At 64.3% G+C, this 57,503-nt stretch carries 49 protein-coding genes and 1 pseudogene (1 of these 50 only partly in view); 20 read left to right on the top strand and 30 right to left on the bottom strand.

Annotation, left to right across the window (positions count from 1 at the left end; translation table 11 throughout):
• Window positions 1-76 precede the first annotated feature (76 nt).
• The gene (locus tag U1763_RS03555) at window positions 77-724 is read left to right on the top strand and encodes a DUF4893 domain-containing protein (protein ID WP_332754148.1); all 648 of its coding nucleotides are present in this window, start codon (window positions 77-79) and stop codon (window positions 722-724) included.
• Here the strand turns inward: U1763_RS03555 and U1763_RS03550 are convergent.
• The 3 genes from U1763_RS03550 to U1763_RS03540 all read right to left on the bottom strand — a co-directional run bounded on the left by U1763_RS03550 (window position 721) and on the right by U1763_RS03540 (window position 2,769).
• Window positions 721-1,389 carry a hypothetical protein gene (locus tag U1763_RS03550; RefSeq protein ID WP_332754147.1) on the bottom strand — a complete coding sequence of 223 codons (669 nt, stop codon included), beginning with the start codon at window positions 1,387-1,389 and terminating at the stop codon, window positions 721-723. The genes U1763_RS03555 and U1763_RS03550 overlap by 4 nt on opposite strands.
• A gap of 56 nt (window positions 1,390-1,445) precedes the next feature.
• Window positions 1,446-2,432, bottom strand: coding sequence for a cation diffusion facilitator family transporter (locus U1763_RS03545; RefSeq protein WP_332754146.1), 987 nt, complete (start codon window positions 2,430-2,432; stop codon window positions 1,446-1,448).
• A gap of 172 nt (window positions 2,433-2,604) precedes the next feature.
• Complete coding sequence (locus tag U1763_RS03540) at window positions 2,605-2,769, bottom strand: hypothetical protein (protein WP_164913371.1); 165 nt, start codon at window positions 2,767-2,769, stop codon at window positions 2,605-2,607.
• A gap of 198 nt (window positions 2,770-2,967) precedes the next feature.
• Here U1763_RS03540 and U1763_RS03535 point away from each other — a divergent pair, with 198 nt between their 5' ends.
• From U1763_RS03535 to U1763_RS03525, 3 genes are all read left to right on the top strand, one after another.
• Entirely contained in the window at window positions 2,968-4,350 is a 1,383-nt protein-coding gene (locus U1763_RS03535; protein WP_332754145.1) for a helix-turn-helix domain-containing protein, read from the top strand.
• A 484-nt stretch (window positions 4,351-4,834) separates the two neighbouring features.
• A complete protein-coding gene (locus U1763_RS03530; RefSeq protein WP_332754144.1) occupies window positions 4,835-5,824 on the top strand; it encodes an SGNH/GDSL hydrolase family protein in 990 nt (329 codons plus the stop codon).
• Between the two features lie 199 nt (window positions 5,825-6,023).
• Window positions 6,024-7,286 (top strand): NAD(P)/FAD-dependent oxidoreductase, encoded by a 1,263-nt coding sequence (locus tag U1763_RS03525; RefSeq protein WP_332754143.1) that lies wholly within the window; start codon window positions 6,024-6,026, stop codon window positions 7,284-7,286.
• 55 nt (window positions 7,287-7,341) lie between these two features.
• Here the strand turns inward: U1763_RS03525 and U1763_RS03520 are convergent, their stop codons facing one another.
• The 3 genes from U1763_RS03520 to U1763_RS03510 all read right to left on the bottom strand — a co-directional run bounded on the left by U1763_RS03520 (window position 7,342) and on the right by U1763_RS03510 (window position 12,982).
• Window positions 7,342-8,793 carry a glucoamylase family protein gene (locus U1763_RS03520; RefSeq protein WP_332754142.1) on the bottom strand — a complete coding sequence of 484 codons (1,452 nt, stop codon included), beginning with the start codon at window positions 8,791-8,793 and terminating at the stop codon, window positions 7,342-7,344.
• Between the two features lie 68 nt (window positions 8,794-8,861).
• Window positions 8,862-11,918, bottom strand: coding sequence for a TonB-dependent receptor (locus tag U1763_RS03515; RefSeq protein ID WP_332754141.1), 3,057 nt, complete (start codon window positions 11,916-11,918; stop codon window positions 8,862-8,864).
• Entirely contained in the window at window positions 11,915-12,982 is a 1,068-nt protein-coding gene (locus U1763_RS03510) for a LacI family DNA-binding transcriptional regulator (RefSeq protein ID WP_332754140.1), read from the bottom strand. Before U1763_RS03510 ends, U1763_RS03515 begins: the two co-directional genes overlap by 4 nt.
• A gap of 166 nt (window positions 12,983-13,148) precedes the next feature.
• Here U1763_RS03510 and U1763_RS03505 point away from each other — a divergent pair, with 166 nt between their 5' ends.
• The gene (locus tag U1763_RS03505; RefSeq protein ID WP_332754139.1) at window positions 13,149-15,467 is read left to right on the top strand and encodes a glycoside hydrolase family 3 N-terminal domain-containing protein; all 2,319 of its coding nucleotides are present in this window, start codon (window positions 13,149-13,151) and stop codon (window positions 15,465-15,467) included.
• Here U1763_RS03505 and U1763_RS03500 read toward each other — a convergent pair.
• The gene (locus U1763_RS03500) at window positions 15,454-16,749 is read right to left on the bottom strand and encodes an MFS transporter (protein WP_332754138.1); all 1,296 of its coding nucleotides are present in this window, start codon (window positions 16,747-16,749) and stop codon (window positions 15,454-15,456) included. The genes U1763_RS03505 and U1763_RS03500 overlap by 14 nt on opposite strands.
• Before the next feature lie 225 nt (window positions 16,750-16,974).
• Between U1763_RS03500 and U1763_RS03495 the strand changes: the two genes are divergently transcribed.
• On the top strand, window positions 16,975-17,430 hold the full coding sequence (locus U1763_RS03495; RefSeq protein ID WP_332754137.1) for a DUF3617 domain-containing protein: 456 nt from the start codon (window positions 16,975-16,977) through the stop codon (window positions 17,428-17,430).
• A gap of 112 nt (window positions 17,431-17,542) precedes the next feature.
• Window positions 17,543-18,466 (top strand): crotonase/enoyl-CoA hydratase family protein, encoded by a 924-nt coding sequence (locus U1763_RS03490; protein ID WP_277982740.1) that lies wholly within the window; start codon window positions 17,543-17,545, stop codon window positions 18,464-18,466.
• 9 nt (window positions 18,467-18,475) lie between these two features.
• On the opposite strand, the gene U1763_RS03485 is transcribed toward U1763_RS03490, so the two are convergent.
• From U1763_RS03485 to U1763_RS03470, 4 genes and pseudogenes are all read right to left on the bottom strand, one after another.
• A complete protein-coding gene (locus U1763_RS03485) occupies window positions 18,476-20,374 on the bottom strand; it encodes a putative bifunctional diguanylate cyclase/phosphodiesterase (protein WP_332754136.1) in 1,899 nt (632 codons plus the stop codon).
• Between the two features lie 281 nt (window positions 20,375-20,655).
• Window positions 20,656-20,967, bottom strand: a complete 312-nt coding sequence (locus U1763_RS03480; protein WP_132739737.1) for a hypothetical protein — start codon at window positions 20,965-20,967, stop codon at window positions 20,656-20,658.
• An 83-nt stretch (window positions 20,968-21,050) separates the two neighbouring features.
• Window positions 21,051-21,347: pseudogene (locus tag U1763_RS03475) on the bottom strand (acetyl-CoA C-acyltransferase); the annotation flags it as partial.
• On the bottom strand, window positions 21,253-22,074 hold the full coding sequence (locus tag U1763_RS03470) for a hypothetical protein (RefSeq protein ID WP_332754135.1): 822 nt from the start codon (window positions 22,072-22,074) through the stop codon (window positions 21,253-21,255). The pseudogene U1763_RS03475 and the gene U1763_RS03470, both read right to left, overlap by 95 nt.
• 721 nt (window positions 22,075-22,795) lie before the next feature.
• Between U1763_RS03470 and U1763_RS03465 the strand changes: the two genes are divergently transcribed.
• Window positions 22,796-22,933, top strand: a complete 138-nt coding sequence (locus U1763_RS03465; protein ID WP_332754134.1) for a hypothetical protein — start codon at window positions 22,796-22,798, stop codon at window positions 22,931-22,933.
• 344 nt (window positions 22,934-23,277) lie between these two features.
• Here U1763_RS03465 and U1763_RS03460 read toward each other — a convergent pair whose 3' ends face one another.
• Window positions 23,278-23,595 carry a winged helix-turn-helix transcriptional regulator gene (locus tag U1763_RS03460; protein WP_332754133.1) on the bottom strand — a complete coding sequence of 106 codons (318 nt, stop codon included), beginning with the start codon at window positions 23,593-23,595 and terminating at the stop codon, window positions 23,278-23,280.
• 187 nt (window positions 23,596-23,782) lie between these two features.
• On the opposite strand from U1763_RS03460, the gene U1763_RS03455 reads away from it, so the two are divergent.
• From U1763_RS03455 to yghU, 3 genes are all read left to right on the top strand, one after another.
• The gene (locus U1763_RS03455) at window positions 23,783-24,532 is read left to right on the top strand and encodes an SDR family oxidoreductase (protein ID WP_332754132.1); all 750 of its coding nucleotides are present in this window, start codon (window positions 23,783-23,785) and stop codon (window positions 24,530-24,532) included.
• Between the two features lie 61 nt (window positions 24,533-24,593).
• Window positions 24,594-25,064 (top strand): nucleoside deaminase, encoded by a 471-nt coding sequence (locus U1763_RS03450; protein WP_332754131.1) that lies wholly within the window; start codon window positions 24,594-24,596, stop codon window positions 25,062-25,064.
• 198 nt (window positions 25,065-25,262) lie between these two features.
• Window positions 25,263-26,141: a glutathione-dependent disulfide-bond oxidoreductase gene (gene yghU / locus U1763_RS03445; protein WP_332754130.1), complete on the top strand. Its 879-nt coding sequence runs from the start codon at window positions 25,263-25,265 to the stop codon at window positions 26,139-26,141.
• A 39-nt stretch (window positions 26,142-26,180) separates the two neighbouring features.
• On the opposite strand, the gene U1763_RS03440 is transcribed toward yghU, so the two are convergent.
• A complete protein-coding gene (locus U1763_RS03440) occupies window positions 26,181-28,364 on the bottom strand; it encodes a penicillin acylase family protein (RefSeq protein WP_332754129.1) in 2,184 nt (727 codons plus the stop codon).
• Between the two features lie 34 nt (window positions 28,365-28,398).
• Here U1763_RS03440 and U1763_RS03435 point away from each other — a divergent pair, with 34 nt between their 5' ends.
• Window positions 28,399-29,727: an amidohydrolase family protein gene (locus U1763_RS03435; RefSeq protein ID WP_332754128.1), complete on the top strand. Its 1,329-nt coding sequence runs from the start codon at window positions 28,399-28,401 to the stop codon at window positions 29,725-29,727.
• Between the two features lie 140 nt (window positions 29,728-29,867).
• Here the strand turns inward: U1763_RS03435 and U1763_RS03430 are convergent, their stop codons facing one another.
• From U1763_RS03430 to U1763_RS03410, 5 genes are all read right to left on the bottom strand, one after another.
• Complete coding sequence (locus U1763_RS03430) at window positions 29,868-30,146, bottom strand: VOC family protein (RefSeq protein WP_332754127.1); 279 nt, start codon at window positions 30,144-30,146, stop codon at window positions 29,868-29,870.
• Window positions 30,147-30,449: 303 nt separating this feature from the next.
• Window positions 30,450-31,622 carry a DUF6624 domain-containing protein gene (locus tag U1763_RS03425; protein WP_332754126.1) on the bottom strand — a complete coding sequence of 391 codons (1,173 nt, stop codon included), beginning with the start codon at window positions 31,620-31,622 and terminating at the stop codon, window positions 30,450-30,452.
• A gap of 243 nt (window positions 31,623-31,865) precedes the next feature.
• Window positions 31,866-33,671: a DUF885 domain-containing protein gene (locus U1763_RS03420; RefSeq protein WP_332754125.1), complete on the bottom strand. Its 1,806-nt coding sequence runs from the start codon at window positions 33,669-33,671 to the stop codon at window positions 31,866-31,868.
• Window positions 33,672-34,174: 503 nt separating this feature from the next.
• Complete coding sequence (gene katG, locus U1763_RS03415; RefSeq protein WP_443026870.1) at window positions 34,175-36,400, bottom strand: catalase/peroxidase HPI; 2,226 nt, start codon at window positions 36,398-36,400, stop codon at window positions 34,175-34,177.
• A gap of 314 nt (window positions 36,401-36,714) precedes the next feature.
• Window positions 36,715-36,849: a hypothetical protein gene (locus U1763_RS03410; RefSeq protein ID WP_332754422.1), complete on the bottom strand. Its 135-nt coding sequence runs from the start codon at window positions 36,847-36,849 to the stop codon at window positions 36,715-36,717.
• 99 nt (window positions 36,850-36,948) lie between these two features.
• On the opposite strand from U1763_RS03410, the gene U1763_RS03405 reads away from it, so the two are divergent.
• Window positions 36,949-37,863 carry a LysR family transcriptional regulator gene (locus tag U1763_RS03405; RefSeq protein ID WP_332754124.1) on the top strand — a complete coding sequence of 305 codons (915 nt, stop codon included), beginning with the start codon at window positions 36,949-36,951 and terminating at the stop codon, window positions 37,861-37,863.
• Between the two features lie 231 nt (window positions 37,864-38,094).
• On the opposite strand, the gene U1763_RS03400 is transcribed toward U1763_RS03405, so the two are convergent.
• The gene (locus tag U1763_RS03400) at window positions 38,095-39,003 is read right to left on the bottom strand and encodes a LysR family transcriptional regulator (RefSeq protein WP_332754123.1); all 909 of its coding nucleotides are present in this window, start codon (window positions 39,001-39,003) and stop codon (window positions 38,095-38,097) included.
• 84 nt (window positions 39,004-39,087) lie between these two features.
• Window positions 39,088-39,459: a cyclophilin-like fold protein gene (locus tag U1763_RS03395; protein ID WP_332754122.1), complete on the bottom strand. Its 372-nt coding sequence runs from the start codon at window positions 39,457-39,459 to the stop codon at window positions 39,088-39,090.
• 518 nt (window positions 39,460-39,977) lie between these two features.
• Between U1763_RS03395 and U1763_RS03390 the strand changes: the two genes are divergently transcribed.
• Entirely contained in the window at window positions 39,978-41,174 is a 1,197-nt protein-coding gene (locus U1763_RS03390) for an MFS transporter (protein ID WP_332754121.1), read from the top strand.
• A 91-nt stretch (window positions 41,175-41,265) separates the two neighbouring features.
• Here U1763_RS03390 and paoC (U1763_RS03385) read toward each other — a convergent pair whose 3' ends face one another.
• The 8 genes from paoC (U1763_RS03385) to U1763_RS03350 form a co-directional block, all read right to left on the bottom strand.
• Window positions 41,266-43,476: an aldehyde oxidoreductase molybdenum-binding subunit PaoC gene (paoC, locus tag U1763_RS03385; protein ID WP_332754120.1), complete on the bottom strand. Its 2,211-nt coding sequence runs from the start codon at window positions 43,474-43,476 to the stop codon at window positions 41,266-41,268.
• The gene (locus tag U1763_RS03380) at window positions 43,473-44,081 is read right to left on the bottom strand and encodes a cysteine hydrolase family protein (protein ID WP_332754119.1); all 609 of its coding nucleotides are present in this window, start codon (window positions 44,079-44,081) and stop codon (window positions 43,473-43,475) included. Before U1763_RS03380 ends, paoC (U1763_RS03385) begins: the two co-directional genes overlap by 4 nt.
• 48 nt (window positions 44,082-44,129) lie before the next feature.
• Window positions 44,130-46,337: an aldehyde oxidoreductase molybdenum-binding subunit PaoC gene (gene paoC / locus U1763_RS03375; RefSeq protein WP_332754118.1), complete on the bottom strand. Its 2,208-nt coding sequence runs from the start codon at window positions 46,335-46,337 to the stop codon at window positions 44,130-44,132.
• 4 nt (window positions 46,338-46,341) lie between these two features.
• Window positions 46,342-47,292 (bottom strand): FAD binding domain-containing protein, encoded by a 951-nt coding sequence (locus U1763_RS03370; RefSeq protein WP_332754117.1) that lies wholly within the window; start codon window positions 47,290-47,292, stop codon window positions 46,342-46,344.
• Complete coding sequence (paoA, locus tag U1763_RS03365) at window positions 47,289-47,927, bottom strand: aldehyde dehydrogenase iron-sulfur subunit PaoA (protein WP_332754116.1); 639 nt, start codon at window positions 47,925-47,927, stop codon at window positions 47,289-47,291. Before paoA ends, U1763_RS03370 begins: the two co-directional genes overlap by 4 nt.
• On the bottom strand, window positions 47,911-49,029 hold the full coding sequence (locus tag U1763_RS03360) for an XdhC family protein (RefSeq protein ID WP_332754115.1): 1,119 nt from the start codon (window positions 49,027-49,029) through the stop codon (window positions 47,911-47,913). The genes paoA and U1763_RS03360 overlap by 17 nt, the downstream gene beginning before the upstream one ends.
• Window positions 49,026-50,258: an MFS transporter gene (locus tag U1763_RS03355; protein WP_332754114.1), complete on the bottom strand. Its 1,233-nt coding sequence runs from the start codon at window positions 50,256-50,258 to the stop codon at window positions 49,026-49,028. Before U1763_RS03355 ends, U1763_RS03360 begins: the two co-directional genes overlap by 4 nt.
• A gap of 215 nt (window positions 50,259-50,473) precedes the next feature.
• Window positions 50,474-51,163, bottom strand: a complete 690-nt coding sequence (locus U1763_RS03350; RefSeq protein ID WP_332754113.1) for a RibD family protein — start codon at window positions 51,161-51,163, stop codon at window positions 50,474-50,476.
• Between the two features lie 177 nt (window positions 51,164-51,340).
• On the opposite strand from U1763_RS03350, the gene U1763_RS03345 reads away from it, so the two are divergent.
• Window positions 51,341-52,123 carry a glucose 1-dehydrogenase gene (locus tag U1763_RS03345; protein WP_332754112.1) on the top strand — a complete coding sequence of 261 codons (783 nt, stop codon included), beginning with the start codon at window positions 51,341-51,343 and terminating at the stop codon, window positions 52,121-52,123.
• 58 nt (window positions 52,124-52,181) lie between these two features.
• Here the strand turns inward: U1763_RS03345 and U1763_RS03340 are convergent, their stop codons facing one another.
• The gene (locus U1763_RS03340) at window positions 52,182-53,243 is read right to left on the bottom strand and encodes a glycoside hydrolase family 43 protein (RefSeq protein WP_332754111.1); all 1,062 of its coding nucleotides are present in this window, start codon (window positions 53,241-53,243) and stop codon (window positions 52,182-52,184) included.
• Between the two features lie 308 nt (window positions 53,244-53,551).
• Between U1763_RS03340 and U1763_RS03335 the strand changes: the two genes are divergently transcribed.
• The 3 genes from U1763_RS03335 to U1763_RS03325 all read left to right on the top strand — a co-directional run bounded on the left by U1763_RS03335 (window position 53,552) and on the right by U1763_RS03325 (window position 55,068).
• Complete coding sequence (locus U1763_RS03335; RefSeq protein WP_332754110.1) at window positions 53,552-54,298, top strand: SDR family oxidoreductase; 747 nt, start codon at window positions 53,552-53,554, stop codon at window positions 54,296-54,298.
• Window positions 54,299-54,435: 137 nt separating this feature from the next.
• Window positions 54,436-54,846, top strand: a complete 411-nt coding sequence (locus U1763_RS03330; RefSeq protein WP_332754109.1) for a (R)-mandelonitrile lyase — start codon at window positions 54,436-54,438, stop codon at window positions 54,844-54,846.
• A 3-nt stretch (window positions 54,847-54,849) separates the two neighbouring features.
• Window positions 54,850-55,068 (top strand): tautomerase family protein, encoded by a 219-nt coding sequence (locus U1763_RS03325; protein WP_332754108.1) that lies wholly within the window; start codon window positions 54,850-54,852, stop codon window positions 55,066-55,068.
• Between the two features lie 253 nt (window positions 55,069-55,321).
• Here the strand turns inward: U1763_RS03325 and U1763_RS03320 are convergent, their stop codons facing one another.
• Complete coding sequence (locus tag U1763_RS03320) at window positions 55,322-56,149, bottom strand: SDR family oxidoreductase (protein WP_332754107.1); 828 nt, start codon at window positions 56,147-56,149, stop codon at window positions 55,322-55,324.
• A 97-nt stretch (window positions 56,150-56,246) separates the two neighbouring features.
• Between U1763_RS03320 and U1763_RS03315 the strand changes: the two genes are divergently transcribed.
• Both U1763_RS03315 and U1763_RS03310 read left to right on the top strand, forming a co-directional pair.
• A complete protein-coding gene (locus U1763_RS03315) occupies window positions 56,247-57,140 on the top strand; it encodes a LysR family transcriptional regulator (protein WP_332754106.1) in 894 nt (297 codons plus the stop codon).
• A gap of 201 nt (window positions 57,141-57,341) precedes the next feature.
• Window positions 57,342-57,503 carry the start of a hypothetical protein gene (locus U1763_RS03310; protein ID WP_332754105.1) on the top strand. It continues 216 nt past the right edge of the window, so 162 of the gene's 378 nt are visible here — the first part of the coding sequence; its start codon is at window positions 57,342-57,344; its stop codon lies beyond the right edge, outside the window.

Here is a 57,503-nt window from a genome sequence, read left to right as displayed (position 1 = left end):
GCGGCACGGGATAAATGCCGTTGCGGTCGGGTATGCCAAAAGCATAGCATCTATGTTGTGTAGAGGAACGATGACGATGCGGACTTGGCTAAAGACGACCGCATGCAAGACGATGGTGACCTGCGGGTCGATCGTCGTCAGCGTCGCGCAGGTCGGCGCTGTGCCGCTGCCCGATCGTCAGGATCGTGACATGGACTGGCGCCGGGTCGCGACCGAGGCCGATCGCGGGCGGTTGAGGGGGTGGCGCGGTGCGTGGATCGACGCGCTAGCGCAAGTCGACCCCAAAGAGGTCGCGGGCGATCCGATATTGTTCAACCCGGATCGCTCGCTCGTCGATCCGTTGCCGCCCGAAGGCGCGTATCGATGCCGCACCTACAAGCTGGGCGCGCGTGCCGGGATCGGTCCGACCTTCACTATGTCGGGATGGTTCGCCTGCCGGATCGGTACGGGCGACGACGACGGCGAGAAAGTGGTCAGCCTCGTCAAGCTCGACGGATCGCAGCGCCCGGTCGGTACGATTTTCGCCGACACCAACGCGCGCGCCGTCTTTCTTGGGACGATGGAGCTCGGCGACGAGAAGCGGCCGATGCGCTATGGCCGTGATGCCAACCGCGACATGGCGGGGTTGATCGAACGGATCGGCGCCAAGCGCTGGCGCGTCGTGCTGCCCTATCCCAGGTTCGAATCGGTGCTGGACGTGGTCGAACTGGTGCCCGCAAACTAGCGCGGCGAGGCGGATGTCGGTTGGGTGAGCGCTGCCGTCGCGGACTGATACGCGGTCGCCGCGGACGCCGACGCCGACGTTGCGGGTATGGCGCCAACCGGCACGATTGGCGCAAGGCTCGCGAGATACGCTTTGCCGTGCATCCCGACCGGGATGACCCGACCGATGTTCGCCGCGCCGACCGCCTTCAGATACGAGCGCGGCTTCTTCATCAGCTTGGGCTGGTCGAGCCCCGACAGTCCGACGATCCGCGCCGCTTCCTTGACGAAATGGACGCAATTGTGATCGCCGAGACGGTACACGCTGTCCGGCTTGCCCTCGCTCCACGCGTCGACCAGCTTCAGCACCTGCGTATATTGCCCGTCGGTCATCACCACCGAGAACTGCGCGTCGCTGCCTGCGACATAGGTAGGCTTTGCGATGTCGAGCTTGCCCGAGACCGGGCCCATCAGCAGCGCGGGGGATACCGATTTCGCAGTGAAGCCGAAGTTCGCGTCGACCGGCGCGCCGCCGGCGTCGGGTACGCCGCGCACCGTGAAGAACGCATGCGGGAAGCTGTTGCCGAGCTCGTGGCTCCAGAAGGTGATGGTAACGGCAGCCTGTGCGGGGAGCGCATATCCCCAGCACAGGCAGAGCAGGGCGATCAGCCGAAATAGCGGTCTCATGCCCCAGTATTATTTAGGAATGTCTAGCCTTGCCAGTGGGATGAGTCTGATTTTCATCAGTGTGGCGTGGTAGTCACATCAGCGGTGTCCGGCGTTGCAGGAGTATGGGCGAGCGTCGCGTTCTCACGCTTCTCGGGCCGGATGTAGATCGACGACAGCGTCGGGACGGCGGCGCGGAGTTCGGTTTCCATCGCCTCGATCATCGTCTCGCCATCGCCCATCGTCACCGTATCGTCGAAGTCGGCACTGATTGCCGCGAAGATGCTCTCGGGCGCCGTGTGGATCGTGCGAACGTGATTGACTGAGACGACCGCGGGATGCGCCGCGACGATTTTGCGGATCGTGGCGATCACCGCGGGGTCGGCGCGCTCGCCGATCAGCAAGCCCTTTGATTCGCGTGCGAGCAGGACCGCGACCATCGCGAGGATCACGCCGATCGCGATCGACGCCGCACCATCGATCCAGGGCTGGTTGAACGCATGGCTCGCCCAGATGCCGATCCCGGCGATCACGAGGCCGGCAAGCGCCGCCGAATCCTCGAACAGCACGATGAACCCGGCGGGATCCTTCGACCGGTGGATCGCGTCCCACCAGCCCAGATCGCCCTTGGCCTTGGCGAACTCGCGCATCGCGATCGTCCAGCTGCTACCCTCGAGCGCGAACGAGATCGCCAGCACGACATAGGCCACCGTAGGGCTGGTCAGCGGCTCGGGCTCGCGGATGTGGCGCCAACCCTCGAAGATCGACACGCCCGCACCGATCGCGAAGATCAGGATCGCGACGACGAACGCCCAGAAATACAGCTCGCGACCATAGCCGAACGGATGCGCCTCGTCGGCAGGGCGCTTCGCCTTGCGCTGTCCGTAGAGCAGCAGCACCTGGTTGCCGCTGTCGACCACCGAATGGACGCCTTCGGTGAGCATCGACGACGATCCGGTCATCCCGGCCGCCACGAATTTAGCCACGCCGATCCCGAGATTTGCGGCGAGGGCGCCATAGAGGACGATGTCGTCCTTGATGCGAGCAGTCAGTGTCTTGGCCATGCCGCCGTCCTACACGAGGGAGGGCCATTGGAAAGGGCCGGCTTCGCAACGGTTTGGGTATCGCCACTCGACCTTCTCCTTGCCGGGGGAGGATAATCAAGAACGGGAATACCCGCCGATGGACGAGCCATCGGCGGGTACCTTTCCTCCCCAGGAAACTGTGTGAAGCGAGTCAGCCAAGCCGGCCGAGGCGGTGGTACAGCGCACTCATCCGCGTCAGGCGTTCGTCGTCGATGGAGGTCTTGCTGATCATTTCGCCGAGCACTTCCTTCATCAGCGCGAAATCGTTGGTCGAGAAGACGGCGCGGGCGCGGGGTTGTTCGGTGGTCGTCTGCATGGCTTGCCTCCTTCGATGATACACGGATCGTCTTGTCTCTCTCTTTACAGCGAGGCTGGTCGAGAGAGGCGATGCACACGTACTAACGGGGATGGCCGGCAGGTTGGAACGCAATACCGCATCGTCTCCGCGTCGCGGTGTCCGTGCAGCTTGTCTTGCGACTGTCGATCTGTAAACATCGTGACAGGAGGGTTTGCGATGGCGGAGCGGAAATTGCTGGCGGGGCATGCGATCCGCCGCTTGCGGCGCGGGGCGGGGCTTACGCAGGCGGCCATGGCCGACATGCTCGCGATCAGTCCGAGCTATCTCAACCTCGTCGAGCGTAACCAGCGGCCGGTATCGGCGACGCTCTTGATCAAGCTGGCGGAGAGTTTCGACTTCGATCCGCGGTCGCTTACCGCGGCCGAGCCCGGCGGCGGTGCGGATGCGATCCGGCGCCGGCTGGCGGACCCGATGTTCGCCGACCTCGAGATCGACCGCAACGAAGTCGAGGAATGGCTCGCCAGCGCGCCCGGCGGCGCGGCGGCGTTCGCGCGCGTGTTCGACAGGATCGGCGATGGCGCGGTGACCGAAGCCGGCGACGATCCGGTGACTTTGGTACGCCGCGAGATTGAACGCTGGCGCAACCACTTCGCCGATCTCGACGCGGCGGCGGAGGCGTTGGCGGACGAACTGCGGCTTGGTGCGGGCGATCTGTATGGCGCGATCGCCGAACGATTGCGCGCGAAGCATGGCCTGACGATTAGGGTGCTGCCCGCCGATGTGTTGCCGGACATGCTGCGCCGGCTGGACCTGCATGCGCGCCAGTTGCAGCTGAGCGAGATGCTCGACCCCGCCTCACGCACGTTCGCGGTCGCTTTCCAGCTCGGCCAGATCGAGGCAAAGGCGGAGATCGACGCTCTGGCCAAGGGGGCGGGCTTCACCGATCGCGCTGCCGAGAGGCTTTATCGTCGCCATTTGCTCGGGTATTTCGCCGCCGCGCTGATGATGCCGTATGCGCGGTTCCTGCGTGGCTGTGAGGCCACCGGGTATGACATCGAGCTTTTGCAACGGCGTTTCGGCGCGGGTTTCGAACAGGTCGCGCACCGGCTGACGACGTTGCAGCGCGTCGGTGCACGCGGCTTGCCCTTTTTCATGATCCGGATCGACCGCGCTGGGCAGGCATCGAAGCGCTACCCCGGCGCAAGCGGTGCTGCACTGGTCGAGGCGGATGGGCGTTGCCCGTTGTGGCGACTGCACCACGCGTTCGACCGGCCCGGCAGCCTGATGGTGCAATTGGTCGAGCTGGAAGACGGCGCACGCTGGCTGACGATGGCGCGGACGGTGACGCCGCAAGGCAGTCGCTTTGGTGCGGTGCATGCCGAGTTCGCGATCGGTCTCGGCGTTGCCGCGTCGCAGGCCGGCGTGCTGGCGGCGGCAAGCGGCTTCGACTTGGCGGGGAGGGCGATGCCGATCGGTCTCGGTTGCCGCGCCTGCTTTCGTAATGATTGTCCGCAACGCTCGATCGCGCCGGCAGGACGGGCGCTGCTGATCAACGAACGCGAGCGGCGTACGTCGGCACTGACGTTTGCGGGCGACTGACGCCGTGGCAACGCAACCGGATCATTGCACGCTGTGCAAAGCTTCTAGCTGGCGATTTGGTGTCATTCCGCTATATCTTCCGTTCGCGCCACAGGAAATAGTAAGCAAAAAACATGCGGTTGATTAATATAGACTGGACATCGGACGCGGTTATATTCCTCGTCACGGTATTCGCCTTGGTCGTTGTTACAGTCGTCATGCTGGAAAGACTGTTTCCAAAAGGTCGAGACAAGCGACGGCGATCGGCGGAAAAATCGAATGAAATCATAGACTAGATATTTTGAGATGATGCAATCATTTCTGAGTAACGAAAAAATCATCAAACTCTCGGTTTTGCACCAGTTCGTAGAGTATTCGCCCAAATCTATAGACCAACCAGCGGCATGTCAGCGCGGAGTGTATGTGTAAGGGTACCCAAAAGACAGCCTGTGCGCTAACCGGGATTTGCGTCCTCTGGTGATTTGGGGCGCATGGGGGAAGTGTAATGGCGCGTGTTCTGATATTCGGTTTCAGCGTCACGGAAGAAACCGCCGGCTTCGTTCCCTTGGTCAGACGCGCCTTGTCGGGCGAGATCGCGGTCGAAAGAAAGGCGCTCGGCGGCGCGGCCATTCCTGTCGTGCCCTATCTCGGGCGGCTGCTGCGCTACGATCGGTACGACTACGTGCTGTTCGAGATTGCCACCTGTCTGCGCTATGCCGAGGCTGATCCGGATCGCTATGACCGTGAACTGGCGGAGATCGTCGCGCAGGTGCGGCAGGCCGGTGCGATGCCGTGTTTCGTCAACCTGTTCCGCGGCCCGGTCGATTATCGGACCGATCGGCTGATCCGAGCGATCCGCACCCTGGCGGAAAAGGACGACCTGCCACTGCTCGACCTCACCGATACTATGGTGGAAGCGAAGGCGGAGGGGCGCCTCGCGGACCTGTTGCGCGACGGTACGCATACTACACCGCTGGGGGCCGCGTATTATGCCGATGCGATCACCGCGTTCCTGCGTCGCATCGTCCGGGATCGACCCTGGGCCAATCATACCGATACGGTTTGCGAAGGCCGTTTCCGGTATATTCCTGCAACCAGCTTCGGTCCGGTGGCCGGCGTAATGGAGCGCAAGGGTATCAAATTGCCTTATGTCGAGCTTGCGGCGGGCGCCGTGCTGCGCGGCACTCTGCCCGAGGGATTGACGTTCCGCGGGTTGCTGTTCGCCATGGGGCCGACGACGGGAATTTTCGAAGTCGCGTCCGGGGGGATGGCGCACAAGGCGACCGCCTATGATGAATTCAGCTATTATCGACGCTTTTCCTATTGGCTTCGTAGCCTGCCGCAATCGCGCAACTTCATCGTCCGGCAACTCGATCTCGAACCGAAGGCCGTGCTGCGCAAGGGCGAGCGCCATGACGGTCCCCGCGTTGGACAGATTGCCGGCATTCTCGCCGAAGAGATCGGCGAGCCGGGCGTGACCGACCAGACCGACTGACGCGCAGCAGGTCGGCGGACACAACCACCGTTCAGGTCCTGGCGCGCGCAATGCTGCTGTAATGGGGGCGGGCGCTCCCGATGCGTTGACGTCCGCGAGGCTTGCCAATAGCCAGCCTGCATGTCTTCCGTCGCTCCCCCCGCCCGCGGATGCGCGACCCCGCGCGCCACGCGACCTGAGATTTCCGCGAGGATCGATCATGCCGTTTCCTGATCGCTACGATGTCCTGATCGTTGGTGCAGGCCATGCCGGGTCACAGGCGGCGATCGCGCTGCGCCAACGCGGGTTCGACGGTACGATCGCGTTGCTCGGCGATGAGCCCTCGCTGCCCTATGAGCGACCACCTTTGTCGAAGGAGTATCTCGCGGGCGACAAGCCGTTCGAGCGCATCCTGCTGCGGCCGGCAAGTTTCTGGGACGATCGCAGGATAACGCTCCTGCCCGGGCAGACGGTCGTCGAGGTCGATCCCGACGCACACACCGTGACCACCGCCGAGGGCGTCGCGGTCGGATACGGAACGTTGATCTGGGCGACCGGCGGCGTGCCACGGCGTCTGCCGTGCGCCACGCATGATCTGGTCGGGGTTCACAGCGTACGGACGCGCGCGGATGTCGATCGGATGATCGCGGAGCTGCCGGCGGTCGATCGCGTCGTCGTGATCGGTGGCGGGTATATCGGGCTCGAGGCGGCCGCGGTGCTCACCAAGCTCGGCAAACGGGTGACCGTCTTGGAGGCCCAGGACCGCGTGCTCGCGCGCGTCACCGGTGCGGCCGTGTCGCAATTCTACGAAGCTGAACACCGCGCGCACGGTGTCGACGTTCGCACGAGTGTCGGCGTCTCGGGTATCGAAGGCGCTGCGGGGGTGGTCAGCGGTGTCCGCCTCGTCGACGGCGATGTCGTGCCCTGCCAGATGGTCATCGTCGGGATCGGCATTATACCCGCAGTCGGTCCGCTGTTGGACGCCGGCGCCGATGGCGGTGCGAAGGGCAGCGATGGCGTGTTCGTCGACGATCATTGTCGCACCACAGTGCCGGATATCTTCGCGATCGGCGATTGTGCCGCGCATGCCAATGCGTTCGCGGAGGGACAGGTGATCCGTCTGGAATCGGTGCAGAATGCCAATGACCAGGCGACCATCGTCGCAAAGACGCTGACGGGCACGCCAGAGCCGTATCACGCGGTGCCGTGGTTCTGGTCGAATCAATACGACCTGAAGCTCCAGACGGTCGGTCTCTCGTCGGGGTACGACCAGACGGTGTTGCGCGGCGATCCGGCTACTCGGAGCTTCTCGCTAATTTATCTGAAGGCTGGGCGGATAATCGCACTGGACTGCATCAACCGCGTACGGGACTACGTGCAGGGCCGCGCACTGGTCACCGGATCGGTCGACGTGGATGCAGCCGTGCTCGCGAATACGTCGATCGAGCTCAAGACACTGGGTCTTGCCGCTATCGATCGCTGAACGATCCGCGAGCCGAGGCTGCACGTGGTGCGGGACACGGTGCAGGCGGCAGCGATCAGGCCAGCCACCCGCCGGTGAAGCCCGCACGCTGCAACCCACGCCGGATATGCGGATTGCGCTGCATCGTCGACCAGACCAGCCCGGTCCGCCAATTCTCCATCATCACGACGATCGCACCTTGGTCGATCCCGAGATAATCGCCATCGACCCAGCCCATCTTCGGATCGATGCTGCCATGCTTGAGCTGTGCCGACGCCGCGGTCAGCGTCGGGTTGAACGAGTCGAGGAACCCGTATTTGCCGTAGATCTGCGTGCCGTAGCGGCCGTGCATCGTCTCGATCGCGCGGCGTGCCAGTTCGGGCTCGAACGCGATCGACGCGGCCGCGGCGGTCGGTGCCAGCGTGCCGTCGTCACGATCGTCCGGCCCGCGCGCGGAATAGCTGAAGAACTCGCGCTTGCGGCCGCCGAGGTCGATCGTGAAGTCGCCCGGTCCGTCGCAGGCGGTCAGCCCCCAGACGTCGGGGCCGTAACCGCTCCACCCACCCGGATTGGCGATCGCATACGCCCGCTGCGACCGCACCGCTCTGCGGCTGTTCTCGAAATAATCGATGCCCTTCTTCGCCATGTAGCGGTCGCGGATGCCGCGGAAGTCGATCCAGCAATGGCTGTATTGATGCACGAACAGCGGCGCGAAATGGACGTGCGGCTCGCCGCCCCATTTGTCGGTCCACTGCGCATCGAAGCGATCGGTCCACGCGTCCCAGGTGTCCGCCGGCAACGCATGCGTCGGCGAGCCGAGTGCCAATACGTAAAGCAGCATCGCCTCGTTAAAGATGTTCCAGTCGTGGGGAATGAAGCCGCTTTCGGGATGCCAGCCCATCGACATGAACGGCGGCCGCGGCATGATCCAGCTCCAGTCGACCGCCGCATATAGCTGGTCTGCGAGCGTCCGGATCCGGACTTCGCCGGGATGATCCGAATCGAACCAGCTCTGCGCGAACAGCACCCCGCCGATCAGCAGCGCGGTGTCGATCGTCGACAGTTCCGCGCGGGCGAACCGGTGCCCCTTGGTCGTGCCGAGGAAATGGTAGAACAGCCCCTTGTAGCCGCTGTCGTCGCTCTTGCTGTCGCCCTGCGGCGCGGCGGCGAAGAATTCGAGCGTGGCGAGCGTCCGCGTGCGTGCTTCGTCGCGCGTGATCCAGCCGTTGACGACCCCGATCGGATAGGCGGTGAGCGCAAACCCGACCGCGGCGATCGACGCGAACGACGGCGTCGGCCAGCGATCCGGCGCCAGCCCGGTCGCCGGATCCGTCGTCTCCCAGAAGAACCGAAAGCTGCGCTGGTGCAGATCGGCGAGCAGCGCGGTCGGCATCGCCGTGCCGGTAGCCGTACCGGTCGTGGCGCCGGTCCCGCTGCCGAGCCGAGTAGCGGACGGCATCGCGCAGCCGGCCATAAGTCCCGCCAGGCCCAACGTCGTGTGGCCCAACATCTGCCTGCGATCGATCATGACGTCCTTCGGTTACTGATAAGCGAACAGGGGCAGGACGCGGCATGACCGCGTCCCGCCGGCGTGTCTTAGAACGAGAAGCCCGCCGACAGCTTGATCGTGCGCGGCGCGTTGCCGCCCGTGCTGTAGGTCGAACGCTGACCATAGTTCGGATCGAGCGGGCTGTTGTTGTAGTCGGTGTAATTGCGGTCGTTCATCACGTTCAGGATATCGAGCCGCATGCGGATCTTGGTCTGATCGGTGATGAAGCCGAGCGGGACATATTTTGTGAACGCGAAGTCCAGCTGTCGGCGACCCCAGATATCGCCCAGGCTATCCGCCTGCCGCCCGACGAGCACGCGCGAGAACGGATCCGAGCTGTCGATGAACGCCTTGAGGTAGGTCGGCGATTCGATCTGGAACTTGGTCGAGAAGGTCACGCCGATTGGCGTATCGACGCTCCCCGCGATCACGAACCGGTGCCGCGGCACGCCCGACGAGCGCAGCGTCGGATAATCCGAGATCTGTGCATAATCGAGCGAATAGGTCTCGCCGAACTGCCGGTTCTCCTCCGCCTGCGTATAGGTGTAGGTTGCATCGATGCTCCACGGTGACGCCGCCGAATAGGTCTTGGTCAGCTTGAAATAGACTGCGTCCGAGTTCGTCTTGAGGCCATTGGTGCCGAGGATGATCGAGCCATAGCCGTTCGGCGAATAGGAGAAGGGCGACTGTGGCGTGTCGGTCGGGTTGGCGGGATCGTTGAAGAAGAACGTCCCATCCTCGCGGCGATTGCCGAGCAGGAAGGCGAACCCGTCGCGGCTGGCGATATGCGTATAGCCGACCTCGAGTTCGACCGGCGAGAAGCGTCCGCGCAGGCCAAGGCTGAACTGATCGGAATACGGCACCTTCAGGTCGTTTTTCATGAACCGGAATTCGCGTCCACCGCCGACCGCGGCACCGATCAGCGACTGACGTCCGGCTTCGGTCAGATAGACCGGGTCCCACGCGATGCAGGTCTGGCTCGGCACGCAAGGGTTGAGCGAGTCGTTGCCGATGAAGTTGAACGTGCGCACCTGGTACGCGCCCTGGCTCGCTTCCTGCTGCAGGAAGTCGAACTGGTTGCGATCATACGACCGGCCATAGCCCCCGAACACCGAGAAGCGTCCGGCCTCGTCGAAGCGGTACGTGAAGCCGAGCCGCGGCTGCCACGCGCCCTTGAACGCCTTCCGGTTGTTGCCCGTCGAGATATAGTCGTTGATGTCGTAGTCGGCGCCAATGAGGTTGGGATAATTGGCCGGCGACACCGCCGCGATATTCTCCGCCGACGTGACGTAGTTCAGATAGGCGGGCGTGCGCTCGTAATCCCAGCGCAGGCCGATGTTGAGCGTCAGGTGGCTGGTGACGTCCCAATCGTCCTGCGCGTAGAAGCCGATCTGAAAATTGTTCGACCGGACATTGGCATTGCCCGATGCGCCGGGCGCACCGAACTGAAGCTTGTAGGGCTGCGTATCGTTGAACGCGACGCCGGGAATCGCGTTGACGTCATAGGTGTATTCCGGGTTCGTCAGGTTCTGCTCGAGCGTGTTGAGCTTGACGAATTTGGCCTTGGCGCCGACCTTAATCGTATGCCCCTGCAGGCCGGTGAAGGTGAAATCGTCCTGGATGGTCCAGCCCTTCTGACCCTTGGTCTGGAAGTTGCCGCCCGCGCCGGCACGAAGCAGGTCGGTGCGCTGCGTGCCGTTGCCGATCCGCTGCGTCGCCTGGAAGAACTGCGTGATGCCGTCGGTTGCGGGCGTCGGCGAGAAGACCACGTCCTCGTACGACACGCGCGCGTCGTTGATCCACTGGTTGCCGGTATGCTGCCAGCGCAGCAGGCCGCGCTTGTCGACGACCTTGTTCAGCGTCGACGTGCTGGCAGCGTTGATGCCGGTCGCGTTCTGCACGCCAGACTCGTTGCGATACTTGCCCGACAGCTCGATCAGGTCGTTGTCGGTCGGCACGATGTCGATCTTGCCGAAATACAGGTCTTCCTTGAAGGTCTGCGCGAACGTGCCGAAATCATCCTGATACTGCTGCGGGATCGACGACACTGGATAGCCATTCTCCGGCCGCACGTCGTACGGGCTGGAGATGCGCTTGCCTTCGTAGGTGAAGAAGAAGTGTGCCTTGTCCTTGATGATCGGGCCGCCCAGCGCCGCGCCGAACTGCTTGTTGCTGGTGTCGACCTTCGGGATCGTGGTCGGGAAGATCTCGCTCGGCCGACGATCCCGCAGGCTCTGATTGGTGAAGTCGTAGAAGCCCTCGCCGTGGAACTCGTTCGTGCCCGACTTGGTCACCGCGGTGATCGCGACCGAACTGACCTGATCGAACTCTGCCTTGTAGTTCGACGACAGCACCTGATACTCGCCGATGCCGAGCTGCGGGAACGGGTTGCCGGGCGAGGAATCCTGGCCGGTGATGCCGTTCTTCAGGACATAGTCCTTCTGGCTGACGCCATCGATGAAGACGTTGACGGTGCGGCTGTCCTGGCCGCCGCCCTGGATGCGCGACGCGCCGCTGGCGTCCTCGATGAAGCGCACGCCCGGTGCCAGATCGGCGAAGGCGAGGAAGTTGCGGTTGTTCTGCGGCAACTGCTCGATCAGGCGCGACGAGATGACGCTGCCGACCTGGCCACCCGACAGCGAACGGATGCGGTTGCCGGTGACGACGATCTCGTCACCGCCGGTGGCTGCACCAGCGGCGGGCGCATCGGCACCGGGGGTGCCGGCGGGTTCGGCGCCAGTGGTCGCAGCGGGCGCGGTAGGGGCCGACAAATCGAGATCGAGCCCGGCGACCTGACCGACGCGCAGCGTGAGGGCGTCCGAATTGCGCGTGCCGTTGCGCTGTTTGATTTCAAGCCGATAGGTGCCCGCACGCAATGAGGCGAAGTTGTACGCGCCGCGGGCATCCGCTGGCACGGTGCGCCGCAAGCCCGTGGAAATCTCGATCGCGGTGACCTCGACGACCGGATTGTCGGCGGGTGCGGTGATCGTGCCGCGCAGCGAGGCCTGGCCGACCTGTGCGACTGCCGGCGTCGGCGCAAACAGCAGCCCGCTCGACAGCGCCGTCAGCGAGACGACCGCCGCGCGCAACATCATCTTGGTCATTGTAGTTCCCCTTTTCCCGGTTGTTCGGGTTTGTTGTTGTGGACGTTGGAAAGATTTTGGCCGGACTCGACGGCACGGGCCGGGCCGGTGGACTCGCGGACCATTACGATCGGGACGCGCTGCTCGACGCCGCCATCGTCGTCGCCGGCGATCGCCTTCACCAGCCGCGCGACCGCGCTGGCGCCGAAGCTCGCGATGTCGATGCTCGCCGATGTCAGCGACGGCGAGATCAGCCGGGTCAGCGGAACATCGTCGAATCCGGCAATCGCAATCTGGTCGGGGACGACGATGCCGGCACGCTTGAGCGTCATCATCGCGCCGATCGCCATCATGTCGTTGGCGGCGAAGATCGCGTCGATATCGGCGCCCTCCTCGACCAACGTCGCAGCGGCAGCGGCGCCCGATGGCTCCCTGAAGTCGCCGGCCAGCACGCGGAGCGGAAGCCCGGCGCGCGCGCACGCCTCCTGCGCGCCGCGCAGTCGCTCGTCGGCATCGATGTTGCCGGCGGGCCCGGAGATATGGACCAACCGCCGCCGGCCGGTCGCGATCAAATGCTCGACCAGCGCCGACGCGCCCGCGACATTGTCGATCCGCAATTCGGTGCGTCCCGAGTGTCCCGGCGCGCAATTCACCAGCACGGCGGGCATGCCGCGGGGCAGGTGCGCGAGCAGTTCGTCCGCCGACACCTGCGGCGCCATCACGACCAGCCCGTCGACGCGACCGCGCATCGCGTGCAGCGCCGCGACACCGCGCTGCGCATCGCCGTGCATGACCATCATCATGCAATACAGGCCGCGTTCGGACGCCTCGCGGTCCATGCCGCGCAACAGTTCGGAGAAGAATTCGCCGTGAAGGTCGGGCACCACGACGCCGATCATGCCCGACTTCGCCGAGCTCAGATGACGCGCCGCGGCGTGGGGGACATAACCGAGCCGCAAGGCGACGCGCTCGATGTGCTCGCGTACTTCGGGGCGCACGTTGCTGTGCCCGTTCAGCGCGCGCGACACGGTCGCCACCGACACCGCGGCTTCGCGGGCGATATCACGGACAGTGGCGTGCGGCATGAAGCGTCAGGATCCCCTCTTGCGCCGATCTTACGTTTTGCGACCAGCATCTTGTTCTTGATGTAACCGGTTACATGATCCAGAAGCAGGGATCAAGAACCTTGCGACGATCGTCTTTCCGGTGTGTGCCGGCGCGATCGCTAGAGGCATGGACAGGGGTGAGCGGATGACTGCGGCAACAAATCCACGGGCGAATTCAACGGCGATTTCACGGCGGGCGATGATGATGGGCGCCGCCGCGGTGACGGCCTGGGCGGCGAGTCCCGCACGCGCGCTGCTCCAGCAGGCGAGGGGCGGTACGGCGGCATTGCCCGCATCGGTCGAGGCGCTGATCGGCCGGATGACAGTGGTCGAAAAGGCCGGTCAGCTGACGCTGATGGCGGCCGCCTGGGCAGGCGGTGCGGCGACCTCGCTCAACCCGGCGGGCGGTTCGTCCAGCTTCGACGGACAAATGGCGGAGGTACGGGGCGGCAAGCTCGGTGGCGTGTTCAACGGCAACGGCGCGGTGATGGCGCAGCGGATGCAGACGGTTGCCATGCGAGAGTCGCGGCTGAAAATCCCGTTGCTGTTCGCGGCGGACGTCATCCATGGGCTGCGGACCGTGTTCCCGGTGCCGCTGGCCGAGGCCGCGAGTTTCGATCCGGAACTGGCCCGGCGGACCGCGCGCGCGGCCGGGGCCGAGGCTGCTGCGTCGGGGATCGACTGGACCTTCGCGCCGATGGTCGACATCGCCCATGACGCGCGCTGGGGTCGCGGCGTCGAGGGCGCCGGCGAAGACGTGCTACTCGGCCGGATGATGGCTGCCGCCCGAGTGCGCGGGTTCCAGGGCGAACGCGGGCTCGCGGCACCCGATGCGGTCGCGTCGTGCGCGAAGCATTTTGCCGCCTATGGCGCGGCCGAGGCGGGGCTCGACTACAACTCGGTCGACATCTCCGAACGCACCCTCCGCGAAACGTATTTTCCGCCGTTCCAGTCGGCCTTCGCGGCGGGGGCACCGACCGCCATGGCCTCGTTCAACGAGATCAACGGCGTCCCGGCCACCGCCAACCCCTGGCTGCTCACCGACGTGCTGCGCCGCGAATGGGGGTTCGGCGGGCTCGTCGTCTCGGACTATACCGGCGACGAGGAGCTGATCGCGCATGGCTTTGCCGCGGATGCGCGTGAAGCGACCAAGCTCGCCTTCATGGCCGGCGTCGACATGAGCATGCAGAGCGGGTTCTACCTCAAGCACCTTCCCGATCTGGTCGCGTCGGGCGATGTGCCGATGGCCCGGCTCGACGAAGCCGTCCGCCGCGTGCTCGCGCTGAAGGTGCAGCTCGGTCTGTTCGACGACCCGTTCCGCCGGATCGATCCGCGCCGCGAGAAGACCCGGATCCGCACGCGCGATAGCCTTGCGCTCGCCCGCGAGGCCGGTGCGAAGTCGATCGTCATGCTCAAGAACGACGGCGGCCTCCTGCCGCTGCCGAGGCAAGGCAAGCGGATCGCGCTGATCGGTCCGTTCGCGGCAGGCAAGCACGATCTGATCGGCCCCTGGAACGTCTACGGCACCGATGCCGAGGCCGTCGACCTCGCAACCAGCGTCCGCGCGACGGTTGCCGATCCGTCGCTCGTCAGCATCGCGCTCGGTTCGGGTGTAGACGAACCGCTGGCCGGCGGTGTCGCAGCGGCGGTCGCTGCCGCGCAAGCCGCCGATATCGTCGTGCTCGCGATCGGCGAAAGCCAACGTATGTCGGGTGAGGCAGAATCGCGCGTCGACATCGTCATTCCGCCCGCGCAGATGGCGCTGGTCGAGGCGGTCGCGGCAACGAGCAAGCCGATCGTCGTCCTGCTCCGCAACGGCCGCGCTCTCGCACTCAGCGGGGCCGTGCTCGAGGCCCCCGCAATCCTAGTCACCTGGTTCCTCGGCTCGCAGGACGGTCCAGCGATCGCCGACATACTGTTCGGCAAGACCGGGCCGTCCGCGCGTCTCCCGGTCTCGTTCCCGCACGCGACTGGGCAGGAGCCCTATCATTACGATCACAAGAGCACCGGTCGTCCCAACCCGCCGGGGCCGCTGACCGAATACAAGGCGCATTACCGCGAGTTCGCCAACGAAGCGCTATTCGCGTTCGGCCACGGCCTGACCTATGGCACGATCGGCTATGCCGGCCTCGACCTCGGTACAGCGCAGATGGCGAGTGACGGTGCGCTGACCGTGCGCGCGACGATCACCAACACCGGCACGCGGGCTGCCGAGGAAACGGTGCAGCTCTACATCCGCGACGTAGCCGCCAGCGTCACGCGCCCGGTCCGCGAGCTGAAGGCGTTCCGTAAAGTCATGTTGAAGCCCGGCGAGCGTCAGGTCGTGGCGTTCACCTTGCGCAAGGCCGACCTGCTGTTCGTCGGCCGTGATCTCAAACCGACCGTCGAGCCCGGCCGGTTCCAGATATGGGTCGCCCCTTCGGCGCAGGCCGAGGGCGTCTTCGGCGAGTTCACGCTCGCCTGACCTGCAACAGCGTATCGCGGCGAAGCGGGATGGCGATCACCGCCACCAGCATCGCCGCGATCAGCAACGCGGGGCCCGCCAGCATCAGCCACCGGATCGCGTACAAGCTGTCCGAGCCTTGCGCCGCACCGGCCACGAACCCGTTCGCCTGATAGACCGCACCGATCGCGAATCCCGTGCCCGCCAGCGCGATCTTCTGCACCAGCGCGAAGCTGCCGAACGCCAGCGCCTCGACGCGTTTGCCGCTCTGCGCTTCGCCCCAGTCGACTGCGTCAGGCAATAGCGTCCACGCCGCCACCGAGACGCCGACGAACGCTGCCTGCATCGCCAGCAGGAACGCCGCCGTCGCGGTGGTGCCGGGGCTTGCGATCAGCGCGAACCCGGCGGGCAGCAGAAGCGCGAACACTCCAGCAACGATCCAGGCGGTCCGCGCACCCCGGGCTCTCGCGACCGCCGTCCAGAGGGGCACCGCCGCCAGGCTGCCGAGCGCCATGCCGGCCAGCGCGTGCGGGCCACCAGGCGCGTCGTGGAGAACATAGCGAAAGAAATAGAGCACCGATTGGCTGGTCAGCGCGGTCGCGGCACCGCCCGCTGCCGCTGCGATATTGATCGCGACGAACGCGCGATTGCGAACCAGTGCGCCAAGCCCGGTCAGGATCCGGGGATGGTCGGATGTCGAAACGGGCGGTGTCGGTTCGGGAACGCGCCAGGCGATGACGATCAGCACCGGCACGCCCAGCATTGCGAGCAGCGCAGTCGCGGCGGCGTAGGTGCCGGTACCTCGGACCAGCCACGGCAGGGCCAAGGCGACCAAAACGCCTGCCGCTGCGCCGAACCCCATCCGTAGGCCTGCCACCAACGAGCGCTCCCGGCTGGTCGGCGCGACCCGCGTCGTCCACGCGGCATAGGGTATGTTGGTGAAGGCATAGAGCGTGCGGAACACGACCTGTGTCGCCAGCGCCCAGGCGGCTGCACCAGCCGGGACCGCGAACATCGCAACGAATGCCAGCCCGAGCGGCAGCGCACCCCATCCGACTAGCCGACGATAGGAAAGCCGCATCCGCTCCGCTGCCGCGCCGGCGGCGAAATCCGCGATCCCGTCCCAGATCGCGCCGATCATGAAAACGATACCCGCGGTCGCCGGCGGCAACGCCAGCACGTCGATATAGTAGAATAGCAGATATAGACTGATCGCCTGCCAGTAGAGATTGAACGCGAAGTCCCCGGCACTGAACACTACCAGCGTGCCGCGCACGGACGACGATCTGCGACGTCGGATCATAGGGTCACGCGGTAGAAACGGCATTTCACGCAGGATCGCACGCAGTTGGACCGGCGGCGTCGGCCTAGGAGAATAACAACCGGGGCAACGCGATCTGCGAGTATCGCGAGGGGCGGTGGGGGAAGCGACATCATGGCGCGTCTTCGCGGCTCGTTCGCCCCGGCGCAACGGCCGACCGCGTCACTAAAGACTGGCATCGCAAAACACTGCCCTGTAAACAAAGGCATGCAGGCACATTCCGCGTTGAAACTTCTCGTCGTAGCGCTGGGTGCTCTGCCGTCGATCGCCACCGCGGGTGGGCCGGTGCTCGCGGCCGGACGATGGGACGTCACGTCCACCGTGGCCGACATCGCCATACCCGGAGCACCGGGCTTCATCTTGCGGATGATGCGCGGTAAGTCGAAGGCCGAGCATAAGCGACTACCGCCGGCGCAAGGCGTCGAGGCTTTGTTGGTCCCCGATCCAAAGGCGGGGTGCAGGGTCGATAGTCAGCGCATTGCGGATGGCCGCTATGCACAGGCGCTCACCTGTCCACAGAAGCGCGGCGAGCCGATGCAGATTGTGCGCGCCGGCACGTACGACGGCAATGGCTTTGTCGGGCAGGCGACGGTCACGGGTACGACCCCCAAGGGTGCGATGCGGATCGTGCTGAACCAGCGCGCGGCGCGGATCGGCAACTAGGCTCAAACGCGACATTTTCGGCCGGATGGATCATCCCGCGATCGGTCCTGTATCAAGTTCAAAGTAGAGTTCTTCCGCAGCAAAATCGCTGTGCGTGCAGAAGGACGTCGCAATGAGCCTCGAATACTCCCCGATCGTGTCGGCCGACCCGGATGAATCGTCTTATCAAGCCATCGAAACGCGGCCAACACCCGCGCCACGCCGACTTTTCGAGGCCGCCGATCTGGAAACGCAATTCGACCCCGCGAGCAATACCCTGTGGACCTATATGCGGCAGCGCGGCCGGCCCAGTTTCAATCCGGGGCTGCTGGCCGAATTCCGGCAATGGCAGGATGATATCCGCAGCGCGCAGTCATCCGGTGCGATGCCGATCCGCTATGTCGTACTCGGATCGCGTTTTCCCGGCGTCTTCTCGCTGGGTGGCGATCTCGACCTGTTCGCGGCACACATCCGCAACGGCGACCGCGGCGCACTGGTCCGGTACGGTCGGGCCTGTGTCGAGATCCTGCATCGCAACATGCGGAGCCTGGACCTGCCGATCATCACGATTGGCTTGGTCGAAGGCGATGCGCTGGGTGGCGGTTTCGAAGCCCTGTTGTCGTTCAACGTCGTCATCGCCGAGCGCGGGACGCAGTTCGGGCTGCCGGAAACCAATTTCGGTTTGTTTCCCGGGATGGGCGCGCACTGCTTCCTGTCGCGCAGGCTAGGCGCAGCCCGCGCGGAGCATATGATCCTCAGCGGGCGGTCCTACAGTGCCGAAGAGCTGTACGATCTCGGTATCGTCCATGCTCTGGCGGACCCCGGCAAGGGACGCGCCGAAGTCGAGAGCTACATTCGGCAGAACCGACGTCGTCACAGCGGGCATTGCGCCATTTACGAGGCTTCGCGCTCGGTCAATCCACTGCCCCTGGCTGAACTGGAAACGGTCGTCGACCTTTGGGCGGATGCGGCGTTGCGGCTCAGCGACGCGGATCTGAAATTGATGCGCCGGTTGGTCGGCGCACAAACCAGATTGCTGGAGAAGGCGGCGGCATGATCGCCGCGTTCATGATCGACCCTGTGCCTTGATGTCTTCCCCGGCGAGCATGGTCGCGACCATGCTCGCCGGCATTGGCCGCGCCAGCAGGAAACCCTGCACCGCATCGCAGCGAGTCCGGCGCAACTGATCCAATTGGGCCTGCGTCTCGATCCCTTCGGCGACCGTCCGCATCCCGAGCTTTGCCGCCAGATCGATCACGGTCTGGACAATCGCGACCGATGCCGGGCTTTGCTCGAGATCGGCAATGAACGATCGATCGATCTTCAACGTCTGGAAGGGAAATTTCGTCAGGTAGCTGAGCGAGGAATAGCCGGTGCCGAAGTCGTCGAGCGTCGTGCGAACATGGAGGCGGTTGATCGCGTCGAGTGCGGCCAACGACGCTTCGATGTCGTCGAGCAGGACCGACTCGGTGACTTCGAGTTCGAGCCGTTCCGCGTCGAGGTTGCTCGAGGCCAATGCACTCATGATGACCATCGGCAAATTGGCCGATCGCAACTGGATCGGCGACAGATTGACGGCGATCTTGACCTCGACCGGCCATGTGCTTGCGGTACGACATGCCTCGCGGATGACCCAACTGCCGATCGGCACGATCAGGCCGTTGTCTTCGGCGATGGGAATGAACTCGGCCGGCGAGATTGGACCGTGACGGCGATTGGTCCAGCGCAGCAGCGTTTCGCAAGACAGCACGCGTTGTCCCGCGAGATCGAATATCGGCTGGAACATCAGGTGGAACTCGCCGCGCTCCAACGCACCCTGCATTTCGCTGGCGAGATCGCGGCTACGCTCGATCTTTTCATCCATCAACGGTTCGTAGAAACACATCTGTCCACGCCCGCTGTCCTTGGCACGATAGAGAGCGAGATCGGCATTCTTCAACAGCGTATCCGCGTCAGTTCCGTCGACGGGTGCGATCGCGATGCCCAGCGATGCACCGACATGCAGCAGGCGCCCGTCATGGTGAACCGCCTGCTCGACCAGTTCGATGATTGTCCGGCCGATCGTCGTCGCGGCGATCCGGTTCTCAACCTCGCAAACGACTGCGAACTCGTCACCGCCTAATCTCGCAACGATACCGGTGCTGCCAAACGCATCGTTCAACCGGTGCGCGACGCCTGCAAGCAGCGCATTGCCCGCAAGATGTCCGAACGAATCGTTGATCTCCTTGAAGCGATCGAGATCGATCCAGTGGATCGTCAACCATCGGTCCGCGCCGGAAAGTGCCCGCAACCGCGCCTCGAATTGTTCCCTGAACGCCGTTCGATTGGCGACCCCGGTGAGATCGTCGCGGCGCGCAACCGCGGCATGATACTCGGCCAACGCGGCTTTTTCGCGAGAGACGGTGGTCGCCTTCAGGATCACGCCGTACGTCTGGAGCGTGATGTCCATCATCGCGACGACGAACAGCATGATCACGACCGCGAGCGCGACCTTCAGCGGATCGAACGAGACAATCAGCCCAACCGCAAGCGGCAGGGACGCGAAGCATAGCTGGGACAGGGCAATCCAGGGGCGGCCGGCGTTTCGTCCTGCGATTCCGGCCGCGTATCCGATCGTCGTCGTAACCGCGAGCAATTGCAGAACGGCGTCGTGCGTATTCACGAGCGTCAAAAGCCCGAACACGCCAAGCAAGCCCGAATAACACAACGCACCGAACCGGTAGAGCATCTCCTGGCGGTCGGTCTGCATCCCCGCCAGCACGCCCCTCCGTTTGGATCGCGGCCATATCCCGATCGCGTCGAACACCCTTACGCCGGCGACGAACGCAATCGCCACGGCGCACAGGATCATCGATCGGTTGCGGCTGACGAGCGCGACGATGGTCATGACGCCGCTCGATGTCAGCGCACCGATCACGAGCGACTGCGGGGACGCATAAAGCGATCCCACAAGGGTCTCGCGCACCGAGGCGGCGATCGCATGGTCGGAATGCCTGAGCTGTCTCAGGCGTGATATCAGGCCGCTCATCCACGCTGCCATGAACGGCATAAGTGTAAAAGCAACGAACAAAACCCTTCAACGCGGCCAAACTGCATGATATTTTCGATCGACCGCCTTCAGGGTTCATGAACGCGCCCGCGGTTAGCAAACGGCCAAGGTGGATCTTACCAATCCAATTTGCGCGGGCGCCAAGTGAAGGCGATCCGGCATCGAGAGCGTCAGCGGCCTGCCGGTTCACCTCGCCGCTAGCGGTCGGTCTCCGTGACAAAATCGAGCGCATCGGCGGGCCCCACTTTCTGTTCGCCGGAGAACAGCTGATCGAGCCGCGCATCGATCTCGCTGCGGTGATCGCGCGACGCGAGACGGCGATAGGGTCCGATTGCGAGTTCGTCGCCGATCGCTGCCTTGATCCGCGTAAGTGCGGCTTCGGTCAGCACGTCGGCCTGTCTGAGTTCGATGCACAATTGGATCAAGCCGACCGCGGTCGCCTGCGCGCGCAAGCCGACGTTCGTCACGTCGTGATGCAGCCGTTTCTGCTTCTCGTAGGTGTTCGTCACTGCCGTCTCCCTGAGGGTAGCTGAGTGGATCTTCTACGACGGATCGTATCGGTCTCGACCAACGCCGCGCAACATCCTGATTATCATACGCATTCGCTCAAGAGCGCAATGCCCTGACCGACGCCGATGCACATGAATGCCATCGCATAACGGCCGCCGGTGCGGTGCAACTCCTCGACCGCGCTCATCGTGATCCGCGCGCCCGACATGCCGAGCGGGCGGCCGAGCGCGATCGCGCCGCCGTTCCTGTTCACCGGCGGATCATTAAACGGATCGATGCCGAGGTCACGCAGCGTCGCGATAGCCTGGCTGGCGAACGCTTCGTTGAGTTCGATCATGTCGAGCGTGATGCCGCCGATCCGCATCAGCTTGCGCGCCGAGGTCGCGATTATACAGGTTGTTTACGGTGATCAGCGTGTTGCGGTAATACATCGCACCGGTCTGCCAGCTGAACTTTGAGTCGTTCGGCGTGCTGTGGATCCGCAACTCATGCGTGACGAACTTGTCGTCCGGCGTCAGAATGGTCTGGTCGGCGTTGAACACCGTACCGCGCGCCACGATCGTCGCGTTCTGATACCAAATGCGGACCGCGGGGATGTAGGTGATTTCGACCGGCCCGAGGTCGAGTTTGAAGTTCGCCCAATATTGGCGGAAGTGGTTGCGGCCCGTGGCGATGTTCCTGCGGCGTGTAGATGAAGTCGGTTGGGGAGTCGCCTTGCCGGATCGAGACGCCGTTGCCACCGTAGCGGCAGCGCCGCCGACTACGCCGGGGACGTCCTCAAGGATGTTCTTCAGTTCGTAGCGACCTTGGCGAAGCATCTCCGCGCCCGGTCGCACGGTGATCGCTGCCGCGGTCTTCTGCGCGGTGTTGAACCGGCGCTCCGCCGTGACGATGATGTCCTGCAGTGCGGAAGCGTCGACGGGCGCCTGACCGGGTGTCGATGGGGGCACTGCCTGAGCGGGGCTTGCCGAGGCGGGAGCCGCTTCGTCCTGCGGGTTCGCCGTGGACGGCGGGGCAGGGGGGAGACCGTCCCGCGCCATAGCCGGCGTGGCAGCGGCCATACACACCAGCAGCGACGTCGACAGAAGTAGTTTGAACTTATACATTACGTTCCTCCCCAACTGCCCAATTTTACTTGGGTCGGTTACCTAGTCTTGCAATTGGCTTGGCCGAGCTCTTGATGGCTTGCAGATCAAAAATTCTTCGCAGTATCAGATCGATTTCACGATGCTCGCAGCCCCGCTATTCGTGTTGTTTTCGCGAATAAAAGGGCGGACGCCGCTCTTGATAGTGGGTGTTACCAGGGTTCCAAAAGCCAGCTAGGTGTCTGAATTGTCGTTGCCAGGGCGGCGAGAGGCATACTGCGAAATCTACACGGGGGCCGAACGGTCCATCGAACTGAGGCGCTGTCGTCGAAAGGCGGTTGAAAATACCCGGTCATCGCCAGCGCGACCCAAGCACATTTTCACGGAGCGGCGCTTTAATAAGCTAGCGGCGCGAACGATCAACTGCGGGTCATCATAGTTGTGACGCCGATGAGCGGGAAAGCGCGATGGCCTCTTTACCCTACCCGAACTCGTCTATCCCGCTATGTTTTTTTAACGGTCGGCGATTTTTACTCATGGGCTCGGGCTAGCGTGGCCTTCGCCAATGTGAAAATCTAACCGAATTGCCCGGCTTAGGGCGTCGTACCCGTTGTGGCCCGTCGCGCATGAGCGCTTCCGCATCGGGATCATCGCTCGAGTTCAATGACCACGATTCCAAGCGCTCGTTATCGAAGACGAAGCCTGCCCGATCATCGAGCCGGAAGGTGACGAAATCGGTCCAGTGCTGACCGCACGCGACACCGTTCTCGACGGTAAAGAAGCGACCCTTGATAGAGATCGAACCGTTACTGTCCAAAAACGGATCGCATTGCCCGCCCTGATCCGCCCTGAGGATCACAAAATCATTCCGACCGACTAGGATAAACCGTTCGCCGTGCCGCTCGAAAATGAGAAGGGGCCGCGCGTGTGCGTTCCCCCGTAGTGAGCGGAAATTCTCCCCGATGCGTCCGAGCGCGACGAGCTCGAAAATGCGTGAAGGCCGCGTCCGTCAAATGACGTCGACACGCGAACCGAGCCGTTCCGAATCGGCAACGTGCCAAGTCAACGTCCCCTGGATCGTCACATTCGGGAAGTCTTGGCTGCGGCCCTTCACGAACACCGCCATCGCGTACCCGTGAGCTCGAATGGCGTGCCTTATCAAGCCAGCGACTGCTGATCGAAGCGTGCTCGCGCGGTTTCGACCTTTAGCAAATTCTCTTCAGCTCAAAGCCACACCCCACAAAAGGCAGCGCCGAGCGTCTCGCCCAGCGGCGTGAGGCGATAGTCGACGCGCGGCGGAACCTGGGCATGCACCGTCCTGATGAGCAACCCATCGCGCTCCATGTGGCGTAATGTTTGGGTGAGCATCTTCTGGCTGATCCCCGCCACCCGGTGTGACAGTTGCGTAAATCGCTGCTCGCCATTCTCCTCAAGCGCCTCAAGGATCAGCATCGTCCATTTATCTGCAACCTGACCAGTCAACTGCGTGACGAGCGCTTCGACACGGGGATCGACCTCCGCGCAGAATGCTGCTTCCGGCATGACATTCGACGCAACGCAGGCCGCCGCGACGGGCTCCGACGCACGGGCTTCGACGCAACGGGCGCGCTCGATGCAGACGCGCGTGCATCACTCTCCTTCGAGTAAGTATCGATCTTTTCGGTGCCTTCTTTCCAGGAGTTCGCGACCAATTACATGGACGTGTCACGGAAATACAGGAGCAACCACGATGAAGCGGACAGGCAACACCATTTTGATCACCGGCGGCGGATCGGGCATCGGTCAGGCGCTCGCGCACCGCTTTCACGACCTTGGCAACACGGTCATCATCGCCGGCCGCCGGCAGGACACCCTCGATCAGGCGATCGCGGGGCGGCCGAACATGCACGGCGTGACGGTCGACATCGATGACGCGACGGCAATTACTGCGTTTGCCGCATCGGTGATCGCGCGCTTTCCTGCATTGAATGTGTTGGTCAACAATGCCGGGATCATGCGGACCGAGACGCTGGACGTCGCGCGCGATCTGTCGGATGCGGAGGCGACGATTACCACCAATCTGCTCGGGCCGATCCGGCTGACCAATGCGCTGGTGGATCATCTCGTCTCAAGAGGCGATGCGACGATCGTCAACGTCACGTCAGGGCTGAGCTTCGTTCCCCTGATTACCACGCCGACCTATTCGGCGACCAAGGCGGCATTGCATTCCTACACGATGTCGTTGCGTGCAGCGCTGAATGGCAAGGTCGAAGTCGTCGAACTCGCGCCACCGGCAGTGCAAACGGAACTGACGCCGGGCCAGTCGACCCGCGACGGCTATCAGCCGCTGGAGGCGTTCGCGGATGAAGTGCTCGCGCTGTTCGAAGCGCAGCCGACACCGGCGGAGGTGCTGGTCAAGCGCGTCCACGCGCTGCGGTTCGCGGAGCGCGACGGGCGACTGGACGAGATGCTGGCCGCCTTGAACGGGCATGCGGGGTGACTGCCAGATGGAAGGCTGAACGTTTGCAAGACGTCGACACAATGAGCTTTGAGGGAATGGAATGAACGATATCAACATGAGCCATCTGCGGCGGTGCGTCGAGCTGGCGACCGAAGCCGTGGACGCGGGCGACCAGCCGTTCGGCTCGATCCTTGTGTCGCGCGCCGGCGAGGTGCTGTTCGAGGACCGAAACCGAACCGGCGGCGGTGATCCGACGCGTCATCCCGAGTTCGCGATCGCGCGTTGGGCCGCCGAACATTTGTCGCCGGAGGAGCGGCGACAGGCCGTCGTCTATACCTCGGGCGAGCATTGCGCGATGTGCGCAGCGGCGCATGGGCTCGTGGGGATGGGAAGGATCGTCTACGCTACGTCGACGATCCAGCTGAATGAATGGCTGCGCGAATTCGGCAAGCCATCGCTCGGCATCATGCCGCTGCGGATCACCGACGTCGTCGCCGATGCGGTTGTCACCGGCCCGGTGCCAGCGTTCGCCGACGAGGTCCGTACGCTCCACGCACGTGCGGGCAACTGACCCGAGATCGCTGATCGCGTGCGAAAAGGGGGACCGAGAGTGACGATGTGGTATTCGAACATTCACGTTACGGACGCGGCTGGTACCTTACGGCTCTGGCAAGCCACGCATGGCCGAGCGACTTCGGTTCGGGCCCTTGCGCATAAGCCCACAACGGCGCACTTCGCCGACGCAGAGTAGAGATAGCGGAGAGCCAGAATGACCGAGACCGCCGAATACACGCCGCCCAAGGTCTGGACCTGGGACAAGCAGAGCGGAGGCCGGTTCGCCAGCATCAACCGCCCGATCGCCGGCGCCACGCACGACAAGGACCTGCCCGTCGGCAAGCACCCGCTCCAGCTCTATTCGCTGGCAACGCCCAACGGCGTCAAGGTGACGGTGATGCTCGAGGAGCTGCTTGCCGCGGGTCATACGGGTGCCGAATACGACGCCTGGCTGATCAAGATCATGGACGGCGACCAGTTCGGCAGCGGCTTCGTCGCGGCCAATCCCAATTCGAAAATCCCCGCTTTGGTCGATCGCAGCGGAGCGGAGCCGATCCGCGTGTTCGAATCCGGATCGATCCTTTTCTATCTCGCCGAGAAGTTCGGCGCGTTCCTCCCGACCGAAGTCGCCAAGCGCGCCGAAGTGCTGTCGTGGTTGTTCTGGCAGATGGGGGCTGGGCCGATGCTGGGGGGCGGTTTCGGGCATTTCTACGCCTATGCTCCCGTGAAGATCGAATATGCGATCGACCGTTTCGCGATGGAGGTTAAGCGCCAACTCGACGTGCTGGACCGCCGGCTGGCCGAGAGCGAATATGTCGGTGGTGACGACTATTCGATCGCCGACATGGCGGTGTGGCCCTGGTACGGCGCGCTGGTGACGGGGCAGGTGTATGACGCCGCCGAATTCCTTCAGGTGAGCGACTACAAGAACGTCCTGCGCTGGACCGAGCTGATCGGGGCGCGTCCGGCTGTCCAGCGCGGCCGGATGGTCAACCGCGTGATGGGTGATCCCGCCAGCCAGCTTCACGAGCGCCACGATGCCGCCGACTTCGATACACGGACCCAGGACAAGCTCGACGGGGCCGCGGCGTAAATTTAGGCGCGGTGACGTAGTGCGCGGGCGGGCGGGACGTCACCCGCCCGGGCGGTAGCTGCGCTCGACGTGTCCCTCGAGGTCGTCGGGATAGAAATAGACCGGGCGCAGTCTGCCCTCGGCGTAGCGCTGCGTCTGGTCGGCGAAGTGCGGTGACGCCGGGTCGCCGCTCTGACCACCGGCCATCACCGCCATCGCCTTTACGCGCGGGCCGAACTCGACAACCGCGACGAAGCTGTTGCCGCTGGTGCCATAATAACGCTTCGTGCCCGGCCAGGGCTTGGCGCCGAACGACGCCAGGCTGCCCCATTGTGCCGAGGTGAACGGCACCGGGATCGACGCGCGCGCGTCGTCGAAATGCCGCTGGATCGCATCATCGAGCCGTTGGAAGCGGTTGATCTGCTGCCACGGTGTGCGCCAGTCGCCGAAGTCGCGCGTCAGGCGATCGACCGCGGCGGACAGCGCGGTAAGCTTGGCGTCGGGCGACACGCGCGCGGCGATGTAGTCGGGCACGTTCAATCGCTCGGCCTGCGCGAAGCTGCCGACCTCGCGCCACAACTGGTCGCCCCAGAACACCGCCAGGCTTGTCGCGACCGAGTCGTAGCTCCAGCGGTGATCCCATTTCTTCAACAGCGCGATCGGCTCCGCGAGCGACGCCCGCCGTGGGTCGCGGGCAGGCAGTGCGTCCCACGCCTCGACCAGACCGGGCAGCAGTCGCGCAAAGGCGGGCAGATAGGAATCGAACGCCGCGGCACGCAGTGTGTCCGGTGTCCAACCGCGTTTGCCGGTCAGCAGCAGGTCGGCATGGACGCCGCGCGCATTGCCGCCAACCTGGTCCATGTACTTCGGATAGTCCGCCGCCTTGGGGCTGTCCGGACCCGCCGCGCTCCAGGGCCAATCGTTGGTGTTGTGCGCCCAGCCGGTCCGCGGGTTGGCGACGCTGGGCAGGCTGGCGAGCGTGTGGAGCCCATGCCAGTCGGTCGCGGGATCGCTGCCGTCGACCGGCCGCGTATAGTCGAAACGGTCGCTGCGGATCGGCATGAACTGCGGCATCAGGAATGCGATCTCGCCCTTATCGTCGGCGAACAGCGTGTCGTTCGACGAATTCGCCTTCCGCTCGGCGACCGCGATATAGCTTGCCAGATCGGTCGCCTTGGTCCGCAGATAGCTTTGTTCGAGCGCGGGGACGGGTTTCCACATCAACGCGGTCGCAATCCAGCGCCCGGCCTTGATCGCGACGATCGGCCCGTGGTGCGTCGCGTAGGTGGTAAAGCGGCGCTCGCTGATCGCGCCGTCGGCTCGGCGGTAGCGTACCGTGACGGCGCGGGTCGTGACCGGGCGGACTTCGGCGCCGTAGCGATAGGCATAGCGGTCACCGGTCCGTGTGATCCGTTCGGCGAACTCGTCGATATTGTCGACCGTCGCAGAGGTGTGCATCCAGCCGGCCTTGGCGTTGAAGCCCTGGTACACGAAGAACTGCCCCCAGGTGCTGGCGCCGTACGCGTTCAGACCTTTGTCGCTCGTCATCTGCGCTTCGGAGCGGAAATAGAAGCTGGTGTGCGGGTTGATCAGCAGCAGAGCGCGGCCGTTCGCGGTGAGGCGGGGGGCGATCGCGATACCGTTCGACCCCGACGGCTCGCGCGGGACCATGCCGCGTTCCTCGGGCGAAGGCGGGGTGGGTTTGCCGTAGAACGTCTTCAGATCGCTGAGCGAAATCCGCTCGATGTCGCCACCGATGCTCCCCTCGGTGAAGCTGAGTGCCATCCACGGTTCGAACCGGGCGAGGACCTTCGGCTTGGTCTGCGGATGCGTCGCCAGATAATAGTTCAGCCCATCCGCCCAGGCCAGCATGAGCGTTCGCAACCAGGCCGGGCTGGCGGCATATTGGTGCTTCAGGTCCGCGGGATCAACGAACAGCCGCTGGCGAAGATCGGCCCAGACCGCGTCCTCGCCGTCTGCTTCGGCGCTACGCCCGAGTGCGGTCAGGTAATTCGCCTCGATCCGCGCGAAATCGTCCTCGGCCTGTGCGTAGATCAGCCCGAACACCGCATCCGCGTCGGATCGCCCACGGATATGCGGGATCCCCCAGTCGTCGCGCGTGATCGTGACGCGCGCGGCCTGCACCTGCCACCGCGCTATGTCGGTTGGTGGCGGACTGGGCGCAGCCGTCAGCAGGGCCAACAGGATCACCGGATTGCGCGCACGCCGAAGGAGCTTATCCATGGTGGCAGCGTAAGGCGGGAACGAGGGAAAGACCATGCGGTGGCTGACGACGATAGTGCTGACGTCCGCGGCGGTTCTGCTCGGGCCCGCAGCCGCGGTGCCGGCGTCTAACCCCCGATCGACGCTGCTGAAACCCGCGGCCGTTTTCGATGGCGCGGATGGGATCGTCCATGCCGGCTGGCAGGTGCTCGTCTCAGGCGACCGGATCGTCGCAGTCGGCCCCGACCTGCCGGTGCCTGCCGACACAAAAACTATCGAGCTCGCGGGCGACACGCTGATGCCCGGCATGATCGAGGGGCATGGGCATCTGTTCCTGCATCCGTATAACGAGACGAGCTGGGACGATCAGGTCCTGCACGAGCCGCTCGCGCTCCGCACCGCGCGCGCCGTTGCGAACGCAAAGGCGACGTTGCTCGCCGGCTTCACCAGCGAACGCGATCTCGGCACGGAGGGCGCCGGCTATGCGGATGTCGGGCTGAAGGCGGCGATCGACCAGGGCATCGTGCCGGGCCCGCGGCTGTCGGTCGCGACGCGCGCCATCGTCGCGCTTGGCGCTTATGGTCCGAAGGGTTTCGAGCCAGGCGTCGCGGTGCCGCAGGGGGCCGAGGAAGTGTCGGGCGTCGACCAGATGGTGGCAGCAGTGCGCCGCCAGATCGCGGCCGGTGCGGATTGGGTCAAGCTGTATGCCGATTATCGCTGGCGACCCGGCGAGGAGAGCCGTGCGACGTTGAGCCTCGCCGAGATGACGGCGGCGGTGGCAGCGGCGCACGATGCGGGTCGCCCGGTTGCCGTCCATGCCGCGACCGCCGAGGGTATGCGGCGCGCGGTCGCCGCGGGCGTCGATACCATCGAGCACGGCTATGGCGGTACGCCCGCGATCTTCGCAGACATGGCGACCAAGCGCATCGCGCTGTGTCCGACGCTCGCCGCATCCGACGCGACCGCGCGCTATCGCGGCTGGAACCGCAGCGAACCAGCGCCACCCGCCGTCGCACTCAGTCGTTCAAGCCTCAAGCTGGCACTCAAGGCAGGCGTCCCGATCTGCGTCGGCGGCGACGCGGGGGTATTCGCGCACGGGCAGAATGTGCGCGAGATCGAATTGCTGGTCGCGGCGGGGATGCCTCGGGCGGCGGTCTTGATGGCCGTTACCTCCGGCAACGCGCGGTTGCTTCATTTTGGCGACACGCGAGGTACGGTGAAACCTGGCCTGCTGGCCGATCTGGTTGCGGTGTCGGGCGATCCGACCGCAAATATAGCCGCGCTCCATCGCATTCGGATGGTCATGAAGGGCGGCACCATCGTCCCGGACCCGTTCTCGAACGATGCGCAACGGCCTCGCCATCCGAACGACGACGAGGAATAGGCATCTGCTTGCAGCAATTGGAAAACCACCCGCGGATGTCGCATTGCGGGTCAGTCCGCTGGTCGGCTCGGAGCGGCCGTCGGAGCTATGTCATCTGCAGAACTGGAGACCAGTTGCCCAAGCGTGATCCGACGTTCTGCTTAGGCGGCGGAGGCCATCCAGGACGGCCCGAACCCATGACCATCAGGGTCCTCGAACGCGCGGCTGTACATGAAACCCAAGTCTTGCAGCCCATGCAACTCGCGGCCGCCTGCCTCGACAGCCGCCTGCTTGATCGCATCGACCTCGTAGCGACTATCGAACGACAACGCATAATGCCCGGTGGAGTTCGTCGTCGAGTCAACAATCGTCTTCTCGGTGAATGTCGCGAAGAAAGGCTTGGCGGGCAACATGACGTGGATCGCATCCGACCACACCATCGACGACGACTGCTCGTTGCTGAACCGAGCGTTCTTCTCGAAGCCAATCGTCTCCTAGAAGGCCGTTGATGCCGCAACGTCTGCGACCGGCAGACTGACGACGATCATCCTGGGCATTGGTGCTCCTCGCGTTGCTAACAGCAATCGCCGAATCGGCCGGCTCGTGGACTATGCTCTTCTTGGCACTCTACGTCGTCATGGCGTATGGGCACCGTCCTCCCGGGACGAGCGGCGGGCTATTGAACGTCGCCAGCGCCAGCCCGGCGTGATCTGTGGATAAGACTTCGCCAGCGTGCAGATGACTTATCCCGCAGGCGGGCATCGCCCGTACAAGGTGTCGATCTGACTGGCATTTTCGTTGAGCGTGCCGAGGTTTGCCTTTGCCCGCAAAGTATCGGTGACCGCGTTGGTGTTCACCAGCGGCAGCGGCACGCGTTTGCCGTCCTTGCACGTCCATTGCGTACCGTATTGCTGGTGACCGGAGAGCTTGAGCAGCATGCGGTCCGTCAACATGGCAACGTTGCGCGGATCGATCTCCTCTTTAGACGCCAGCGGCGCCATCAGGCGCAGGGCAGTCAGCTGGAAGGCCGGATTGGCATCCGCGTGTTGGACAAGCAGCCAAGCGGCGGCGGATGCCTCGTCGCCTAGTTGCGAACGCGTTGGCCAACCCTGACGGGTCACTCTCGCGGAAAGCCAGGCTGTATTATCCTGATCGCGGTCATCCAAGGCACGCAGAAGAATGCCTTCGTAGACAGCCCGTTCGAGCGACGAATAGGTCGCGGTTTGTCCTTCATGTCGTTGGCTTTCGACCCACGCGAAACGCAAAGTCTGCTCCCCGAGTGGTCGGGTGCGCAACTGCTCGGCATAGTCGCCGTGATCGATCACCTGCTGCTCCACGAGCGCGATCGCACGGATGATACCGAGCGCATATGGCCGGACACGATCTAGCGCAGCGGAAAAGGCTGACCATGTTACGTCCGCCCGTATTGGAAGCTGGATGAACTGACGGCATAATGCAGGCCGTGCATAGACGTCCCGACCTGGGTCGAACGTCTGGCCCATCGCCGCCAGTTCGTCTTTCATCGCGACACGCGACTGCGTCTCACATCTTTCATTCCATTCCAGGGCAACAATGAACGCCTGCGTGTCCGCAGCCGACGCGCCGGCAAACCGCCCACGGAACCATCGATAGTCGCCGTATTCGACAATGTCGTTGTGCAGGAAAGAGGAGAGGGCAGGTGGGATACTTGGCGGTCGAGTTGCCGCGCCGACAGGAGTCGATCCTAAAAGTATGGCGCTCAAACCGATCCGGAATGCCCGCACATCTACTCTCCTCTGACTTGACGCGTTGTGCGACAGGCCATGTAAGAACACAACGGCGCGGACAACGGTCGATGTTCGCTGGTTGGACGTTCTGCCGTAAAGCAGCTTGGCCGCGCTCCCCCGCCTGTTATTATTGAGCTGGTAGATCCGCATCGAAAGTGCCGTTGGCCGATGAACGAATGGCCGATCCCGCAAGGCGCAAATCAGTACGAGAATGCCCGTAACTGGGTCAGACCCGTTGCTTTGTTCCCAAGTGCGCAATTCACTTCGCCAATGATCAAATATTGCGCACCATGGATAGGCGTACGTCGCGCGCTCCATTCCAGAACAAATTCCGGCTCGGTCCAGAAACGAAAAACGGTCCGCGCTGGGTCCGCTTCGTCCTGATCCCGTTTGCTACCCGATCCGCTCGCGCGCGACCTTTTCCAGCACCGTCAGCGGCATCGCGCCCATCGTCAGCACGCGGTGGAACTGCTTCGGGTCCCAATTCCCGCCGGCCTTCCGCCTGGCTTCGTCGCGCAGGCGGGTCCACACGGTGTGGCCGATCTTGTAGCTGCACGCTTGTCCCGGCCAGACCGTGTAGCGGTCGATCTCGCCTTGGCTGCGGCCACGCGCGATGCCGGTGGTGGCGATGAGGTAATCGGTCGCTTTCTCCCTGCTCCAGCGCTTGGCGTGCATGCCTGAATCCACGACCAGGCGGGTCGCGCGGAACAGCAGCGACTGGAGATAGCCGACCTGACCCAGCGGGTTTCCGTCGTACACGCCCATCTCGTCGGCAAGCTGTTCGGCGTAGAGTGCCCAACCCTCGGAATACCCGGAATAGAAGCCGCGGCGGCGGATCAGCGGGATGTCCTCGCTCTCCAGTGCCGACATGACCTGGAGATGGTGGCCCGGGATCGCCTCGTGATAGCTCAGCGTCGCCAGACCGAATTTCGGGCGGTCGAACGTGTCGCGCAGGTTGATGAAATAAATCGCCGACCGCGACCCGTCGAGCGACGCGGATTGGTAATAGCCGCCCGGCGCACCGGCCTGGATATCTTCGGGAACGCGGCGGACCTCGACCGGCGCCCTGGGGAGAACTCCGAATTGCTCGGGCAGGCGCTTCGCCATCGCAGCGATCTGCGCACGGAGTTGCTCCAGCAGGGCTTCACGACCCGGATCGGTATTGGGGAAGAGCTGATCGGGTCGCGTGTTGAGTGCGACCAGACGCTCGCCGACGCTCCCTTGCGTCATGCCCTGCATCTTGAGGATGCCATTGATCCGCGCGCTGATTTCGGCGACCTGCGACAGGCCCAGCGTGTGGATCTCGTCTCCCGTCAGTTGCACCGTGGTCGCGGCGCTCGCCGCCGCTGCGTAATACGCGTCACCATCCGGCAAGCGCCAGACGCCCGCATCGTGCGTCGCCTTGCTACGCAATTCGGTCACCAGCGCGCGTTGCCGGTCGAGCGCGGGAAACACCTGGTCGCGCATCAGCGTCGCTACCGCCTGGCCGCGCTCGGGGGGCAAATTGGCCGCTTTCAGCTTGGCGGTCAGGTCGGTCGCCGGGCCCGACAGGTCGGGCGCCTTGTCGCGCGCCGACGCCAGCTGCTTTAGCGTGGTGTCGAGGATATAGTCCGGCGCGAACACCCCCTTGGCGGCATCCTCGCGCTGACGCTCCGTTTCGGCATCTATCGCGCCCGCAAACGCCAGCACGCGGGCGACATAGGCATCCGCGTCGGCAGCACTGCGGACCGCGTGCTGGTTGGCCAGGAAGTCCGGTACGTCGCGATAGGCGCCCGTCAATTGGGTCAGCACATAGGGCGCATACCGTCCGGCGCTGGCACCATAAGCGTAACGCTGCCCCGCGATCTCGCGGTCCAGGCTGTATTCGACCACGTCGTAATCGAGCTTCGCCGCGTCGCCCAGCGCGTCGCGCGACACTGTCTTCAGCGCGGCCAGCTCTCTCTTTGCCCGCGCGAACTGGCGCTGCTCGCCGGCGCGCGAGGTATCGTCGAGCTTCGATTTAAGCCGGGTCCGCGCACCCGTATCGAGACCGAGCGAGGTCGCCTGTTCGGGGCTCTCGTCCAATCGCGCGTAAAAGAACCGGTCGAGCATCGCCCTCAATTTGACGTCGTCGCGACCCATTGCGGCCCGCGCAATCGCCGGCAGGGCCATCAACGCGGAGGCGAAACCGGCAGACGCGATAAAGTGGCGACGATGCATGAAGGCTCCTGACCGAACATTACGCGCACCCGAGCGGTGCATGCATGGTCTGGAGGCCATGACCGGATTTGTCGAGCGTGAGCGGCACTCGCCGCGCGACGACTATTGTCGTCCAATCCTGAGACGTCGGCGTGAGGGGCGATCACCACCGCGTCTAAGATCCGAGACCGCGTTTTCAGGCGCTGCGTCTCTTACCGATCAGGGTTGATCAAGGTTCCCTGTCATCGGGGCCATTTCCCTACAGGTATTCCGACAGGGGGCGGTAACGCTTCGCCGCCAAGAACATAGCGTCGCCCGTAGCATTTATGACCGGCTAGTTCGGGCGCAGGTGTTAGTGACGATATTGGCTGTAAGCCTGCCGTTTAGGACGGGGGCTACATGTAATCGAGTGATCAGAGCTCATGTCTTAGTTGCGACAACTATAACATCGGGGAGTGGCGGATAAGCCATGCTTTCTGGAACCTTGTCCAGGCCGGCACGACTTATCCGCACCCCATAAAACCTTACGTCGCCTGGTTGGACGATACAGGCTTGGCTGTGACGTCGAAGCGATCAGCGTTCATGACCTTGACCCACGCCTTGACGAAGTCGCGAACGAACTTCTGCTCGTGACCGTTCTCGGCGTAGACTTCAGCCGTCGCACGCAGCTGCGAGTTCGAGCCGAAGACCAAGTCGGTGCGGGTCGCCTGCCACTTCTTCTCGCGACCGCCGCGATCGTAGCCGATGAACTTCTCGTCGCTCGACGTGTCGACCAGATCCCAGAACGTGTCGTTGTCGAGCAGGTTGACGAAGAAGTCGTTGGTCAGCTGGCCCTTGCGCTCGGTGAGCACGCCCTCGGGCGCATCGCCGAAGTTCGCACCGAGCACGCGCAGGCCACCGACCAGCACGGTCATCTCCGGCGCGGACAGCCCGAGCAGCGAAGCCTTGTCGAGCAGCAGCTCCTCGGTCTTCACCGGGTGACGCGTCTTCAGGTAGTTGCGGAAGCCATCGGCCTGCGGCTCCATCCACACGAAGCTCTCGACATCGGTCCACTCCTGCGTCGCATCGCCGCGTCCGCCGAGGAACGGCACCGACACGTCGTGACCGGCATCGCGCGCCGCCTTCTCGACCGCTGCCGAACCGGCCAGCACGATCGCATCGGCCAGCGACATGTCGCCGCGCAGCTCGTTGAGCTTGGCCAGAACCTTGCTCAGCTGCTCTGGCTCGTTGACCGGCCAGTCCTTCTGCGGTGCGAGCGCGATGCGTGCACCGTTCGCACCACCGCGGTGGTCCGACCGGCGATAGCTCGACGCCGTTGCCCAGGCGGTCTTGACCAGCTGGCCGATCGTCAGCCCGCTCGACAGCACGGCGTCCTTGAATGCAGCGGCGTCGGCGTCCGACGGCGCGGTGCCCTCGGGAACCGGATCCTGCCAGATCAGCGTCTCTTCCGGAACCTCAGGCCCGAGGTAACGAACGCGCGGACCCATGTCGCGGTGCGTCAGCTTGAACCAGGCGCGCGCGAACGCGTCGTCGAGCGCCGACTGATCGTCGCGGAAGCGAAGTGCGATCTCGCGGAACTCGGGGTCCATCTTCAGCGCCATGTCGGCGGTGGTCATCATCGTCGGCACGCGCTTGTTGGGATCGCGCGCGTCGGGTGCCATGTCCTCCGGTGCCGGGTTGACCGGCTGCCACTGCTTTGCGCCGGCCGGGCTCTCGGTCAGCTCATAATCGTACTTGAACAGCAGGCGCAGATAGTCGCCGGTCCACTTGGTCGGGTTGTTCGACCACGCGCCCTCGATACCCGAGGTCGTGATGTGGCCCTGGCCGATCTCCTCGCTGTCGGTCAGCCAGCCGAGGCCCTGCATGTGCACGGATTCCGAAGACGGCGCCTTGAAATGCGGGGCAGGCTTGGCGCCATGCGACTTGCCGAACGCGTGGCCGCCAGCGGTCAGCGCAACGGTTTCCTCGGAGTTCATCGCCATCCGCAGGAACGTCGCCTTCATGTCGCGCGCGGACAACAGCGGGTTCGGATCACCGCCCGGACCTTCCGGATTGACGTAGATGAGACCCATCTGGATCGCAGCCAGCGGGCCTTCGAGCTCGGGCATGTCCTCGCTGATGCGCGTCTGCGCACCCTCGTTGACCCACAGCTCCTCGGCGCCCCAGAACGTGTCGCCCTCGGAGGCAAACACGTCCTTGCGGCCGCCGGCGAAACCGAAGATCGGTCCGCCCATGCTCTCGATCGCGACGTTGCCGGCGAGGATGAATAGATCGGCCCAGCTGATATTCTTGCCGTACTTCTGCTTGAGCGGCCACAACAGGCGACGTGCCTTGTCGAGGTTGCCGTTGTCCGGCCACGAGTTGAGCGGCTCGAAACGCTGCTGGCCCGACGACGACCCGCCGCGACCATCGGTCACGCGGTAGGTGCCAGCGGCGTGCCACGCCATGCGGATCATGAACGGGCCGTAGTGACCGTAATCAGCTGGCCACCAGGCCTTGCTGTCGGTCATCAGCGCGGTCAGGTCCGCCTTGAGCGCGGCATAGTCGAGCTGCTTGAACGCCTCGGCATAGTCGAACTCTCCGCCCATCGGGTCGGGGGAGACGCCGTGCTGGTGCAGCATGTCGATCGGCAGCGCATCGGGCCACCAGTCCTTGTTCGTACGACCCAGCAGCGAACGGGCCTTCACCTCGCCGCCGCCGTTGGGGCCCATTGGGCAACCGCTGCTCTTGGGCTGTTCGTAATCGGCCATCTTGGCGTCCTCTCTCGATGAGTCTTACCGTCTTAGTTGTTAAAATGCAGGATCTGAGGGACATTTGTCCAATCGATTATTCGGAACCAATTAATGAGAGTAGTCGATCACTGATGACCATCGAGCATACCGCCTTACGGCGTACGCCCACCGTTATATGGGCGACCGCTATAATGCCGCAGCGCACGCCTTCTCGGGGCTCTGACGCGCCTGCAAAGGCGCCATCCCGCGCTACCCTATCAATGCGGCCCTATCGATGACGTCCGCGGTATCGCAACCAAGACGCAAGCGGCATTCCGTTATACGTAGCTGCGTCATTTGCGCCGACGCGACCTTTTCGATGCCGTCGCCCATTTGCAACATCCAACATCTAAGATCAAGTGATGCTTGGCATCGAGCCAGCCATGGTTGGCACCACCAAGGCTGTCGAAGGGGCGACGGTCGATCATGTTCGGTCTCCTGGGGAGCGCTGCTGCTCCGATGACCTAAAGATGCGCCATGATGGGGCTTGACGAAACGGCAAGATTGGCATTTCAATCTTGCCAAAAATGACGAAGCGCCTTCCCGATCTCAAAGCCTGGGCGATTTTCGCCATGGTCGCCAAACATGGCTCCTTCTCGCGTGCAGCACGCGAGATGGGCATGTCCGATCCCACCGTCTCGAAGGCGATCGCGCGACTTGAGGCGCGCCTGGGCCTGACGCTGATTGCACGGACGTCGCGGCGCGTCGCGCTTACCGATGCCGGCCGCGCGGCGTTGGCGCGTGCGTCGCGCATCCTGAGCGAGGGCGAGGCCGTAGAGGACGAAGCTGGCGAGCAATCCACCGTGCCCCGCGGACGCGTGCGGATCAGCGCGCCATTGTCGTTCGGCATCGCGTCTCTCGGTGCGGTGCTGCCGGCCTTCTTGAAGGCCTATCCCGAAATCACCGTCGATTTCGCGCTGAGTGACCGGAAGGTCGATCTGGTATCGGAAGGGTTCGAGCTGGCGCTCAGGATCGCAAGCCTGAACGACTCCTCGCTGCTGTCGCGGCAGCTCTGTACGGTCCGGTTGCTACTGGTAGCGTCGCCCGACTATCTCGACCGCCACGGCATGCCGACGCACCCCGCCGAGCTGAGCCGGCATTGCGCGCTGGCCTATACGGGTGGTTCGTCGAGGGCGTGGCGCTTCACGCATCCGACGTTCGGGGAGGAGGCGATCGAACCGCCGGTGCGCGTCTGGACCGACAATGCCGATCTTCTGAATCCGGCGCTTGTTGCGGGGCAGGGGCTTGCGATCCAACCCGAGTTCCTGGTCTGGCGGGAACTGCGCGACGGCAAACTGATGGTGGCGATGCCGGAATGGTCGGTGACCCCGTTGGGGCTACATCTCGTCATGCCGCCAAGCCCGCTGCGACCACTTCGGGTCCAGGCTCTCATTGATTATCTTGCCCGCGAATTGGCGAACGCGCCTTGGGGCGGCGGGTAGGAGGGGGGTAAAATAGCAAATACTTCCTTTCGACAGGTGAGCTTCGGACCGGAACCAAGACCCAAGGTGGGATTAACGAACGACAGAAGTTCGGAAGCCCAAAAAACGTCGTGAATGACTGCAAATGGGTCTTCGATGCCAAGGAGCGTATGGCGCATGTCTACGACAACCGATGGTACGAGCAGTTCGCGATGAGCGCCGTAGTTGCATGCGCATTTCCAATTCGCGGGACTAAAGGCCTAGAGGACGCAATTCACGGACGAGTTCGATCAACAGCTTGAGGCCGGTTGGCACTTGGCGACGGCTGGAATAATAGACGTGGTATGCCGGGCCCATCGTCGACCAGTGTTCAAGAACCGGGCGCAGTTCCCCGCGCGCGATATAGGGGGCGAAGGTTGGCTCCATGCCGTACATCAGTCCGGTACCGGCGAGTGCCATGGCCAGCATCGCTCGCCCCCCGTTGACGAGGACCTTGCTCGCCACGGGTACCGAGAATTCACCCTCGGGGCCTTCAAACTCCCAGCGATAGATATGCGCATTGCCGAGGCGGACCCCGAGGCAATGGTGGTGTTCGAGATCAGATGGATGCTGCGGAACGCCGAACTTTTCAAGATAGGCGGGCGACGCGACGACGACCCAGCGGAGTTCGCTCGACAGACGCTGCGCCACCATGTCCTCGGGCACGGTTCCGCCGTACCGAATCCCCGCGTCGAAGCCGTCTTCGATCACGTCGGTCATCTGATCGCGCGCCGCGATGTCGATCTCGATATCGGGATACCGCTCGATGAAGATCGGCATGACGGGCGCAAGCAGTAAGGGCGCCGCTTCGGCGGCCACGTTCAGACGAACCCGTCCGGTCGGCGCGTCGCGATAGCGGTTGAGGCTTTCAACGGCCTGATCGATCGTGCCGAAAGGCTCAGCCACCTTGTCGCGCAGTTCCTCGCCGGCGGCTGTCAGGGTGACGCTCCGGTTCGTGCGGTGGAGGAGGCGTACGCCTAGTCGTGCCTCTAGCCCCTTCAAGGCATGGCTGAGCGCCGATGCGCTGACGCCGAGTTCGAGCCCGGCGAGCCTGAAACTTCGATGTCGGGAGATTGCCAGGAAGTAGGTCAGGTCGGCGAGGTCGGATCGGCTGGTCGTCATGGTGTATCCTGCGGTCTATGGGTTAGCGTCGCAAGCGATCGACGGACGACTGCGGCTTCGGCAGGGACGTCCTCGCTCGAAGGATCAGCGTTTCGTCGGAGGAGCAACGCGCTGTCGGATCGTGACCTTCACGGCACCGGGGCTCGCGAGATCGGCGTAAGGGCCGTCGATCCGACCGAGGATCACGAGGCCGGGAGAGTGCGGGCCATCCTTGTGGTAGAGCGCGATGTTACCCCAGGGCGCGTAATAGCCGATCTCTCCGGCGCGGGGCGTGACCGCGGCCGGTGCGCCGTCGCGGGTCAGCGGTCGGGGCAGAGTGGCGACCTTTTCCGTCGCTGCATAATCGGTCAGCGTCAGATCGAGCGGCAGCTGCGCGAGGAAATCGCGTGACGACGGGGTGTCTGCGATCTGCGCGGTCCATTGTCGGGTGCCGGCATCGATTTCGATCGTCGTCATTGTTCGTATCTCTCTGGCGCTGTTTCCATTGGATACCACGGCGTTGGTTGCCTTCGCGGTCGCGGTCGCGGCCGGTTGGCCGCACGCCGGCAACAGGGCCAACAGGCAGAGAATGGGGCGTCCTGCCTCGATAGTGCGCATCGTCACCTTCCCCTTACGCCCCCATGGCACGCGACCGCCGCACCTTCGCCAAGCCCGAGCCGCACGCCGTGGAGCCGCGGCTTGGTCGCCAGCGCATCGGCGATGGCGGCATCCAGCGCGGCGATCCTTGACCGGCACGTGTGTCGATCTTGATCTAATCGCCACCAGCGACCCGAACAACACGATCTTGCGTTGATGCCATGATGAGCGGCGCTCAGTGTGCGACGGTATCCGCGCCGCGTTACGGCCGTCATGGACGCCTGCTCATCCGGGCGTTGAGCTGCCGCCATGCCACGATTGCGCGGGCGGATCGTAGGACAGTCCTCTCCCATCGATCGGGCGCCTCGCTCGTCCGGCGATCGCACAAAGGTAAAATCTTGGATATCGAACCACAGGCGCGCGCCGAGCGCGATACGCTCCCCGTTGGCGCGCTCATCCTGCTCGCGCTGACCGGGTTCACCGCGATCGTGACCGAGACGCTCCCCGCAGGTCTGTTGCCCCAGGTCGCCGATGATCTGGACATATCGCGCGCGCTCGCTGGCCAGATGGTGACGGTCTATGCCGTCGGATCGGTGATGGCGGCCATTCCGCTCGTCAGTGTCACGCAGAGCTATGCGCGCAAGCCACTCCTGCTCGCGGCAATCTTCGGCCTGCTGGTGTTCGATGTCGTGACCGCGCTCTCCCACAGCTATGCGGTAACGCTCGTCGCGCGGTTTGCGGCGGGCGTTTCCGCCGGGCTCGGCTGGGGCATCCTCGGAGGCTATGCGCGCCGGTTGGTAGTGGATCGGTTGAAGGGCCGCGCGCTCGCACTGGCGATGATCGGCACCCCGCTGGCGCTGTCGGTCGGCGTGCCGCTGGGCACGTTCGCGGGCGGGGCGATCGGCTGGCGGACCGCGTTCCTGGTGCTGGCCGCGCTCGCGCTATGCCTGGCCGGGGCGGTCGCGTGGAAGATGCCGGACAGCGCCGGCCAGCCGCCCGAGCGCAAGCTGTCGAACCTGGCCGTGCTGCGGATGCCGGGCGTCGCGCCGATCCTTGTCACCGCGTTCGCGTGGGTGACGGCGCATTACATTCTCTACACCTATGTCGCGCCGTATGCGGAATGGGCCGGCGACGGTAACCGGGTGAGCCTGCTGCTGCTGGTGTTCGGATGCGCCGCGCTCGCAGGGATCTGGATCGCGGGTGCCGCTGTGGACCGCCACCTGCGCCTCCACGTCCTCGCCAGTCTCGCGGTGTTCGCCGCTGCGACTGCGGTGCTCGGCTTTCTGCCGCACAGCGACAGCGTCATCCTTGTCGGCGTCGTCCTGTGGGGCCTGACGTTCGGCGGGGCTGCGACCTCGATCCAGACGGCGGCCTCCGACGCGGCGGGCGAGGGCGTCGATATCGTCGGCGCCATGCTGACGACGGTCTGGAACGTTAGCATCGCATGCGGCGGCGCGGTCGGCGCGCTGATCTATCGCAGCGCCGGCGTCGCGGCGTTTTTCCCCGCGATGCTGGCCTTGCTTGGCGTCGCCTTCGCCATTGCCTACGCAGCTTCAGCCAACGGCTTCACGCCGGGTGCGCGTACCGAACCCTGACGCGAGGGCGGCTGCGGTCATCCACGCTTTAGCGCACTAGTGTGGGTGAACGCAGCCGCGCGCCTCGCAACGCGGCTGCAGGTCTGTCGCGTCACGCGATTTCCGGCAGGCCTGCGAAGTGCTTGTCGAGGGTCACCGGATATTCGCGCACCCGAACGCCGGTGGCGTTATACACCGCGTTGGCGATCGCCGGCGCTACGCCGACCAGGCCCAGCTCGCCGACCCCCTTGGCCTTCAGCGGCGACATCGTCGCATCGACCTCGTCGATGAAATGCGCTTCGAGATGCGGGACGTCGGCGTGGACGGGCACCTCGTAGCCGGCAAGGTCGTGATTGACGAAGAAGCCGAAGCGGGTGTCGACGGCCATCTCCTCCATCAGCGCGGCGCCGATCCCCATCGTCATCCCGCCGATCACCTGGCTGCGCGCCGTTAGCGGATTGAGGATCCGTCCCGCGGCGCAGACCGCCAGCATCCGGCGCACGCGGACCGCGCCGGTATAGCCGTCCACGGCGACCTCGGCAAAATGCGCACCAACGGTCTGCTGCGCATACTCCTTGCTCAGGTCGCCAAATTCCATGACATCCTCGGCGACGATCTCGCCGTCCCTGGCGGCGTCGGCGAGCGGCACCGACCGACCCGCCGAACTGACGAGTCCGTCCGCGAACGTCACATCGGTCGTGTTGAAGCCCATCCGCTGCGCAACGAGGTCGCGCAGCTTCGCGCATGCAGCGTAGACGCCGGCGGTGGCCGACGCTGCCCCCGCCTGACCGCCCGAGCCGGGTGTCTCGGGAAAGGTCGAGTCCCCGAGCTTCGCGGTCACGCTGTCTAAGGGAACGCCCATCATCTCGGCGGCGGTCTGCGCGACGATCGTGTAGCTGCCCTGGCCGATGTCGGTCATGTCGGTCTCGACCGTGACGTGCCCGTCCTTGCCCAGCCGTACGCGGGCGCCGGCCTTCATGATCGGTGCGCCGCGGATCGCGCTGGCGACACCCATGCCGATCAGCCATTTGCCTTCACGCCGGCTGCCGGGTTTTGCGACCCGCGCGTTCCAGCCGAAGCGGTCCGCGCCCTCTTTCAGGCACTGCACGAACGGCCGAGTGGAAAAACGGCGTTCGGGTTTTGCAGGGTCGACCTGCGTGTCGTTTGCGATACGCAGCGCGACCGGATCCATGCCGAGCTTTTCGGCAAGCTCATCCATTGCGACTTCCAGCGCCATCATCCCCGGCGCCTCGCCCGGCGCGCGCATGGCGTTGCCCTCGGCGAGATCGAGAGGGGCGAGATAGCGACGCAACAGGCGGTTCTTTCCCGCATACATCAGCTGCGTCGGAAGGGTGGTAGGCTCGGTACGGCCACCGGCGAGGTTGCCCGACCAGCTATCGTGACCGATGGCAATGAGGCGGCCGTCCTTGCCGGCGCCCAATCGAATGCGCTGGATCGTCTTGGGCCGGTGAATGGTATTGTTGAACATCAACGGGCGCTGCAAAACGACCTTGACCGGACGACCAGATACGCGCGAGGCGATGGCCGCGAGTGCAAGATCGCTCTGCGTCGTGCCCTTGCCGCCAAAACCGCCGCCGATGAAGAGCGAGTGCAGGCGGATATTTTCCTTCGGCGTACCGATGATGAGGCCCAGGTCTCGACAGCCCCAGTTCATCGCCTGGATCGACGTCCAGCACGTCAGCTTGTCGCCATCCCAGCGCGCGATGGATGCGTGGGGCTCCATCATCGCATGCGCCTGGTCGGGAACGGTGTAGGTCTCGTCGACCTTGACCGGGGCACCGGCGAACGCGGTAGCAAAGGCGCCGACCGACTGCTCGCTCGGGCCGCCGAACGCTTCCTTCGGCGCGATCGGGGAGGATGGCTTCTGCGCGGCCAGGTCAAAGCGACCGTTTCCGCGAGCATAGGTCACGCGGATCAATGCCGCCGCGGCGCGCGCCTGTTCGAACGTGTCGGCGACGACGACTGCCACCGCCTGATGATAATGATCGACCAATGGCCCGGCCAGAATACGCTGCGTGTAGAACTCGCCCTTGCCGATCGGACCGGAGTTTTCATACGTCACGATCGCATGGACCCCGGACGCGGCGCGTGCCGCCGCGGTATCGATGCGTTCGATACGTCCCTTGCCGATCGCTGCGCCGAGGATGTAGCCATGCGCCGCATCCGGCGCGAAGTCGTGATGCTCGGCCGCGTAACGCGCCGTTCCGGTCGTCTTCAGGGGACCTTCGACGCGCGTGTGTGCCCGTCCGACCACGGACAGGCGGTCGATCGGCGTCGTGTTCGCAGGCGTGTCGAACTTCATGCGGGTGTCTCCAGATCGGCCAGGAACTGGTCGTGCGTCATCGGCTCGGAGAACATGGGAAAGTTCTTCGTGACCGCCGCCTCCTGTTCCTCGGGGCTCAAGGTTGCCGTGCAGTCGGTCAGCGTGACGACGCGGAAGCCGCGTTCGTATGCCGAGCGCGTGGTCGACTCGATGCAGCAATTGGTGAGGAAGCCGGCGATCGCCAGATCGGTGATGCCGCGCTGGCGCAGGATGAAATCGATATTGGTGCTCGCGAAGCAGTCGAGGCCGCGTTTGCCCTCGATCACGATGTCGCCGTCGACCGGCGCCATCGCATCGGCGATCGCCGCGCCCCAACTGCCCTTGCGAAAGGCCTGCGCCTGCTTGATGCCGGCCAGAATGCCGTAGGGATCGGACGGCATCTCGGGATAGCCGTCCGCAAAGCCGATCGGCGCGTGCATCACCGTCACGCCGCGCGCACGCGCCTGCTTCACGACGGCCCGGCTGTGCGCCAGCATGTCGGTGTCGGCCATCACCGCCTTCACCGCGTCATGCTGCGCGCCGCCTTCGCTCACGAAGTCGTTCTGGTACTCGATCAGCAGCAGGGCGGTCTTTTCGGGTATCATCGTCTTGTCTCCCATTCGTTGCAAGCCCCGCGGATCGACCGGCGTGGCTCACGCCACCGCCGGCAACCGGTCGAGATGCTTGTCGAGGGTCAGTGGATAGTCGCGGAGGCGTACGCCGGTCGCGTTGTACATCGCGTTGGCAACCGCCGCGCCGACGCCACACAGGCCGAGTTCGCCAATGCCCTTGGCCTTCATCGGGTTGGCCTTGTCGTCGGCCTCGTCGAGGAAGATCACTTCCTGGTGCGGGATGTCGGCATGGACCGGCACCTCGTAGCTGGCGAGGTCGTGGTTCACGAAGAAGCCGAAGCGTTTGTCGACCGCCAGTTCCTCCATCAACGCGCTGCCGACACCCATTGTCATCGCTCCGATCACCTGGCTGCGTGCCGATGTCGGATTGATGATCCGTCCGGCCGCGCAGACCGCCAGCATCCGGCGCAGGCGGGTCGCGCCGGTATAGCTATCGACGCCGACCTCGACGAAGTGTGCGCCGAAGGTGGACAGCTGCCAGCTTTTGTCGAGGTCGCCATATTCGATCTTGTCTTCGGCCATCAGTTCGCCCGCAGACGCCGCCTTGCGAAGGTCGGCCGAGCGATTGCCGCTCGTGACCCGGCAGCCGTCAAAGACGGCATCGGCCGAATTATAGCCAAGGCGCTGCGCAACTGCCTCACGCAGCTTGACGCAAGCTGCATAAACGCCCGCCGTTGAATTGGCGGCGCCGAACTGGCCGCCCGACCCGGCCGAGACCGGGAACGCGGAACTACCGAGCTTCACGACGACCGTATCGAGCGGCACGCCCATCATCTCCGCCGCAGTCTGCGCGATGATCGTGTAGCTGCCGGTGCCGATGTCGGTCATGTCGGTCTCGACGGTGACGATGCCGTCCATGCCGAGCCGGACGCGCGCGCCCGACGTCATGTTCATATGGTTGCGAAAGGCGGACGCCACGCCCATCCCGACCAGCCAGCGACCATCGCGGACCTCGCCGGGGGTAGCGTTGCGCCGCGACCAGCCGAACTGCTGCGCGCCCTCGGTCAGGCAACGCACCAGCTGGCGCTGCGAGAAACGGCGCTTGGGGTCCTTCGGATCGACCTGCGTGTCGTTCTTCACGCGGAAGGCGATCGGATCCATGCGGAGCTTTTCCGCCATCTCGTCCATCGCGACCTCGAGCGCCATCAGGCCTGGGGCTTCACCCGGCGCGCGCATCGCGTTGCCCTCGGGCAGATCGAGCACGGCCAGCCGCATCGACGTCAGGCGGTTCGCGCCGGCGTACAACAGGTTAGTCTGCAGGACGGCGGCCTCCGGGCTGCCGTTAGGCTGGTCGCCCGAGCCGCTCTCGTGCGCGATCGCGGTGATCGTGCCGTCCTTGGTCGCACCGATGCGGATGCGCTGGCGCGTGGCGGGACGGTGCGTCGTGTTGTTGGCCATAAACGGGCGACTCATCGCGAGCTTGACCGGGAGCCCCGCCGCCTTTGCGCCCAGGGCCGCCAGCACCGCATCGCTGCGTAGGAACAGCTTCCCTCCAAAACCGCCGCCGACATAGGGCGACAGGAAGGTGACCTTCTCCTTAGGCATATTCAGCGTGGTGGCGAGATCGGTACGTCCCCAGTCTATCATCTGGTTCGAGGTCCACACCGTCAGCGCATCGCCGTTCCAGGCGGCGATCGAGGCAAACGGCTCCATCATCGCATGGCTGTGATCCGGCGTGGTGTATTCGGCGTCGAGCTTGACCGGTGCGGATGCGAACGCGGTCTCGAAATTGCCAACCCGATCTTCGCCCTTGCCGGGCTTTTCCGCATCGGTCAGCGGGGCCGTCTTCAACGCGGCGTCAAGATCGAAGCGCCCTTTGCCCCGCGCATAATCGACGCGGACCAGACCCGCGGCGGCCCGCGCCTGCTCGAACGTCTCGGCGACGACGACGGCGACCGCCTGATGGTAATGATCGACGTCGGGTCCGGCGAGCAGCTTGACGGTGTTGAACTTGCCCTTGCCGAGCTTGCCCACGTCGGCAGCGGTGACGATCGCGATGACGCCGGGCGCGGCCTTGGCTGCTGCCGTGTCGACCGCGTTGATGCGTCCCTTGGCAACGGCCGCGCCGACGACATAGCCATACGCGGCGTTCTCGATCTCGCGGTGACGTTCATAGGCGTAGGGCGCCAGCCCGGTGGTCTTGAGCGGGCCGTCGACGCGCGTCTGCGCACGCCCGACGACCTTCATGCGGTCGATCGGGTTGGTAGTGGCGGGTGTTTCGAACTTCATGGGCTTATGCCTTCGCTTCGGCGAGGACCGAGGCCAGCGCGCGAGTGGCAAGTGGCAGCTTGAACGCGTTGTCCTTGGTCGGCGTCGCACCCTGGAACGCACGCGCCGTCACTGCGGCGGCACCGCGTGGCAGCAAGGCATCCGCCGCCTCGACACGCCAGGGGCGGGGGGCCACGCCGCCGAACGCAACGCGTCCGGTACCATCGGGCTGGATCACCGCGGCTACCGACACCAGCGCATAGGCGTAGGACGCACGATCGCGCACTTTCTCGTAGAAATGCTTGCCGCCGAGCGGCTTCGGCAAGGTGACCGCGGTGATCAGTTCGCCCTGCTTCAGCACGGTATCCTGCTGGGGCGTATCACCCCATAGTCGGTGAAAGTCGGCGATCGGGATCGAGCGGCGCTGGCCGGTCGCGTCGACGGTCTCGACGACCGCATCGAGCACGCGCATCGCCACCGCCATGTCGCCCGGGAACGTCGCGATGCAGCTGTCACTGACACCGATCACGCCGAGCTGGCGCGAATAGCCACCGATCGCCGCGCAACCCGAACCCGGCTTGCGCTTGTTGCACGCCATGTTGGTGTCGTAGAAATACGGGCATCGCGTCCGCTGGAGCAGATTGCCCGCGGTCGACGCCTTGTTGCGCAACTGGCCCGAGGCGCCCGCGACGATCGCGCGGGTCAGCACGCCGTAATCGCGGCGGACGCGCTCGTCCGCGGCGAGATTGGTGTTGGTCACCAGCGCGCCAATCCGCAGGCCACCGTCCCGTGTTGCCTCGATCTTGTCGAAGCCGAGATCCTGCACGTCGACGAGATGCGTCGGCGTCTCGACCTCGATCTTCATCAGGTCGAGCAGGTTGGTGCCGCCCGCGATGAACTTGGCGGCCGGGTTCGCCGCAACGGCACGCGCCGCGCCGCTGGCATCCTTGGCGCGCTCATAGGTAAAGGCTCTCATGCTTTTGCTCCCGCGACTTCGGCCATGGCCTCGGCGATGTTGGAATAGGCACCGCAACGGCAGATGTTGCCGCTCATCCGCTCGCGCATCTCGACGTTCGTCGCGGTCGGCTTGGTCATCAGGTCGCCCTGCGCATGGCTCGGGATGCCACGCTTGATCTCGTCGAGGACCGCGACCGCCGAGCAGATTTGCCCCGGCGTGCAATAGCCGCACTGATAGCCGTCATGCTTGATAAAGGCCACCTGCATCGGGTGCAGCTTGTCGGGCGTGCCAAGGCCCTCGATCGTCGTGATCTCGTCGCCCTCGTGCATCACCGCGAGACTGAGGCAGGAATTGATCCGGACCCCGTCGACCATCACGGTGCAGGCGCCGCACTGGCCGTGATCGCAGCCCTTCTTGGTGCCGGTCAGGTGGAGATGCTCGCGCAACGCGTCGAGCAGGGTCGTCCGCGGATCGAGGCTGAGCGCGCGCTTTTCGCCGTTGACCTTGAACCGCACGGGCATGGTCGGCGTGGCGCCAGCCTGGGGCGGCGTCGTGGCGACAGCGCCAGCCGGCGACGCGGCGATCACGGCTGTCGCGGCGCTGCCCGCCAGGAGCCCACGGCGCGAAAGCTCTACTTCAGATATGCTGGGCATGGGCTTCATCTTCCTTGCTTCCGTACCGCGCGTCCGCGGTAACTGTCTGATCTACATCAACGATTGTCTCGGACTGTAACGCGTCGCCATGCCGTTTGGAGCGTGCATGATGTTCAATGAAACCATGAGGATGGCTCATGGCCCAACTCTCCGGGCGCGCCTTGTCGAACGCCGTCGTCGCTTCATAAGCCTGGACCAATTGCGCCATAATCGAGAGCGCCAGCGTCTGGGGATCGCGTGTCGCCTTGATCAGGCCGACAGGTCCGACAACCCGCGCGATGTCATCACGCTCTGCCCCTGCTTCCAGAAGGCGCCGCTGGCGTTCGAGATGCGTTTTCATGCTGCCCATCGCGCCGATGAAGAACGGGCGTTGCTCCAGGACCTGGAGCAGGAGTGGCGTCTCCCAGTCGTGATCGTGAAACAGCGTGACGACCGCGGTCCAGGGATCGATCGCCAGTCCGTCCACGCGGCCGACGAACCGGAGAAGATCGGCGGATAGTCCCTTCCGCCGTGCGTCCTCGACGAGCGAGGCCTGGGGGCTCAACAGCGTCACGTCGGCGCCATAGGAACAGGCGATGTCGAGCATCGCGGCGGGCTCCGCGCCATGTCCCATGACGACCAGCCGAAGCACCGGATCATGACGCACGCTGAAAATCGTATCGCGCCACAGCGTACGATCGCCGTCGCATGACCGGGCGGCAACGATAGCTCCGTCGATCGAAAGGTGGAGCGTGACCGGCTCGCGCCCTTCCAGAACGGCGATGGCGCAATCGATCTGCCGACGATCCGGTGCCGGTGTGAACAGCAGGTCGATACCCCCGCCGCAAGGCAGCCGAATGTCGATGTAGCGCGATCCGTCGCCGTAGCGCACGTGGCGCGCGCGCCCTTTGGCAAGGGCCTCCTGTGCCTCGGCGATCACCGCGGCTTCGACGCACCCGCCGGAAAACGAGCCCAGCGAGCGTCCGCTTTCGGCCACCGCCATATGCTCGCCCGGCGCGCGCGCCGCGCTGCCTGTGACGTCGGTCAGCGTCACCAGAGCGGCCCGCTCGCCACGCTTGTCACAGTCGCGCAGGAAGCGCAGGATCGCCAGCGCCTGCTTCATGCAGCCACGGCCTGGCCATGGCCGGCGGGGCGACGATCGGCCCGGCCGATCGCGACCGCGGCGAGTGCTGCAATCGCAAGAAGGCCGGCGCTGCTCAGGAACTCGGCGCGCGGACCGGCTGCATCGAAGACGATGCCGCCCATCGTCGCACCGAGCGTAATGGCGAGCTGCACGATCGCCACCATCAGCCCGCCGCCAGCCTCGGCCTCGTCGGGCACCGTGCGCGCCAGCCATGTCCACCACGCCACCGGTGCGGACGTGCCTGCGAAACCCCAGACCGCGAGCAATATTCCGACCGCCACGACCGACGTGCCAAGCACCGTCAGCGCCGCCGCCGTCGCCGCCATCAACGCTGGCAGCACGGCAAGCGTGAGGAACAGGCCCCCGTTCAGCACGCGGCCGATCAGGACCGTGCCGATGAAGCCCGACACGCCGAGAATGAGCAGCATGACCGACAGCATGGCCGGCGATACATGCGTCACCTGCTCGAGGAACGGGCGGAGATAGGTGAACAGCGCGAACTGCCCGACGAACAGCATCGCGACGGTCAGCAGGCCGAACACCACGGGCGGCCGGCGCAGTAGCGCAAACATGCCGCGGGCGCTTTGTCGTTCGGCGACCGGAAGCGGTGGCAGCGTCAGCGCCTGCCAGATCACCGCGGCGACGGCGACGGGCACCACGCAGAAGAATGCCCCGCGCCACCCGATCAGGCTGCCGGCGAAGCTGCCCAGCGGCGCGGCGAGCACTGTGGCCAGTGCATTGCCGCCACTGATTACCGCGAGCGCTTTGGGGACCGCGTGGCTCGGGACCAGTCGCATGGCGATCGCCGCCGACATCGACCAGAACCCGCCGATCGCGATACCGAGCAGGGCGCGGCCAATCATGAAGACCACATAGCTCGGCGCAAACGCGACGATGCCACCGGAGATCACCAGCAGGCTCGTCAGGACGAGCAGCACGATCCGACGGTCCGTTCTCCCCAAGATGGAGGACAGCGACAAGCTGGTGATGACCGCGAACAGGCCGGATATCGCAATCGCCTGCCCGGCCTTGCCCTCGGTCAGGTTCAGCGTGTGCGCGATGGGGCTCAGCAGGCTGACAGGCATGAACTCGGACGCGATCAGCACGAAGCTGCACAGCGCCATCGCATATACCGCACCCCAGCGCGCAGGCTGATCGCCGACGCGCGACGCATCAGGTGCCGCGGTCGCGGCGGTGAAACTTGCCATTCTGGCTCTCCTGATTGTGCCAAATGCGCCCGGACCTGCAGGGGAGGGGATCGCCATCGATCCGGGCGCTCGCGCCGTGCCGGTTCGGGGGCGAACGGTGGGCTGCGAAGGTGTGTAATTTAGGGGAGGGGGATCTGATCGACAATTCCGTCCACCGTTGATGCCCTGTTGAGCGCCGCTCATGCATGGTCGGCAAAAGTTGCGGAAAATCGGCGCTACGTAATGCGATACTGCAGCCAGACGATCCCGCCATCCAGGACTTCGTGACCGATCAAAGCCAGGTCCCGGATCGGCAATCGCCCGGAAAGCGACGCGCCGGGGCCATCGAAAACGGCTGGCGCACCCGATCCGCCGTCGATCGCAGGCACGAGCATCAGGCTGATCTCATCGACGAGGCCGGCGCGCAGAAACCCGCCATTGAGATGACCGCCGCCTTCGAGAAGGATCCTGTCGATCCCGAGCTCGGCACGGAGAACCGCGACAACGTTCTGCAGGTCGAGGTCGGTATCGCTGGCAAAGACATAGCCGACGCCGTCTTCGCGCAATCCCGCAAGATGCGCGGCGGTCACCGCCTTGGTCAGGACGACGACGATCGGATCGCTGCCTACATCGCTACGTCCCCATGCGATCTTGCCACGGGCATCAAGGACAATGCCACACGCCTCGGCCGTCGGGTTCGGCAGCCATGCCGTGCGGGGAAAGTTCGTCTCCGGCCGGTCTGGATATGCATCCCGTTTGGCGAACTCCTGCCCGGTGACACGGCCGACGAGCCAGGATCCGCCACCGAGCCTGCGATGCAGGTCGTCGTAGATATCGGGCGAGTGCGCACCGCGCGGCGTCCACCGTTCAGACAGGATCCGGCCGTCGAGGCTGCTGGCCATATGGCAGGTGATATGCGGCTTCATGCACGAGAATCCTCAGCTTTGCTTCGGGTATTCCCCTGGTAACGGATCGCGCGGCCGGTCGGCCTAATGAGGCTATCGCACTGAATCGATGAACAGATTTCATGGAATGGTCGGCGGCCGGCTTCGTTCTGGATAGCAGCCGCGGCGATGAAGCCGCCCCAGCATGAGGAAACAACAATGACCGAACAGACCCAGAGCTACGCGGGCAAGATTGCCTTTGTCACCGGTGCGGCAAACGGCATCGGGCGCGCGACCGCGATCGCCTTTGCCAAGGCCGGCGCACACGTTGCCGTCGTCGATCTGAACGATGCGGGTGTTGCCGACGTCGTCGCGGCGATCGAGGCGTCGGGTGGCAGCGCAGTCGGTATCACCTGCGACGTATCGAAGGGCGAGGACGTCCGAGCCGCGCTGGACAAGACCGTCGAGGCGTTTGGCGGCATCGACATCGCCTTCAACAATGCAGGGATCGAGCAGCAGCAGATCCCGCTAGCCGACCTCAGCGAGGACGATTTCGATCGCATGACCGCGATCGATCTGCGCGGCGTGTTCCTCTGCATGAAGTATCAGATTCCGCTGATGCAGAAGCGCGGCGGCGGTGCGATCGTCAACACCTCGTCGGGCGCAGGCGTCGTCGGGATCGCAGGGCAGGCCGGGTACGTTGCCGTCAAGCACGGCGTGATCGGAATGAGCAAGTCAGCAGCACTCGAATACATCGGCGACAATGTTCGCGTGAACGTCATCTGCCCCGGCATCATCGAAACGCCGATGATTACCGACCGAGTGTCGGGCGGTACCGAAGAGGGTCAGAAGAAGATGATTGCGCAGGAACCGATCGGTCGCATGGGAAAGCCCGAGGAGATCGCCGCCGCGGTACTCTACATGTGCTCCGACGCGGCCGCGTTCATGGTTGGCCATGCGATGGTGGTGGATGGTGGACAGACGGTGGGTCTTGGCGGCTGAACGAGGGCGCTGCTCGTCTTGTATGAAGAGCGGTAGCAATGCCGGCTGGTGGCGCCTTCTAAGAACCCGCTATCGCGTTGGTCGCCCCCGGCAGGCGCCGCTCCGTCACGCCGCCTACGGTCAGGACGACCGGCGCTATGCTGCCATCTTTGCGGAAATGCATCCGCTCGATCGCGACTTGACGATGATTGCCGTCCGTCTCACCCAGGGGACGTCGGTGATAGACGATATACCAATCATCCGTTCCAGGGATGCAGACGGCGGAATGGTGCCCCGCGCCGCGAGCGACGCGGGCGTCCTGCTCTAGGATCTTGCCGCGCGGCGTGAACGGTCCGAGCGGGCTGGACGCCGTGGCGTAGGCGACGCTGTACAGCGGTCCCGTCCACTCCCCTTCCGACCACATCAGGTAATAGATCGCACGCCGCTTCAACATGAACGGTCCCTCGACATAGTCGGGGGAGGGGGTGATCGCCTTGTACGTCTCGCCGTCCACGAACGGGATGACGCTGGTGAGGTCTCGCGACAGCTTCACGACGTTGCAGTGTTTCCAGCCGCCATAATACAGGTAGCAGGTGCCATCGTCGTCGCGGAACACCATCTGGTCGATTGGTTGCGCGCCGTTGACGATGCTGCCGATCAGGGGTTTGCCGATCGCGTCGCGGAACGGGCCTTCCGGGCGATCGCTGACCGCCACGCCGATTCCGCCGCGCTGTCGATCGGTCTTGATGTCGTTCGCGCCGAAGAACAGGAAATAGCGGCCATCCTGCTCGATCGCCGACGGGGCCCACACCGCATAGGCCGCCCAGTCCACGTCCTTGACGTCGAGGACGCGCGGGTGGCGGGTCCAGGATACCAGGTCTGGCGAGGAGAACGCGTCGAGAAACGTCTGTCGCAGAAACGGGCTCCAGATCGTCGGCGAGGCGCGCTCATGGGTTTGCCAAGGCGTGAACCGGCTGGGCGGCGCGGGGACGGGTCCGTCGGCGGAGTAGGTCGGATAGATCCAGTATCGATCGCCGAAAATGCGGATTTCCGGATCGGCGTACCAGCCCGGCAGAACGGGATTGGCTGCCCACGCAGTCCTCGAAGTGGCAGCGCCAACAGCGAGTCCCGCCAACAGCATTCGTCGATCGATCAAAGGCATTACTGGGTCCGTTACAGTTTGGACGGGTGTGGTTTGGAACGGTGTTCGCCGTATTTAACGCGAATGACCAGCGTGTCATCCAGACAAGCTCCCGGATTTATCGACCAATCGGTTGCGGAATCGCGTTGGATGCTGATGGTTCGGATCGATGAAATCTGTTCATCGGAGCATCAACCAGATCGCGGGTAATCCAGCCTGCGGCGTGTCCCATATTCCGTCTGCTACGTAAGCACATCGAGTTCGGCGTATCGCCGCCTCGATCAATTGCTGAAATGGAGGGCAGTGAAATGACTGACCGTATCAAAGACAAGGTCGTCGTGATTACCGGCGCCTCGAGCGGCCTCGGCGAGGCGGCGGCGCGTCATCTGGCAGCGTGTGGCGCGACGGTCGTGCTCGGCGCGCGCCGTACCGGTCGCCTCGAAACGCTCGCCGCAGAGATCGTCGCGGCGGGTGGCCAGGCACTGGCGGTGCAGACCGATGTGACCGACCGTGCCGCGGTCGCCAACCTCGTCGACACTGCCGTGCAGCGCTTTGGCCGGATCGACGTGCTCATCAACAATGCCGGGATCATGCCCCTGTCAGCCTTGGAAAGCCTGAAGGTGGACGAATGGGACCGCATGATCGACGTCAACATCAAGGGCGTGCTGTACGGAATCGCCGCTGCCCTCCCGCATATGAAGGCGCAAAAATCGGGGCAGGTGATCACGACCTCGTCCGTCGCCGGCCATGTCGTCTTTTCGGCATCGGCGGTCTATTCCGGCACGAAGTTCGCGGTCCGCGCCATCTGCGAAGGCTTCCGCCAGGAAGTGAAAGACTACAATATCCGTACCACCATCCTCTGCCCCGGCGCGGTGAAGACCGAGTTGCTCGAGCAGATCTCGGACGAGGGCGTACGGTCTGCCAACAGCGATTATGTCGGCAAGGTCGGCATCTCCGCCGACAGCTTTGCCAGGATGGCGGCGTTTGCGATCAGTCAGCCCGATGATGTCGACGTCAACGAGATCATCTTCCGCCCGACCGCGCAGCAATTATGATTTTTAGCCGCACAGTAGATTGCCAGCGCAATATTGCGCCCGGTTTACCGAGGACGATGATGATCAGAATTCTGACGATTTCGGCAATTCTCCTGGCGTCCAACGGCGTCGCATACGCACAGCAAGGAAAGAGCAAAATGGATATCTCCCGCAAGGCAGACCTGAAGACGGTCCCCGGTCCCGACGCGTATTTCACCGGCAAGGTCACGATCACCGGCCAGTTCCAGCGGCCCGAGCCGTCACGCGTCGGCGGCGCTCTGGTCCATTTCGAGCCGGGTGCACGTACCGCGTGGCATACCCACCCGGCCGGCCAGACCCTCATCGTCACCGAGGGTGTCGGCTGGACGCAGGTCGAGGGCGGACCGAAGCTCGAATTCCATGCGGGCGACCAGCTCTGGTGCCCCGCGGACCACAAGCACTGGCACGGCGCGACCGCGCATGAGGGCATGACGCACATCGCCATCCAGGAATCCGTGAACGGCACCCCCGTCACCTGGATGGAAAAGGTAACCGACGAGCAATATCTCGGGCCGCTGGCGAAGGATTGAGCCGTGCCGCACGTCATCGTCAAACTCTGGCCCGGCAAGTCCGACGATCAGAAGAGCTGGCTTGCCGACGCCTTCACCGAGAGTGTGATCGGCATCCTTGGCTATGACGATGACGCGGTATCGATCCTGTTTGACGAGGTCGCGCCGAACGACTGGAGTGAACGTGTCCACAAACCCGATATTCTAGGTCGATGGAACGATCTCGCCAAGCGACCGGGATAGCGCGCTCGCCCTCAGGACAGAAGCGCGCCGCCTGAGATGGACGGAGCCTTCACGCTGGCAACCAGCGCGCCCATCCCGAAACTGGGGCTGGGCTTTGGGTAGATGGCGAGTGAGAGCGCGATCTAAGTTCGCTCCCGCGTCGGGGGGCTGAAACCGGCAACAAATGTCTCGATAAACAAATGTCTGAAGTTGGGAGGCTGAAAACGAACCGCGAATGAACGACTATGGGTCCTAGCATCCTGTAAGCTCAGCCTCAGGTTTGGTCGGCAGACATCGCCACCTCGCGCTGCCGCTCGATCTTCTCAAGCCGATCTGCCAGGGCGGTGGTAATCGAAGCGTAGGCGGTGCTGCCCAGCGCAAGCCGGAGCGCTGGCCGTTCGGCATCGGCGGCGGCGATCATGGCGTCGGCGCATTTTGCAGCATCGCCCTTGATCGCGAAGCTACCGTTGGAAACGCCGCGCCGGACCGCGCCAGCGGGCGTGTCGTCATAGATCTGCATCGGCACGGCATTATCCATGGTACTGGCGAAGCTCGTAGCAGTGGGGCCAGGCTCGACCAAGATGAAGTCGATCCCGAACGGCGCCACCTCCTGGGCCACCGCTTCGACGAACCCCTCGATACCCCATTTGGTCGCGTGATAGACGCTGAAATTGGGATAGGCGATCTGTCCGCCTTCCGACGAAACCTGCATGATGCGGCCCCCGCCCTGGTCGCGCAGTTGAGGCAGGCTCGCGCGGATCACCTGGATCGATCCGGTAAGATTGGTGGCAATTTGCCGGTCAACCTGCGCGTCGCTGACCTCCTCCGCTGCTCCAAACAAGCCATAACCGGCATTGCTGACGATGACGTCGATCCGTCCCATCGTACGGAACGCGTCTTCGATCGTGGCCCGCACCGCACTGGTGTCGGTCACGTCAAGTGTCACGATCCGCAACTGATCGCCATAGCGCTCCGCGAGATCATCGAGTGCCCCGGCGCGGCGCAGCGTGCCGACCACAGTGTCGCCCCGCTCAAGCAATTTCTCCGTCATCAAACGACCTAGACCGGCCGAGGCGCCAGTAATGAACCATGTCTTCTGCATCTGCGTAACTCCTGAGCAACTGCGGACAGAGATAGGCCGGCGCAATTGATTGGAGTAGAGAGTCCAATCGGCATGACCTAGTGAAAGATCCGCACCAATGCCTAAGCCAAGCCTTGCCGATCTCACGGCCTTCGCCAGTATCGCCGAGCACCGCAGTTTTCGCCGCGCTGCCGATGCGCTGGGCGTGTCGCGATCATCGCTCAGCCACGTGATGCGCGCGCTCGAGGGGACCCTTGGTGTACGGCTGCTTCATCGCACGACCCGCAGCGTTTCGCCGACCGAAGCGGGGGAACGTCTGTTGGGACGCCTGGCGCCCGTGCTTCGCGACCTCGACGAGGCGCTGGATGGCGTGTCTGACGACAGCGGTCAGCCGGGCGGAACGCTCCGCATCAATGGCAACGAGGCCGCAGCGCGCCTGTTGCTCGGAACGGTTGTTCCGCTCTTTCTCGCGCGCTACCCGCAGATGTCGCTCGATTTGGTAAGCGAAGGGCGCTTGATCGATATCGTCGAGCAAAAGTTCGATGCGGGCATACGGCTCGCGGAATCGGTGCCGCAGGACATGATCGCAGTGCGTATCGGTGGCGACATGCGCTTTGTCGCGGTGGCGTCGCCTGCCTATCTCGCGGCTAACTCGACGCCGGTCTATCCTGACGATCTTCGTCAGCACCGCTGCATCCGGCAGCGATTACCTAGCGGCAAGCTCTATCGTTGGGAGTTCGCCAGACATGGCCAAGAGATCGCAATCGACGTGCCGGGGGTGCTGACGCTCGATCACAGCGGTCTGATGGTGGAGGCGGCGATCGACGGCCTCGGCATCGCGTTTGTCCCTGAGCACGTTGCGCGTGCGGGGCTGGACAGGAAAAAGTTGGCGATCGTGCTGGAGGACTGGTCCCCCGCGATTCCCGGTCTGTGCCTCTATTATCCGGGCAACCGGCATGTTCCCGCTGGTCTTCGCGCATTCATCGACATGTTAAAGACCTTCGTTTTTTGATCCAGGCGCCGCTGGTATGCGATGAAACAGCAAGAGGCAGCTAGCGGCTAGTGATACTCGTTTGGCGGCGCGATGTGGACACGATCGAACGTCGGCTCTCATTAGAAACTGCCGTTCGACCCGTATGATGAAGGGCCGCAAAGTCCCACATCTTGCCGTTTTCTGCTTCGCCGCCTGTCCTTCCGACCTCGATAAACCGACGTGAACGAACGTCCGCAGTTGGGCAGCGCCGGCGGACCGCTGAATGGCGACTTGTGGGTCCGAGCCTGCTTTGCTGGAGTCACGCCTCGCCTAACTCGGTCGCTCGAAATTTCCTTCCGTGCTACTATTGTCAATCTCCACGGTCGTGTTGGCTCCCTGCAT

The sequence above is a fragment of the Sphingomonas sorbitolis genome (genome assembly GCF_036663875.1).
Lineage (GTDB): Bacteria > Pseudomonadota > Alphaproteobacteria > Sphingomonadales > Sphingomonadaceae > Sphingomonas.
The sequence above is the reverse complement of the archived record's forward strand: the minus strand, read 5'-3'. Positions and strand labels throughout refer to the sequence as shown.

Bases quoted from the DNA above. Each gene is read 5' to 3' on its own strand.
- U1763_RS03320 (WP_332754107.1), bottom strand. From the start codon at position 56,149: ATGCAGAAGACATGGTTCATTACTGGCGCCTCGGCCGGTCTAGGTCGT.
- U1763_RS03370 (WP_332754117.1), bottom strand. From the start codon at position 47,292: ATGAGAGCCTTTACCTATGAGCGCGCCAAGGATGCCAGCGGCGCGGCG.
- U1763_RS03450 (WP_332754131.1), top strand. From the start codon at position 24,594: ATGAACGATATCAACATGAGCCATCTGCGGCGGTGCGTCGAGCTGGCG.
- U1763_RS03410 (WP_332754422.1), bottom strand. From the start codon at position 36,849: ATGATCGACCGTCGCCCCTTCGACAGCCTTGGTGGTGCCAACCATGGC.
- U1763_RS03545 (WP_332754146.1), bottom strand. From the start codon at position 2,432: ATGGCCAAGACACTGACTGCTCGCATCAAGGACGACATCGTCCTCTAT.
- U1763_RS03520 (WP_332754142.1), bottom strand. From the start codon at position 8,793: ATGATCGATCGCAGGCAGATGTTGGGCCACACGACGTTGGGCCTGGCG.
- U1763_RS03345 (WP_332754112.1), top strand. From the start codon at position 51,341: ATGACCGAACAGACCCAGAGCTACGCGGGCAAGATTGCCTTTGTCACC.
- U1763_RS03530 (WP_332754144.1), top strand. From the start codon at position 4,835: ATGGCGCGTGTTCTGATATTCGGTTTCAGCGTCACGGAAGAAACCGCC.
- katG (WP_443026870.1), bottom strand. From the start codon at position 36,400: ATGGCCGATTACGAACAGCCCAAGAGCAGCGGTTGCCCAATGGGCCCC.
- U1763_RS03395 (WP_332754122.1), bottom strand. From the start codon at position 39,459: ATGACGACGATCGAAATCGATGCCGGCACCCGACAATGGACCGCGCAG.
- U1763_RS03525 (WP_332754143.1), top strand. From the start codon at position 6,024: ATGCCGTTTCCTGATCGCTACGATGTCCTGATCGTTGGTGCAGGCCAT.
- U1763_RS03490 (WP_277982740.1), top strand. From the start codon at position 17,543: ATGAGCCTCGAATACTCCCCGATCGTGTCGGCCGACCCGGATGAATCG.
- U1763_RS03515 (WP_332754141.1), bottom strand. From the start codon at position 11,918: ATGACCAAGATGATGTTGCGCGCGGCGGTCGTCTCGCTGACGGCGCTG.
- U1763_RS03315 (WP_332754106.1), top strand. From the start codon at position 56,247: ATGCCTAAGCCAAGCCTTGCCGATCTCACGGCCTTCGCCAGTATCGCC.
- paoC (WP_332754118.1), bottom strand. From the start codon at position 46,337: ATGAAGTTCGAAACACCCGCCACTACCAACCCGATCGACCGCATGAAG.
- U1763_RS03380 (WP_332754119.1), bottom strand. From the start codon at position 44,081: ATGATACCCGAAAAGACCGCCCTGCTGCTGATCGAGTACCAGAACGAC.
- U1763_RS03535 (WP_332754145.1), top strand. From the start codon at position 2,968: ATGGCGGAGCGGAAATTGCTGGCGGGGCATGCGATCCGCCGCTTGCGG.
- U1763_RS03540 (WP_164913371.1), bottom strand. From the start codon at position 2,769: ATGCAGACGACCACCGAACAACCCCGCGCCCGCGCCGTCTTCTCGACC.
- U1763_RS03405 (WP_332754124.1), top strand. From the start codon at position 36,949: ATGACGAAGCGCCTTCCCGATCTCAAAGCCTGGGCGATTTTCGCCATG.
- U1763_RS03360 (WP_332754115.1), bottom strand. From the start codon at position 49,029: ATGAAGCAGGCGCTGGCGATCCTGCGCTTCCTGCGCGACTGTGACAAG.
- U1763_RS03400 (WP_332754123.1), bottom strand. From the start codon at position 39,003: ATGACGACCAGCCGATCCGACCTCGCCGACCTGACCTACTTCCTGGCA.
- U1763_RS03420 (WP_332754125.1), bottom strand. From the start codon at position 33,671: ATGCATCGTCGCCACTTTATCGCGTCTGCCGGTTTCGCCTCCGCGTTG.
- paoC (WP_332754120.1), bottom strand. From the start codon at position 43,476: ATGAAGTTCGACACGCCTGCGAACACGACGCCGATCGACCGCCTGTCC.
- U1763_RS03425 (WP_332754126.1), bottom strand. From the start codon at position 31,622: ATGCGGATCTACCAGCTCAATAATAACAGGCGGGGGAGCGCGGCCAAG.
- U1763_RS03355 (WP_332754114.1), bottom strand. From the start codon at position 50,258: ATGGCAAGTTTCACCGCCGCGACCGCGGCACCTGATGCGTCGCGCGTC.
- U1763_RS03430 (WP_332754127.1), bottom strand. From the start codon at position 30,146: ATGGTGTGGTCGGATGCGATCCACGTCATGTTGCCCGCCAAGCCTTTC.
- U1763_RS03350 (WP_332754113.1), bottom strand. From the start codon at position 51,163: ATGAAGCCGCATATCACCTGCCATATGGCCAGCAGCCTCGACGGCCGG.
- U1763_RS03335 (WP_332754110.1), top strand. From the start codon at position 53,552: ATGACTGACCGTATCAAAGACAAGGTCGTCGTGATTACCGGCGCCTCG.
- U1763_RS03460 (WP_332754133.1), bottom strand. From the start codon at position 23,595: ATGCCGGAAGCAGCATTCTGCGCGGAGGTCGATCCCCGTGTCGAAGCG.
- U1763_RS03455 (WP_332754132.1), top strand. From the start codon at position 23,783: ATGAAGCGGACAGGCAACACCATTTTGATCACCGGCGGCGGATCGGGC.
- U1763_RS03555 (WP_332754148.1), top strand. From the start codon at position 77: ATGCGGACTTGGCTAAAGACGACCGCATGCAAGACGATGGTGACCTGC.
- U1763_RS03440 (WP_332754129.1), bottom strand. From the start codon at position 28,364: ATGGATAAGCTCCTTCGGCGTGCGCGCAATCCGGTGATCCTGTTGGCC.
- U1763_RS03470 (WP_332754135.1), bottom strand. From the start codon at position 22,074: ATGTATAAGTTCAAACTACTTCTGTCGACGTCGCTGCTGGTGTGTATG.
- paoA (WP_332754116.1), bottom strand. From the start codon at position 47,927: ATGCCCAGCATATCTGAAGTAGAGCTTTCGCGCCGTGGGCTCCTGGCG.
- U1763_RS03500 (WP_332754138.1), bottom strand. From the start codon at position 16,749: ATGATCCGACGTCGCAGATCGTCGTCCGTGCGCGGCACGCTGGTAGTG.
- yghU (WP_332754130.1), top strand. From the start codon at position 25,263: ATGACCGAGACCGCCGAATACACGCCGCCCAAGGTCTGGACCTGGGAC.
- U1763_RS03505 (WP_332754139.1), top strand. From the start codon at position 13,149: ATGACTGCGGCAACAAATCCACGGGCGAATTCAACGGCGATTTCACGG.
- U1763_RS03550 (WP_332754147.1), bottom strand. From the start codon at position 1,389: ATGAGACCGCTATTTCGGCTGATCGCCCTGCTCTGCCTGTGCTGGGGA.
- U1763_RS03340 (WP_332754111.1), bottom strand. From the start codon at position 53,243: ATGCTGTTGGCGGGACTCGCTGTTGGCGCTGCCACTTCGAGGACTGCG.
- U1763_RS03330 (WP_332754109.1), top strand. From the start codon at position 54,436: ATGGATATCTCCCGCAAGGCAGACCTGAAGACGGTCCCCGGTCCCGAC.
- U1763_RS03510 (WP_332754140.1), bottom strand. From the start codon at position 12,982: ATGCCGCACGCCACTGTCCGTGATATCGCCCGCGAAGCCGCGGTGTCG.
- U1763_RS03495 (WP_332754137.1), top strand. From the start codon at position 16,975: ATGCAGGCACATTCCGCGTTGAAACTTCTCGTCGTAGCGCTGGGTGCT.
- U1763_RS03435 (WP_332754128.1), top strand. From the start codon at position 28,399: ATGCGGTGGCTGACGACGATAGTGCTGACGTCCGCGGCGGTTCTGCTC.